Annotated in this window: 54 protein-coding genes and 1 tRNA gene (1 of these 55 running past the window's edge); 13 read left to right on the forward strand and 42 right to left on the reverse strand. The window is 60.1% G+C overall.

What is annotated here, in order from left to right:
* Positions 1-319: 319 nt before the first annotated feature.
* The 25 genes from tyrS to uvrA form a co-directional block, all read right to left on the reverse strand.
* A complete protein-coding gene (tyrS, locus tag HMPREF2932_RS04550; protein WP_071409705.1) occupies positions 320-1,579 on the reverse strand; it encodes a tyrosine--tRNA ligase in 1,260 nt (419 codons plus the stop codon).
* A 37-nt stretch (positions 1,580-1,616) separates the two neighbouring features.
* Positions 1,617-1,796 carry a Trm112 family protein gene (locus HMPREF2932_RS04555; RefSeq protein WP_049154615.1) on the reverse strand — a complete coding sequence of 60 codons (180 nt, stop codon included), beginning with the start codon at positions 1,794-1,796 and terminating at the stop codon, positions 1,617-1,619.
* An 11-nt stretch (positions 1,797-1,807) separates the two neighbouring features.
* Positions 1,808-2,401 carry a hypothetical protein gene (locus HMPREF2932_RS04560; RefSeq protein WP_046648514.1) on the reverse strand — a complete coding sequence of 198 codons (594 nt, stop codon included), beginning with the start codon at positions 2,399-2,401 and terminating at the stop codon, positions 1,808-1,810.
* A gap of 35 nt (positions 2,402-2,436) precedes the next feature.
* Positions 2,437-4,002, reverse strand: coding sequence for a vWA domain-containing protein (locus tag HMPREF2932_RS04565; RefSeq protein ID WP_049154614.1), 1,566 nt, complete (start codon positions 4,000-4,002; stop codon positions 2,437-2,439).
* Positions 4,003-4,038: 36 nt separating this feature from the next.
* Positions 4,039-5,163 carry a hypothetical protein gene (locus tag HMPREF2932_RS04570; protein WP_071409706.1) on the reverse strand — a complete coding sequence of 375 codons (1,125 nt, stop codon included), beginning with the start codon at positions 5,161-5,163 and terminating at the stop codon, positions 4,039-4,041.
* Between the two features lie 90 nt (positions 5,164-5,253).
* Positions 5,254-6,291, reverse strand: a complete 1,038-nt coding sequence (locus HMPREF2932_RS04575) for an ornithine cyclodeaminase (protein ID WP_049154619.1) — start codon at positions 6,289-6,291, stop codon at positions 5,254-5,256.
* Positions 6,292-6,305: 14 nt separating this feature from the next.
* Positions 6,306-7,859 carry an amino acid permease gene (locus HMPREF2932_RS04580; protein ID WP_071409707.1) on the reverse strand — a complete coding sequence of 518 codons (1,554 nt, stop codon included), beginning with the start codon at positions 7,857-7,859 and terminating at the stop codon, positions 6,306-6,308.
* Positions 7,860-8,076: 217 nt separating this feature from the next.
* Positions 8,077-9,501, reverse strand: a complete 1,425-nt coding sequence (gene argH / locus HMPREF2932_RS04585; RefSeq protein WP_071409708.1) for an argininosuccinate lyase — start codon at positions 9,499-9,501, stop codon at positions 8,077-8,079.
* Between the two features lie 32 nt (positions 9,502-9,533).
* Positions 9,534-10,748, reverse strand: a complete 1,215-nt coding sequence (locus HMPREF2932_RS04590; RefSeq protein ID WP_046648520.1) for an argininosuccinate synthase — start codon at positions 10,746-10,748, stop codon at positions 9,534-9,536.
* Between the two features lie 76 nt (positions 10,749-10,824).
* Complete coding sequence (locus HMPREF2932_RS04595) at positions 10,825-11,310, reverse strand: arginine repressor (RefSeq protein WP_046648521.1); 486 nt, start codon at positions 11,308-11,310, stop codon at positions 10,825-10,827.
* A 4-nt stretch (positions 11,311-11,314) separates the two neighbouring features.
* Positions 11,315-12,232 (reverse strand): ornithine carbamoyltransferase, encoded by a 918-nt coding sequence (gene argF, locus HMPREF2932_RS04600; protein WP_070516974.1) that lies wholly within the window; start codon positions 12,230-12,232, stop codon positions 11,315-11,317.
* Positions 12,229-13,407 carry an acetylornithine transaminase gene (locus HMPREF2932_RS04605; protein WP_071409709.1) on the reverse strand — a complete coding sequence of 393 codons (1,179 nt, stop codon included), beginning with the start codon at positions 13,405-13,407 and terminating at the stop codon, positions 12,229-12,231. The genes argF and HMPREF2932_RS04605 overlap by 4 nt, the downstream gene beginning before the upstream one ends.
* On the reverse strand, positions 13,404-14,339 hold the full coding sequence (argB, locus tag HMPREF2932_RS04610; RefSeq protein WP_070516970.1) for an acetylglutamate kinase: 936 nt from the start codon (positions 14,337-14,339) through the stop codon (positions 13,404-13,406). Before argB ends, HMPREF2932_RS04605 begins: the two co-directional genes overlap by 4 nt.
* Before the next feature lie 17 nt (positions 14,340-14,356).
* Entirely contained in the window at positions 14,357-15,514 is a 1,158-nt protein-coding gene (argJ, locus tag HMPREF2932_RS04615) for a bifunctional glutamate N-acetyltransferase/amino-acid acetyltransferase ArgJ (protein WP_070516968.1), read from the reverse strand.
* Positions 15,515-15,590: 76 nt separating this feature from the next.
* Positions 15,591-16,634 carry an N-acetyl-gamma-glutamyl-phosphate reductase gene (argC, locus tag HMPREF2932_RS04620; RefSeq protein ID WP_071406739.1) on the reverse strand — a complete coding sequence of 348 codons (1,044 nt, stop codon included), beginning with the start codon at positions 16,632-16,634 and terminating at the stop codon, positions 15,591-15,593.
* A 101-nt stretch (positions 16,635-16,735) separates the two neighbouring features.
* Positions 16,736-17,188 carry a hypothetical protein gene (locus HMPREF2932_RS04625; RefSeq protein WP_071409710.1) on the reverse strand — a complete coding sequence of 151 codons (453 nt, stop codon included), beginning with the start codon at positions 17,186-17,188 and terminating at the stop codon, positions 16,736-16,738.
* Positions 17,189-17,402: 214 nt separating this feature from the next.
* Positions 17,403-19,919 carry a phenylalanine--tRNA ligase subunit beta gene (gene pheT / locus HMPREF2932_RS04630; protein ID WP_071409711.1) on the reverse strand — a complete coding sequence of 839 codons (2,517 nt, stop codon included), beginning with the start codon at positions 19,917-19,919 and terminating at the stop codon, positions 17,403-17,405.
* A 29-nt stretch (positions 19,920-19,948) separates the two neighbouring features.
* A complete protein-coding gene (gene pheS, locus HMPREF2932_RS04635) occupies positions 19,949-20,995 on the reverse strand; it encodes a phenylalanine--tRNA ligase subunit alpha (protein ID WP_046648529.1) in 1,047 nt (348 codons plus the stop codon).
* Positions 20,996-21,092: 97 nt separating this feature from the next.
* The gene (locus tag HMPREF2932_RS04640; protein WP_071409756.1) at positions 21,093-21,893 is read right to left on the reverse strand and encodes a TrmH family RNA methyltransferase; all 801 of its coding nucleotides are present in this window, start codon (positions 21,891-21,893) and stop codon (positions 21,093-21,095) included.
* 113 nt (positions 21,894-22,006) lie between these two features.
* A complete protein-coding gene (locus HMPREF2932_RS04645; RefSeq protein WP_071409712.1) occupies positions 22,007-22,483 on the reverse strand; it encodes a TM2 domain-containing protein in 477 nt (158 codons plus the stop codon).
* 206 nt (positions 22,484-22,689) lie between these two features.
* On the reverse strand, positions 22,690-23,073 hold the full coding sequence (gene rplT, locus HMPREF2932_RS04650; protein ID WP_005323264.1) for a 50S ribosomal protein L20: 384 nt from the start codon (positions 23,071-23,073) through the stop codon (positions 22,690-22,692).
* A 56-nt stretch (positions 23,074-23,129) separates the two neighbouring features.
* Positions 23,130-23,324, reverse strand: coding sequence for a 50S ribosomal protein L35 (gene rpmI / locus HMPREF2932_RS04655; protein ID WP_010190075.1), 195 nt, complete (start codon positions 23,322-23,324; stop codon positions 23,130-23,132).
* 36 nt (positions 23,325-23,360) lie between these two features.
* On the reverse strand, positions 23,361-23,882 hold the full coding sequence (infC, locus tag HMPREF2932_RS04660) for a translation initiation factor IF-3 (protein WP_080975058.1): 522 nt from the start codon (positions 23,880-23,882) through the stop codon (positions 23,361-23,363).
* A gap of 253 nt (positions 23,883-24,135) precedes the next feature.
* Complete coding sequence (locus HMPREF2932_RS04665; RefSeq protein ID WP_232745328.1) at positions 24,136-25,062, reverse strand: serine hydrolase; 927 nt, start codon at positions 25,060-25,062, stop codon at positions 24,136-24,138.
* The gene (gene uvrA, locus HMPREF2932_RS04670) at positions 25,062-27,899 is read right to left on the reverse strand and encodes an excinuclease ABC subunit UvrA (protein ID WP_049154602.1); all 2,838 of its coding nucleotides are present in this window, start codon (positions 27,897-27,899) and stop codon (positions 25,062-25,064) included. Before uvrA ends, HMPREF2932_RS04665 begins: the two co-directional genes overlap by 1 nt.
* 76 nt (positions 27,900-27,975) lie before the next feature.
* On the opposite strand from uvrA, the gene HMPREF2932_RS04675 reads away from it, so the two are divergent.
* From HMPREF2932_RS04675 to HMPREF2932_RS04690, 4 genes are all read left to right on the forward strand, one after another.
* Entirely contained in the window at positions 27,976-28,578 is a 603-nt protein-coding gene (locus HMPREF2932_RS04675) for an MBL fold metallo-hydrolase (RefSeq protein WP_071409713.1), read from the forward strand.
* A 95-nt stretch (positions 28,579-28,673) separates the two neighbouring features.
* Complete coding sequence (locus HMPREF2932_RS04680) at positions 28,674-29,597, forward strand: DoxX family protein (protein WP_070513283.1); 924 nt, start codon at positions 28,674-28,676, stop codon at positions 29,595-29,597.
* A gap of 176 nt (positions 29,598-29,773) precedes the next feature.
* Entirely contained in the window at positions 29,774-32,014 is a 2,241-nt protein-coding gene (locus HMPREF2932_RS04685; protein WP_070513281.1) for a HelD family protein, read from the forward strand.
* Between the two features lie 10 nt (positions 32,015-32,024).
* A complete protein-coding gene (locus tag HMPREF2932_RS04690) occupies positions 32,025-33,041 on the forward strand; it encodes an App1 family protein (protein ID WP_070513280.1) in 1,017 nt (338 codons plus the stop codon).
* 91 nt (positions 33,042-33,132) lie between these two features.
* Here HMPREF2932_RS04690 and HMPREF2932_RS04695 read toward each other — a convergent pair whose 3' ends face one another.
* The 4 genes from HMPREF2932_RS04695 to HMPREF2932_RS04710 form a co-directional block, all read right to left on the reverse strand.
* On the reverse strand, positions 33,133-33,573 hold the full coding sequence (locus HMPREF2932_RS04695; protein ID WP_046648537.1) for a universal stress protein: 441 nt from the start codon (positions 33,571-33,573) through the stop codon (positions 33,133-33,135).
* Positions 33,574-33,712: 139 nt separating this feature from the next.
* Positions 33,713-34,159, reverse strand: a complete 447-nt coding sequence (locus HMPREF2932_RS04700) for a universal stress protein (protein WP_010190093.1) — start codon at positions 34,157-34,159, stop codon at positions 33,713-33,715.
* 110 nt (positions 34,160-34,269) lie between these two features.
* A complete protein-coding gene (uvrB, locus tag HMPREF2932_RS04705; RefSeq protein ID WP_070513278.1) occupies positions 34,270-36,363 on the reverse strand; it encodes an excinuclease ABC subunit UvrB in 2,094 nt (697 codons plus the stop codon).
* A 47-nt stretch (positions 36,364-36,410) separates the two neighbouring features.
* Positions 36,411-36,773 carry a DUF4259 domain-containing protein gene (locus tag HMPREF2932_RS04710; RefSeq protein WP_070513277.1) on the reverse strand — a complete coding sequence of 121 codons (363 nt, stop codon included), beginning with the start codon at positions 36,771-36,773 and terminating at the stop codon, positions 36,411-36,413.
* 104 nt (positions 36,774-36,877) lie between these two features.
* Between HMPREF2932_RS04710 and HMPREF2932_RS04715 the strand changes: the two genes are divergently transcribed.
* Positions 36,878-38,254 (forward strand): DUF4185 domain-containing protein, encoded by a 1,377-nt coding sequence (locus tag HMPREF2932_RS04715; protein ID WP_071409714.1) that lies wholly within the window; start codon positions 36,878-36,880, stop codon positions 38,252-38,254.
* Here HMPREF2932_RS04715 and coaE read toward each other — a convergent pair.
* Both coaE and rpsA read right to left on the reverse strand, forming a co-directional pair.
* Positions 38,251-38,853, reverse strand: a complete 603-nt coding sequence (coaE, locus tag HMPREF2932_RS04720) for a dephospho-CoA kinase (protein ID WP_071409715.1) — start codon at positions 38,851-38,853, stop codon at positions 38,251-38,253. The two genes, HMPREF2932_RS04715 and coaE, sit on opposite strands and share 4 nt — an antisense overlap.
* 73 nt (positions 38,854-38,926) lie before the next feature.
* Complete coding sequence (rpsA, locus tag HMPREF2932_RS04725) at positions 38,927-40,387, reverse strand: 30S ribosomal protein S1 (RefSeq protein WP_010190105.1); 1,461 nt, start codon at positions 40,385-40,387, stop codon at positions 38,927-38,929.
* A 241-nt stretch (positions 40,388-40,628) separates the two neighbouring features.
* Between rpsA and HMPREF2932_RS04730 the strand changes: the two genes are divergently transcribed.
* Together HMPREF2932_RS04730 and HMPREF2932_RS04735 are read left to right on the forward strand one after the other, a co-directional pair.
* Positions 40,629-41,369 (forward strand): class I SAM-dependent DNA methyltransferase, encoded by a 741-nt coding sequence (locus HMPREF2932_RS04730; RefSeq protein ID WP_071409716.1) that lies wholly within the window; start codon positions 40,629-40,631, stop codon positions 41,367-41,369.
* A gap of 59 nt (positions 41,370-41,428) precedes the next feature.
* Entirely contained in the window at positions 41,429-41,899 is a 471-nt protein-coding gene (locus tag HMPREF2932_RS04735; protein WP_071409717.1) for an RDD family protein, read from the forward strand.
* Between the two features lie 16 nt (positions 41,900-41,915).
* On the opposite strand, the gene polA is transcribed toward HMPREF2932_RS04735, so the two are convergent.
* Positions 41,916-44,567: a DNA polymerase I gene (gene polA / locus HMPREF2932_RS04740; RefSeq protein ID WP_071409718.1), complete on the reverse strand. Its 2,652-nt coding sequence runs from the start codon at positions 44,565-44,567 to the stop codon at positions 41,916-41,918.
* 91 nt (positions 44,568-44,658) lie between these two features.
* Between polA and HMPREF2932_RS04745 the strand changes: the two genes are divergently transcribed.
* From HMPREF2932_RS04745 to HMPREF2932_RS04770, 6 genes are all read left to right on the forward strand, one after another.
* Positions 44,659-44,732, forward strand: a tRNA-Leu gene (locus HMPREF2932_RS04745).
* A gap of 67 nt (positions 44,733-44,799) precedes the next feature.
* Positions 44,800-45,075 carry a hypothetical protein gene (locus HMPREF2932_RS04750; RefSeq protein ID WP_046648545.1) on the forward strand — a complete coding sequence of 92 codons (276 nt, stop codon included), beginning with the start codon at positions 44,800-44,802 and terminating at the stop codon, positions 45,073-45,075.
* Positions 45,076-45,211: 136 nt separating this feature from the next.
* The gene (locus HMPREF2932_RS04755; RefSeq protein WP_070545652.1) at positions 45,212-46,027 is read left to right on the forward strand and encodes a DUF368 domain-containing protein; all 816 of its coding nucleotides are present in this window, start codon (positions 45,212-45,214) and stop codon (positions 46,025-46,027) included.
* Positions 46,028-46,030: 3 nt separating this feature from the next.
* Complete coding sequence (locus HMPREF2932_RS04760) at positions 46,031-46,915, forward strand: ABC transporter substrate-binding protein (RefSeq protein ID WP_071409719.1); 885 nt, start codon at positions 46,031-46,033, stop codon at positions 46,913-46,915.
* Positions 46,908-47,861 carry an amino acid ABC transporter permease gene (locus HMPREF2932_RS04765; RefSeq protein WP_046648548.1) on the forward strand — a complete coding sequence of 318 codons (954 nt, stop codon included), beginning with the start codon at positions 46,908-46,910 and terminating at the stop codon, positions 47,859-47,861. Before HMPREF2932_RS04760 ends, HMPREF2932_RS04765 begins: the two co-directional genes overlap by 8 nt.
* Complete coding sequence (locus HMPREF2932_RS04770) at positions 47,861-48,625, forward strand: amino acid ABC transporter ATP-binding protein (protein ID WP_049154586.1); 765 nt, start codon at positions 47,861-47,863, stop codon at positions 48,623-48,625. Before HMPREF2932_RS04765 ends, HMPREF2932_RS04770 begins: the two co-directional genes overlap by 1 nt.
* Positions 48,626-48,855: 230 nt before the next feature.
* Here the strand turns inward: HMPREF2932_RS04770 and nusB are convergent, their stop codons facing one another.
* The 10 genes from nusB to mltG form a co-directional block, all read right to left on the reverse strand.
* Positions 48,856-49,386 carry a transcription antitermination factor NusB gene (gene nusB, locus HMPREF2932_RS04775; RefSeq protein WP_071409720.1) on the reverse strand — a complete coding sequence of 177 codons (531 nt, stop codon included), beginning with the start codon at positions 49,384-49,386 and terminating at the stop codon, positions 48,856-48,858.
* Between the two features lies 1 nt (position 49,387).
* On the reverse strand, positions 49,388-49,951 hold the full coding sequence (gene efp / locus HMPREF2932_RS04780; RefSeq protein WP_046648551.1) for an elongation factor P: 564 nt from the start codon (positions 49,949-49,951) through the stop codon (positions 49,388-49,390).
* 94 nt (positions 49,952-50,045) lie between these two features.
* On the reverse strand, positions 50,046-51,137 hold the full coding sequence (locus HMPREF2932_RS04785; protein ID WP_070700381.1) for a M24 family metallopeptidase: 1,092 nt from the start codon (positions 51,135-51,137) through the stop codon (positions 50,046-50,048).
* A 43-nt stretch (positions 51,138-51,180) separates the two neighbouring features.
* Positions 51,181-51,606, reverse strand: a complete 426-nt coding sequence (gene aroQ, locus HMPREF2932_RS04790; RefSeq protein ID WP_070516954.1) for a type II 3-dehydroquinate dehydratase — start codon at positions 51,604-51,606, stop codon at positions 51,181-51,183.
* A gap of 39 nt (positions 51,607-51,645) precedes the next feature.
* Positions 51,646-52,716: a 3-dehydroquinate synthase gene (gene aroB, locus HMPREF2932_RS04795; protein WP_071409721.1), complete on the reverse strand. Its 1,071-nt coding sequence runs from the start codon at positions 52,714-52,716 to the stop codon at positions 51,646-51,648.
* A 77-nt stretch (positions 52,717-52,793) separates the two neighbouring features.
* Entirely contained in the window at positions 52,794-53,303 is a 510-nt protein-coding gene (locus HMPREF2932_RS04800; RefSeq protein ID WP_071409722.1) for a shikimate kinase, read from the reverse strand.
* Positions 53,300-54,511, reverse strand: coding sequence for a chorismate synthase (gene aroC / locus HMPREF2932_RS04805; protein ID WP_070513255.1), 1,212 nt, complete (start codon positions 54,509-54,511; stop codon positions 53,300-53,302). Before aroC ends, HMPREF2932_RS04800 begins: the two co-directional genes overlap by 4 nt.
* A 51-nt stretch (positions 54,512-54,562) precedes the next feature.
* Entirely contained in the window at positions 54,563-54,955 is a 393-nt protein-coding gene (locus HMPREF2932_RS04810; protein WP_046648556.1) for a prepilin peptidase, read from the reverse strand.
* A gap of 45 nt (positions 54,956-55,000) precedes the next feature.
* Positions 55,001-55,807 (reverse strand): shikimate dehydrogenase, encoded by an 807-nt coding sequence (locus HMPREF2932_RS04815; protein WP_070513252.1) that lies wholly within the window; start codon positions 55,805-55,807, stop codon positions 55,001-55,003.
* Between the two features lie 4 nt (positions 55,808-55,811).
* Positions 55,812-56,453, reverse strand: partial view of an endolytic transglycosylase MltG gene (gene mltG / locus HMPREF2932_RS04820; protein WP_071409723.1) — the 3' portion only. Its footprint extends 534 nt past the window's final position; 642 of the gene's 1,176 nt are visible here — the last part of the coding sequence; its start codon lies off the right edge, out of view; its stop codon occupies positions 55,812-55,814.

The raw sequence follows: 56,453 nt of genomic DNA on the forward strand, positions 1-56,453 counted from the left end.
ACACTATTGAGTTCTCAAACATCATCCGCACACCCGTCACATCGAATTCATCTATCCTCTGCTCTGAGCGGCTGGAGTTCATACTCTAGCTAACAAGTTTGCCCCTTGTCAACTAGGAGTTAATCTCCGTGTCACCAGCGTCTCGCGGCGACTTCGATAAATATACGCACAGCCCCAAGCTTCAACAAATCGCCAGGTTAACAGCACTTTCCTTAACCTTCGGCGCCGGTGTAGATGCACTGTCCCAGAAAACGACGAATCCCGCCGCACAAGGCGACGGGATTCGCATGCAGTCATCTAGCGAAGTCGAGAGCTCTAATTAGTTCAGCTTGGCACCGGCAAAGTTCTTCTTACCGCGACGAAGCACCAGCCACTTACCGTGAAGCAAGTCTTCGTCCGCCGGCTCCCAGTCATCGGCTTCAATACGCTGGTTATTGACATAGGCGCCACCTTCCTTGATGGTGCGACGAGCCGCACCCTTAGAATCTGCCAGACCAGAAGCAACCAACAGATCAACGATGGAGCGCGGTTCACCGGCAGCCACCTCGGCCACGGTGGTTTCAGAAAGCGCACCCGCCAGCGTTTGCTCATCAAGGTCAGCAAGCTCTGCTTTACCGAACAGCGCTTGAGCAGCAAGTTCGACAGCCTTGGTGGCTTCCGCGCCGTGGACCAGCGTGGTCATCTCCTGGGCGAGACGGCGTTGTGCCTCGCGACGGAAAGGTTCATTAGCAACCTTCTCCTCGTATTCAGCGATCTCTTCCTTCGACAGGAAGCTAAACCACCGGAGGTAGTCAATAACCACGGAGTCACCGGCATTGAGGAAGTACTGGTACCACGAGTAAGGCGACGTCTTTTCCGGATCGAGCCAGAGCTTTCCGCCGCCGGTAGACTTGCCAAACTTTTGCCCCTGGGCATCCGTCACCAACGGGACGGTGAGTCCGTGAACCTTGACGCCCTTAACGCGGCGATTGAGGTCGACGCCAGACACGATGTTGCCCCACTGATCGCCACCGCCAATCTGCAGGACGCAGTCGTACTCCTCGTTGAGGTGAACGTAGTCATTGGACTGGAGGAGCATGTAGGAGAACTCGGTGTAGGAAATACCGTCGGACTCCAAGCGGCGCTTGACGGTATCACGGTCCAACATGGTATTCAGCGAGAAGTTCTTGCCGACATCACGCAGGAAATCAATGACGGTCATCTGCGAGGTCCAGTCAGCATTGTTGACCATGGTGGCTGCGTTCTCGCCCTCAAAGTCAACAAACTGGCGTAGCTGTTTCTTGATAGCCACCATGTTCTCGTTGATGGTCTCCTGCGACAGCATGGTGCGCTCCCCTACGTCGCGTGGGTCACCGATTTGGCCCGTCGCGCCACCGGCCAAAGCAATCGGGTGGTGGCCAGCTTTTTGGAAGCGGCGCAGCATAATCATCGGAACGAGGTGACCAGCATGGAGGGAGTCACCGGTTGGATCAAAACCGCAGTACAAGGTAATGGGCTCTTCGCAAGCCTCGCGCAGTGCGTCAAGGTCGGTGGACTGGTTAATGAGGCCGCGCCACTGCAGCTCATCGATGATGTTCATGAATGCTCCTTGGAAAGTCGATTCGGTGCTGTCAGAATTAGTTCTGGGGTGGCCACGGTACTGCGTGGTCTACCAGCATGACGGGAATGTCGTTCTCAATGGGATAGGCCACGCCGAGGCGTTCGTTGACCAAAACCTGTTCTTCGGCCAGATAGTTCAGCGGACCTTTATCCTGCGGACATACCAAGATGTCGAGCAGCTTCGAATCGAGACTCATAACCGCTAACCCTACACCTCCTTGGATTCGATGGATGGAAGGGTCCCGCCGTATTCGAGTTTGAGAGCCATGGAATGGTTGCGCAGGTTGCGTACTGAGTTTTGGGCAATGGCGTCTCGAATCTCGCCCATCTCTCGGCCTAGGATCCCCAGCGATTCGCTCATTTCCTCGACAGCCACTGGATTCTTCAAGTCCGTGACGTCGAGGTAAGAATTCACCAGCTCCTTAGAGTGTTCTTCAATCATGTCCCGCACGAGGGCTTGCTGGTGTGGGGCATCGTCGAGGCGGTGCCAATTGTCTAGGACCCACACGGCCGAGTCATCGAACGAGTCCCACGCTTTCTTAACAGGTCCGGGCACTTTGGACTGCTTCAGGTTGTATCGGACGCCCTCCAATGAGCTAATCAGTTGACCTGCACCCGAGGTGGGGGCCTCAATAGCTTTCTCCTGCTTTGGCGGCGTCACGAATCCCGCAGCCGCACCTGTGCAGACCGCGACCAGTGGCCACAAGAAACCTAAACCGCCACCAGTCAACACGTGAAGGACGATAACGAGCGCCGTTACCGCAACGCCGACGACGATCTTCCGCGAGTTCAGTGTGTTCATAAGGTGTAGGTCCTCCTGGGGATAGGTGGAGATTTTTACTGGTAAGCGCGGATTTCCTCGAAGGCCGCGGCGAGGTCACCGTTGAGCGCATCGAATGTCTTGCCGCCCGTGAGCTGAGCAAGCTCCTCCATCTCTTGAATGTTGGCTTCACCATACAAGATGACAAAGACCGGGATCTCCTTTTTCTCTGGGGGAAGCTGCTCATAGGCCTCCTTAAATTGTGCAAAAGTACGCCCACGCGTCACTTCGCCATCAGTCATGAGCACCACGGTCCCAATCTCGCCGCTGCTGGTGTCTACCTCGTTGAAGGCATTGAGCACAGCCTCGAACGTCGCCGTATCGCCATCCGCCACGAGTCGATCTACGCGATCAGCAAGCTCTTTTGTGGTTGCCGGGTTCTGCAAATCGACTCGCGCGCGAGTCGGCTGCTGCGGCTCAGAAGAATATGGGATGAGCTTGATCTGCTCACGGTTACGGAAGGCTACCTGGCCTTCGCCGTCTGGAGAGCCGTCAGCTGAGCCGTCGATCAGCGGGCGCAGACTATTCTTGAGCAAATCAATGCGCTCGCCCTCCATGGAGCCCGAGGTATCCAAGACCAGCGCCGTGTTGCCAGGGTTACGCAGCTCGTGAGCAAAGGCATCCTCCAGTGCGCTTACGGTTTGTTCATTGGCCGGGTACGGCAGCTCGAAGATGGTCCCGGGCATGTCAGAATCGTCCACACGCAGGTGGTAGCTCCTCAGCTTCTCTGGGTGTTCAGCAAACCATTCGGCAAGTGCCTGCACCTTACCTTCAGCCTCCTGGTCCGGGGAGCTGGCGAGAGCCGACAAAGGGTAGTCCGCCGAAATCACGCCGTCGGAGGGGATGACCACCTCAAGATCGACGCCCTCATCCTTGAGCTGGTACAGCACTGATTCATAGTTAAGGATGGCGTCGGCCTGCTCCGGATGCTCGCGGAACCTATCAGCCAGCCAACCCGACGATCCCGACGTTAAAGTCTGGTTACTGAAGAGTTTCTGGACCTTGCCCGTGGCCTGGCGGATATCCTTCTCCGTAAGCGCGCGCCCGGTGTCCGCGAAAGCAGTGGTCGCAGCCGATAGCGCGGAGAAGCCCGAGTTTGAGGTCGAAGGATCGGTCATACCGAAGGTAATCCCCGAGTCAGCAATCTCCTGCCACGTTGGTTGCTTCGTGGTCCAGCCCTTTTCCTTAGCCACGGAAGGCTGCACACCGAGTACCACGGGGGATCGCGCCACACTGTGTTCTTTGCGCAGCTTCTCATCGGCACCAATGATGCGCGCATAACGATTGGTGGCAAACCACGTGGCATCATAGGATCCGTCGAAACCGCCTTGTTTCAGGCTGCGGGAATTCGCCAGCGTCCCATCCTCGGTGGTCATGGTGATATCGAAGCCGAGGTCCTGGGAGGCGTCGTCAAGCACCGGCTCCAGAGGCTTAAGCTCCGTGGCCGCCACAATGTTGAGGCCACCGCTGAAGGACGAGCCGGAACCCGGCATATCCACATCATCGAACAAGTCACCTGCCGAACAAGCCGTCAGCGCCATGGCGCTCAGCATGACGAGCAGGACTTTTAAAGACCGAAACATTCCCTTGTACCTTCCTGATGCTTTCCTTGCGGGGCCTTAGCCAACCACTCGCAAAATCTCTTCATAATCCGCCCACCGCAGTGGGGTGGTATCGCCACCATCCACCGGGATCTGGTAGTTATCTGAAGGCTCAATATCGGCAATGAAGTCCGAATTCTCCGAGCCCAAGCCAAGGTTCTCCGCGACTGCTGGGATTGCGTCATTCATTGCTGTGACGAACAATGCGCCCTCCTCAGTGAGTGGAAGAACGATGCTGCTTAGTTTCGTCGCCGGTTTCAACGCCAACAGCGTATAGCCGGATAGGTCCTTGCCCGCACGTTCTAGGTACACGTACTGCTCCGCGGTGGTCAATACCATAGGCATTTCGCCCTTATCCACACGGAGGAAAGCATCGAGGATGCCCTGATCAGTGGTTTCGCCATACCCCTGATCAGCAACGAGGCGGCGCATGATGTCATCCGCCTGCGCGTTGATCTTCTCCTTGTTATCGCTGCCCAGGTCCTTATCCGCATAGTTCGCGGCCGCGGTGTGTACGACCCGGGCATAGCGCAGTGCGGCAAAGGACTGGTCCACCTGTGGCACGGCCACATCCACCACGCGCGGCGAGCCGAAGGACGGACTGATGTCCCGCCAGCGAGTGTCTTTCTGGGACATCTCCACCAGCGTCTCCATGTCCAAAGCCGCCTGGTTGTCGTATCCCGCAACCAAGCCGTGGTCCCTCATGTCCTCGACAAGCTCGCTATGTACCAGCACCAACAGCGGCTTACCAAAAAACATCGGGGATAGGTCATCCCTTCCGGCTAGTTCCGGATGGGCATCGCGCACATCGGAGGTCCATGTAGCGCCGTTAGGATCCGCGAGCACAAAGTCATAATCTTTGTCCAAGCTACTGCTTCCTTCAACGAAGTTCCGTGCCGGCAGGATATCGAGCTCGAGTTCGATATTGTGCTTTTCCATCGCCTTCGTTGTGGCCGGGTCCTTAAAAACAGCCTCCAGCTCCGGGCTAATGGCGCCCTTAACGTGGTGCGTAGTTGTGGAAAAGCCAAAGCTCGGAAGGGAACTACCTCCGCGCCCTATCACGACGGATACCACAGCGAGCGCAAGGAAAACCGCGGCGATCACGAAGGACTTGGTGCGCTTCTTCGATGATGAGCTGCTCATGTTCTAAATCATAAAGTGATTTTCTTCTCACCGCTGGATTCGCGGCGGGGTAAGGGGAGAAACAGGCTCCCCCCTTTCCGTGCGCTCTGGTTAAAGAAGAGAAGGTACGTTCGCGACCAACGAGAAAAGGTCCTTCGGGTCGTCGGGGTTCGCGATGATGTCGATTTCGGATTCCAAATCTGTACCCTTGACGGAATCACGCAGGTAGCGCAGTGCAGAAAAATCATTGATGGCAAATCCGACATCATCGAAGAGCGTAATCTGCTCATCATTATCGCGCCCGGTGGCCTGGCCGGTGAGTACCTGATAGAACTCGACAACCGGGAAGTCCTCCGGCTTCTGCTGAATCTCTCCTTCGATGCGTGTCTGCTCTGGGAATTCAACAAAGACCTTGGATTTATCCAGGATGGAGCTTTCGAGCTCGGTCTTGCCCGGGCAATCACCACCGACGGCATTGAGGTGCACGCCCGGTGCAACGTGGCGCTCGGCCAGAATCTGGTTTTGAGCCTTGTCCGCAGTGCAGGTGGTAATGATATCCGCGCCCACAACGACCTCGTCAACGCTCGAAACGGCCGTAATGTTGAAGCCCAGCGGTTCCAGATTGCGTCGGAATTTCTCTACGGCCTCAGGGTCAATATCGTAGATGGCAATGTCATCGATTCCCATCACTCCGCGGAAGGCAAGGGCCTGGAACTCGGACTGGGAGCCGGCACCCACCATGGCCATGCGCTTAGAATCCTTGCGGGCTAGGTACTTGGCCACCATGGCGGAGGTCGCGGCCGTGCGTAGTGCAGTAAGAAGCGTCATTTCAGCTTCGAAGGTGGGGTATCCATTGTCGACGTCTGCCAACACGCCGAAGGCAGTAACCGTTTGAAAGCCGCGGGCGGGGTTGGACGGGTGACCGTTAACGTATTTGAAGGAGTACTCCTTGCCATTGGAGGTCGGCATGAGCTCGATAACACCAAAGGGGGTGTGGGAGGCAACGCGCGCAACCTTGTCGAAGCGCTCCCATTCGCGGTAGTCGGCTTCAAGGTAGTCCACCATCCCGGTGATGATGTTCTCGACGCCTTCGCGCTGAATCCAGCGCGCCATATTCTCTACATCAACAAACTTAACTACAGGCTTCATCAAAGTCTCCATTCTTAGTTCTTGTCTTGGTTCTTGCTGTTCTGTGCGTTTCGGTTCCTGGGGTGAAGGTCCGTTTGCGGTGCGGCCGGGAAGCGCGAGGTCGGCAGGTGCTTGGCCTTCCTCTCCGCCGCAATCGCGTAGATCCGCTCACGCCAGGCAAACCACATTGCCGCAAACACTGGGATGAGAAGTAGCGTTGAGGCCAAAGCGAAGGTTCCGATGGGGTAATCGAAAGCCATGAGGATGATGACCACGCCGATGAAAGCGAGAACGGACCAGTCACCAGCTTGGCCGAATGGCGAGCGGTAGTTCGGGCGGGTATAGCGCCCCTTCTTGGCCAGCTGCACGAACTTGATGTGTGACAAGGCCACTGCAGCCCACGACGCCAGTGTGCCCAGCGCCGCCAAGTTCAGCACGATTTCGAAGGCCATTTCAGGCACAACATAGTTGAGGAACACACCGGCAAGGCCGACGAAGGCGGCCATCACGATGCCACCATAGGGCACACCGGACTTGGACATACGCGCGCCGAACTTCGGCCCGGAGCCGGCAGTAGACATGTTGTACATGATGCGGCCCGTCGAATACAGTCCAGCGTTTAGCGAGGAAATTGCCGCGGTGATGACAACCAGCTGGAAGATCGGTGCGGCATAACCAGCGCCGAGGGATTCGAAGAAGGTCACGAACGGCGATACTTCCGCAACGTAGCTGGTGTACGGCAGCACCAGAGTCAGCAGCAGCACACTACCGAAGTAGAAGACCACGATGCGGAACAGGACGCTGTTGACCGCGCGTGGGATGTGCTTCTCCACGTCCTTGGTCTCACCGGAGGTGGTGCCCACCAGCTCGATACCGGCGTAGGCGAAGACCACACCCTGGATGACGATGACGGCGGGAAGCAGGCCATTGGGAAGCCAGCCACCGGCATCGGAAATCAGGCTAAAGCCCGTGGGGTCACCATTCGGGTGCCCCATAATCACCACGCCGATAGCCACAACCATGAAAACCAACAGCGCGATGATCTTGATCATGGAGAACCAATACTCCAGTTCACCGAAGATCTTCACCGACAACATGTTGAACAACAGGATGCTGCACACTACGCCGAGAGCAAGTAACCATTGCGGGACAGCGTCGAGCCAGGAGGTGTACTGACCAAACCACTTGATGTAGATGGCCACGGCTGTGCCGTCGGCCACCAGGGTCGCAGCCCAGTTGCCCCAGTAGAGCCATCCGGTAACGAAGGCAGTCTTTTCGCCGTAAAACTCACGCGCATAGGACACGAAAGAACCCGAACTTGGGCGGTAGACGATGAGTTCGCCGAGCGAGCGCAAGATAATGTAACCGAAGAAACCGCAGACCAAATACAAAACTGCGAGAAATGGTCCAGCGGTTTGCAAACGGCTGCCGGTACCGAGCAACAAACCGGTACCGATCGCAGAGCCGATGGCAATCATCTGGAGCTGGCGATTGCCCATCCCCTTCTGAAGTCCGTGGTCTTCCGAAGCATAGACCGCTTTCTCCTTCTCGTGAGACTCCGTGTTGGGCGGGCGAAGTGTATCAGCCATTAGGAAGGTAGTCCTTTCAAAGTTGCGAACGTGCCTTTCTTCACATTCCCTAAGAAAACGTTATAACAACCTAATGAGACTTCCGTCACTTCAATACCCCCACAGTGCAACCCAGCACATCGATGCCCAGTAGTAATAGATTTGTTTTCTACCCCCACACACACAAAAGAACCGCATGGTCTGAAAAGACCATGCGGTTATTCATTCTCTGTGCGGACTAGCGCAGGGAAGTTTTGGCCCACTCCCGCGCGGCGCCAGCGCGCTCGCGAACCTTGTCACGCTGCTCCACCACGCGAACGCCAGCGGTTCCGCCCTTGGTGGAGCGGGATGCCACTGCCCCATCGATGGTCAGCACCTCACGAACTTCCGGAAGCAGGCGCTTGTCGACGCCCGCCAGTTCCTCATCCGTAAGATCCACCAGATCCACACCGCGAGACTCCGCGATCTGCACACAGGCACCGGAAGCCTCATGCGCCTCACGGAACGGCACACCCTGGCGCACCATCCATTCGGCCAGGTCGGTGGCCAAAGTAAAGCCACGCGGGGCCAGCTCACGCATGCGGTCTTCATGGAAGGTCAGGGTTTCCACCAGCCCAGTCATGGCAGGCAGCAAGAGGTTCAGCTGCGCCACCGAGTCCACGATGGGCTCCTTATCCTCCTGCAGGTCTCGGTTATAGGCCAAAGGCTGCGCCTTGAGCGTTGCCAACAGGCCGGTGAGGTTACCGATGAGTCGGCCGGTCTTACCGCGGGTCAGCTCCGGAACGTCCGGGTTCTTCTTCTGCGGCATGATCGAGGAACCAGTCGACCAGGCATCATCCAGGGTGACGTAGCCGTACTCCGGGGTGCACCAGTAGATGATCTCTTCCGACAGCCGGGACATGTCCACCGCGATCTGGGTGAGCACGAAGGCCGTCTCGGAGGCGAAGTCACGTGCCGCCGTACCGTCCAGCGAGTTCTCCGCGGAAGAATCGAAGCCCAGCTCCTCGGCAATCGCCTCCGGATCCAGGTGCAGCGAGGAACCCGCAAGCGCACCAGAACCATAAGGGGACACCGCCAAGCGCTTATCGAGATCTTGCAGGCGCTCGATATCGCGCAGCAGCGGCTGGGCATGAGCGAGCAGCTCGTGTGCCAGCAGCACCGGCTGCGCCGCCTGGGAGTGGGTCTTGCCCGGCATAATGGCATCCGGGTGGGCCTCAGCCTGGCTGGCCAGAGCCTCCACCAAATCCGTGACCTGAAGTGCGATATCGCGAATGGCATCGCGAATCCACATCCGGAACAGCGTCGCCACCTGGTCATTGCGGGAGCGCCCAGCGCGCAGGCGGCCGCCAACCTCAGGGCCTACGATGTCGATGAGGCCGCGCTCCATCGCACCGTGGACATCCTCGTCCGTCGGAAGCGGGGTGAATTCACCAGAAGCGACCTTCTCCCCTAGTTCACTCAGGCCGTTAAGCATGGTGTCCAAGTCAGCGTCGGATAGCAATCCGGCCTTGTGCAGTACCTTGGCGTGAGCCTTGGAGGCCAGCACGTCATAGGGGGCGAGGACCCAGTCGAAGTGGGTGGATACGGACAGGGCAAACATCGCCTCGGAGGGGCCGCCCGAAAAGCGGCCACCCCACAGCGCACCCTCGTTAGTCTTGTGCATCGATTCCTTACCTTGACCTTGGCTGTGCTGGTTTACTTACCGGTGGGGAAACCGCCGTCGCGGTCACGCTGGTTGGAGATCTGCGTCGACAGGCCGTGCAGCTGGACAAAGCCCTTGGCCGCGGTCTGATCGAAGGTATCACCGGTGTCGTAGGTAGCCAGGTCGAAGGAGTACAGCGACTGGCCAGAGCGACGGCCGTTGACGGTGGCGGTGCCAGCATGCAGAACCATGCGGATATCGCCGGTGACGTTCTCCTGGGTGGACTCGGTGAAAGCATCCAGGGAGCGCTTCAGCGGCGAGAACCAGAGGCCATCGTAGACCTCCTCGGACCAGCGAGCGTCCGTGAGGCGCTTGTAACGGGCCAGCTCGCGTTCCACGGTGACGTCTTCCAGCGCCTCGTGAGCCTTGATGAGCACCATGGCACCAGGGGCCTCGTAGACCTCGCGAGACTTGATGCCTACCAAGCGGTCCTCCACCATGTCGAGGCGGCCAATGCCCTGGGCACCAGCGCGGCGGTTAAGCTCCTCGATAGCCTGGAGGACGGTCACCGGCTTGCCGTCAATAGCAGTGGGAACACCCTTGTCAAAAGTGATGGTCACCTCGTCCGGGGCATTGCCCAGGTCCGGCTGCTCGGTGTAGGCGTACAGGTCCTTTGTCGGCGGGTTCCACAGGTCCTCTAGGAAGCCGGTCTCTACCGCGCGGCCCCAGACGTTCTGGTCAATGGAGAACGGGGATGCTGCGGACTGCTCGATGGGAAGGTTAATTTCCTCGGCGAAGGCGATAGCCTTATCTCGGGTCCAGGCGTAGTCACGCGCCGGGGCGATGATCTCCAGAGCCGGATCCAACGCGCGGAAAGAGACCTCAAAGCGCACCTGATCGTTACCCTTGCCGGTGCAACCGTGGGAGACGTGGGTGCCGCCGTGTGTCTGAGCAGCCTCAACGAGGTGCTTGACAATGAGCGGGCGGGAGATGGCCGATACCAGCGGGTACTGCTTCATGTACATGCCGTTTGCCTTGATGGTGGGCAGGCAGTACTCTTCTGCGAACTCATCCTTGGCATCAACGACGATGGACTCGACCGCACCGCAGTCGAGGGCGCGCTGGCGCACGGACTCCATGTCCTCGCCACCCTGGCCGAGGTCAAGAGAGACGGCGATGACTTCGCCGCCGGTCATCTTGGCCAGGTAAGGAATGGCGACAGAGGTATCGAGACCGCCAGAGTAGGCAAGCACAACGCGTGCAGTCATAGTAATTTGCTCCTTTAAGACAAACAGGTGCTAAAAAATCGAACTTATTTATATTATACAGACTTACGTATAAATGTTAAATGCTGCGGTTGGTGAGTTTCTCACCAAGCTCGCGGCCGGTCAACCCTTCGCGCGCGAGGACGAAGATCGTGTCATCGCCCGCGATACAGCCGACCACGTCTGGAAGTCCCACGCGGTCGATGAAGGAGGCCAAGTACTGCGCAGCGCCCGCCGGGGTGCGCAGCATGGCGATGTTGCCAGAGAAGTCATGGGACACCACCAGTTCATCAAGCATGCGCCGGAGCTTCTCTCGCGGGCCGTTGAGCTGATCTTCGAATTGCTCCAACTCACCGCCCACCACGTAGAAGGACCGCCCGCCATCGCGCTTGACCTTCTTGGCTCCCAGCTCATCGAGATCACGCGACAACGTAGCCTGCGTGATATCAATCCCCTCATCGAGCAGGAGCTCTGAGAGCTGAACTTGGCTGGTGACCCGGGTGCGATCCAAGATCTCCAAGATCTTGGCTTGGCGGGCGTTGCGTGTAGTTGGGGTCGTAGTCATTCGTTTAGTTCTCCTTTTGAGCCGCAAGGAGCCAGACCAGCAGCGCCTTCTGCGCATGGAGGCGGTTTTCTGCCTCGTCGAAAACGCGCGACTGGGGCCCATCAATTACCTCAGCAGTTACTTCGTTACCGCGGTAGGCCGGCAAACAGTGCAGGAAGATTGCCTCGTCCTTAGCGCGGGACATCACATCCGCGGTCACCTGATAGGGCAAGAACGGTGTGCGGCGGTCCTTGCCGTCATTCTCCTGGCCCATGGACACCCACGTGTCTGTAATGACAACATCAGCGCCGTCCACGCCGTCAAGGGAATCGGTCACCGTCACCGTACCGCGCTTTCGGGCACGCTCAACAAACTCCGCCTGCGGCTGGAAACCCTCCGGGGCAACAATGGTCATCTCCACGCCAGCGGTAGCAAACCCCAGCATGTAGGAATTTGCCATGTTGTTGTTGCCATCCCCTAGGTAGACGGCCTTCAGTCCAGTAAGGCCCCCGAAGTTCTCATGGCAGGTCACCAAGTCCGCCAAGATCTGGCAGGGATGGAGGTCATCGGACAAGGCGTTGACAATTGGTACCGTCGCAGTCTCCGCCATGTCCAGAAGGTTTTGATGCGCATATGTGCGCCACACGATCGCCTCAACGAAACGGGAGAGCACCGCTGCGGTGTCCTGGTAGGTCTCCCCTTTGCCCATCTGCGTCGACTTAGTTTCCGTCACGATGGCGTGGCCGCCCAGGTGAGCAATTCCCGCCTCGAAGGAGAAACGCGTGCGCGTCGACGTCTTATCAAAGAGCACAGCCACCGACTTCGGCCCCTCTAACGGGCGCTCGGAGAAGGGATTCTTCTTGAGCCTTAGAGCCAGGTCGAGAACCTCGGCTTGCTCCTGCGGCGTGAGGTCATCATCGGCCAAGAAATGGCGCACACTCATGCAACTTCCTCCAGTACCTTATGCAGGCGTTCCACCGCCTGGGTGAGTTCTTCATCGGTGATCACCAGCGGCGGGGTCAAGCGTACGACCTCGCTACTTGGGGCGTTGAGGATTAGTCCATGCTGCAAACCTGCAGCCACGACTTCCTTGGCCACCGACTTATTTAATACAACACCTAGCATAAGCCCTCGGCCCCTCACCGACTGCACCGCAGGGGATTTACCAATCTCCTGCCGCAACCACTCGCCCTTGCGGGTGACTTCGGCGAGGAAGGGGACGTCGACAAGCTCCAGCACCGTTGACGCCGCCGCACACGAGACAGGATTGCCGCCAAACGTCGTGCCGTGGGAGCCCGGAGTGAAAAGGTCTGCGGCCTGACCACGCGCAATGGTGGCACCGATAGGCATGCCAGCACCCAGCCCCTTCGCCATGGTGATGACATCCGGGAGGATGCCTTCATGCTGGAAGGCGAAGAAGTCACCGGTACGCCCCACACCCGTTTGCACCTCATCCACGACCATGAGGATGCCGTGCTTGGTGCAGAGCTCACGCACCGCCGTCAGGAAACCTTCAGGTGCCGGGATGACACCCGTCTCCCCCTGGATGGGCTCCAAGATAATGGAGGCGGTGTCCTCCGGATCTTGCTCCACCAAAGCGGTCAGGTAGTCGATGTCGCCATAGGTATAAAACTCCACTCCGCCCGGGAAAGGTTCAAAGGCTTTGCGTTTGCTGGGCTGCCCAGTCATGGCCAAAGAACCCATTGTCCGGCCATGGAAACCATGGTGCGCTGCAAGGACGCGGCGACGGCCGGTCAGACGAGCCAGTTTAAAGGCCGCCTCATTAGCTTCCGCGCCAGAGTTAGAGAAGAAGACGCGGGCCTCGCTATCCCCCACCTTGTCCAGGAGTTTCCCGGCGGTCTCAACCACGGGCTTACTGGCAAAAAGGTTTGACACGTGACCCACGGTAGCGACCTGGGTGCTCACCGCTTCGACGATTGTCGGGTGGGCATAGCCTAAAGAATTCACCGCGATACCAGCGAGCATGTCGATATAGTTTTTTCCGTCTTCATCGGTGACGGTGGCTCCCCTGCCGGCCACGATGGCCACGGGTGGGGTTCCATAGGTGTTGCTGAGCACCTGACCCCAACGCTCTGTCAACTTGGTCTGCGCGGTCACTTGTTATCGTCCTTCCTGAAGACCGTTCCCTCAGGGTAGTCCTCGCGGTTATAGTCATTGGGCAGCACCATCGTGCCGATTCCTCCCATAGTCAGCAGCTCCAGCAGCACGGCGTGGGCGATGCGCCCGTCGATGACGTGCGCGGCGCTAACCCCGCCCTCGACGGCCATGAGGCAGGACTCCATCTTCGGGATCATTCCGGAATCCAGGCCTGGGAGGAGCGCGCTGAGCTTGTCAATCTCGATCTTCGACACCAAGGAGTCGCGGTTCGGCCAATCGGTGTACAGGCCCTCCACATTCGTGAGAATCACCAAGCGCTCGGCGCCCAACGCTCGCGCTAGGGCCCCGGCCGCGATATCCGCGTTGATGTTGTACACCTCGCCATCGTTACCAGGCGCGATGGTGGATACCACCGGGATGCGCCCGGCCTCGATGATGTCCATGACCGCTGTGGGATCCACGCTGACAATCTCTCCCACCATGCCGATATCTGTCGGCTCACCATTGACCTGGACAAGCCGCTTGCGCGCCTTGAACAACCCAGCATCCTCGCCTGAGGTCCCAACAGCATATGGCCCATGAGAGTTAATGAGGTTGACCAGGCCGCGCCCCACTTGGCCAAAGAGAACCATGCGAACCACATCCATGATCTCCGGAGTAGTCACGCGGAAACCGCCCTTGAATTCCCCCTCGATTCCCAGCCTGCCCAGCATCTCGTTGATCTGCGGGCCACCGCCGTGGACAACGACGGGCTTGGCACCCACGGTGCGCAGAAAAACCATGTCAGCAGCGAAGGCGGCCTTGAGGGAATCATCCACCATCGCGTTGCCGCCATACTTTACGACGACAATCTTGTCGCGGTAGTGCTGCAGCCACGGCAAGGCCTCTGCGAGCACAGTGGCGCGGTCCGCATTGCTAAGTCCCTGAAGCATTTTTCCTCCTTGTTCCTTTAGGAGCTGTACGCGGAGTTGATCTCCACGTAGTCATGGGACAGGTCGGTGGTGCGGACAAAAGCGGTACCGGCTCCCCCTGTACCCAAGTCAACGCGCACATCAATATCGGCCCCGGAGAGATCCACGTCGCGCGCGCCGGGCGCGCCAGTGGAACCGACGCATACGGCTTGGTCATTGAAAAACACGGAGATGTTGTCCGGATCCATCTCGGCATCCGCCATTCCTACGGCGGCGAGCACGCGGCCCCAGTTCGGGTCCGATCCGAACATGGCGCACTTGAAGAGGTTGTCGCGGCCCAGAGTGCGCGCGGCGTTGAGCGCCTGCTCATCAGTAGCGGTGCCTTCCACGATGATCTTCACGCGCTTGGTCACGCCCTCGGCGTCTGCTTGGAGCTGATCCGCGATATCGGCGCACACCGCGAGAACCGCAGCGTCCAGCTCCTCCTGGCTAGGCTCCACCCCGGAAGCGCCGGAAGCCATGATGATGACCGTGTCATTCGTCGATGTAGAGCCGTCCACATCGAGCGTATTGAAAGTTTGATCGCTCGCTGCCTGCAGCGCCGAGTGCAAGGCCTCAGAGGAGGCAACAGCGTCGGTGGTGATGCACACCAGCATGGTGGCCAGTGACGGCGCCATCATGCCTACGCCCTTGCCCATCGCACCCATGCTCCAGCCCTCGGCCTCAATGAGTGCTTCTTTAGCGACGGTATCGGTGGTCATGATGGCCTCGGCCGCGGCCTTACCGTGAGCTGCATCCGCGCCAAGATCTCCGACAACCACTTCGACGCCAGCCAATGCCTTATCCATGGGAAGGAGCTCTCCAATCAGTCCCGTCGAGCACGCCGCGATGTTGGCGGCAGGGATACCCGTGTGCTCAGCGGTGGCTTCCACAATCGCCGCGGCATCCTTGTCTCCTTGTTCGCCGTTGCAGGCATTCGCGTTGCCGGAGTTATAAATGACGGCCTGAACAGTGCCGTCCGCAACTGCTTCGCGGGAAAGCTTTACGGGTGCGGCCACCACGCGGTTGCGCGTGAAGACCGCAGCGGCGTCGAAATTAGGACCCTGGTTAACCACGAGGGCCATGTCGGGTTTTCCGGAGGGCTTGATTCCGGCTGTCGTGGCGCCAGCCAGGAATCCTGCAGGGGCGGTAATCATGTCGAGTTTCTCCTAGTTCGTGTGGAAGTGAGTTGAGGAAGGCGGCGCGGAACGCTTGGGAAAGTAGGGGTGCCCCTTAAGGGGCAACTGCTGCCTGTGGAAGGCCCAGGGTTTCTTCCCATCCCAAAGTCAGGTTCATGCACTGGACAGCAGCGCCGGCGGTGCCCTTGCACAGGTTGTCCAGAGCCGCGGTAATCACGAGACGGCGGGCGCGCTCATCCACGTGTGCTTGGATATGGACCATGTTGCTGCCCACCACGTTTTGCGTTTCTGGCTGTTGGCCCTCAGGCAGGACGAGGCAGAATGGTTCATCAGCATAAAAGTCACGGAAGGCCTCGGCGACTGTGCGCTTGTCGACGCCCCCCTTCAACGGCGCCGTAATCGTCGCCAGAATGCCACGAGGCAGCGGCGCCAGCACCGGAGTGAAACTCACAGACACCGGTTGCTGCGTAAAAGGCTGTAGGTTTTGCAGGACCTCCGGGGTATGCCGGTGTGTCCCGCCTGGCTTATAGGCTTTGAGGTTGCCCATAGTTTCCGCACCTAGCTGCGCCACGGAGGCCTTCTTGCCTGCCCCGGACACCCCGGTGATTGCTATCACCGACAGATCTGGCTCAATCAGATCCTGCGCTACGGCCGGCAGCGCACCCAGGGTAATCGTGGTGGGAAAGCACCCCGGTACGGCAACGCGGTTGCTACCTTTAAGCTCCTCACGATTGCCGGGAACCTCCGGGATTCCATAAGGCCAAGCACCGGCGTACTCACCACCATAAAACGCGTCCCAGTCTTCCTTGCTACGCAAGCGGAAGTCAGCTGCGCAGTCAATCACCGTGACGGACTCCCCCAGCTGGCGGCCGATCTCCGCGGAGTGCCCGTGCGGCAAACCGAGGAAAACGATGTCATGGCCAGCTAGAATCTCCGGCGTGGTGTCCTCGATGACGCGGTCCGCCAGTTGCGGCAGGTGCGGCATGAGCTCAGATACTCGCTGACCTGCGTTGGAGTGCCCGGTGAGCGCGCCGATGCGCAACTCCCCGGAGAGGTACGCTGGGTGCGACAGCAAGAGACGGAGGATTTCGCCACCTGCATAGCCCGTAGCTCCGGCGATTGCTACTGAAATAGTCATGCAGCTACTCTAGCAAATAATGCATTCCGCCGTATGTTATTCAGAAAAAATGCGCCGAAGAGCTCGGCGCACAGGTGAGGAAAAGTAGGGTTCAGGAAGGTTTACATGACGCGGGACGAGACGTTCCCCAGTCCCTCCGCACCCGATACGGCGGTCTTTCCTGCATAGCCTAGGTAGCCATGCGGGCCGACGAAGTGGATACCGCCCTGGGCATCCGCGATGGCTACAACCTCATTGAACTGGTGAACCTGGCCGGGCTGCAGGCGCTTGAAGCTCGTGGTTGTCAGCCCCTGGTTGAAGCAGTCAGCCTTGGAGCGACCTGCGTGGTAGAAAAAGCGCGGCGCCAACCGGCCCGGCGGGTTGCACTGCGGGCTAGAGGCCCGTGCCCCTTCGGACAGGCACGCGACGTAGGTTCCTTCGATGTTCGAAGCTTCACAGTTGACGGTGCCATCGGCGTTGGAGAAACCTTGGGACAAGTCAGCGGAGGCGTGTGGGGCGATGGTCAGTGCGCCGACAACGGCGGCGGTGGCTGTGAGACGAGAAATAAGACGCATGGTGTGAACAATCCTTTCGGTGTGGCTTGGTCTGGAAACTCAGCACCTTTGCTGCACCCTTGAGGTTATGAGGCAGAGCACACCCCTTCCAGCGCTAGGGGATCTCTCCCCACATCAGCACCTGCCCCAACGCGCGCAAACCCGGCTAAACAAAAGCCCGGCTAACCTCCCACAGGGCTAACCGGGCTTAAAGCACTAGCGAAGCAACAGAGTCTTAGGCGCGCATCTGTGCGCCAAGGCGCTGCTTGGCCAACTCCGCAGCAGCGAGGCGGTGCTCGTTGGCCTCTTCATCAGTCAGAGTGCGGTCACCAGCACGGAAGAGAAGCTGGAAGGCTAGGGACTTCTTTCCTTCGCCGAGCTGCTCGCCACGGAAGACATCGAAAAGCTCCACGGACTCGAGGAGATCACCAGCACCCTCCTCGACCACACGGCGAACCGTCTCCGCCGGGGTTTCCTCGTCCACCACCAAGGCGATGTCCTGGTGCAAAGCCGGGAAGGAGGACAGCACGGGGGCGGGGAACTTCTCATCCAGCGGCAGGGCTGACACATCGAGCTCCATCGCACACGTGCGTGCTGGCAGCTCCAAGGCCTCAAGGACCTGCGGGTGCAACTCACCCGCGTAGCCGACGACCGTCTCCTCATCGCTTGCGAGGACGATTGCAGCACAGCGACCCGGGTGCCACGGTAGCTGCTCAGCTGCCTTCACTGCGATGTCCACGCCAGCGGAGCGAGCAACCTGGCGCGCAGACTCAATAGCATCCGCGTAGCTGTAGGCGCGGCCCGCTCCCCACGGCCCTTCGTGTTCAATGTTTCCGGTAGCAACCGTGGCTACGTGCAGCGGCTGGAGCGGCAGGGACTCGAGGAGGTCAGTGACTATGGCATCCTCCGGACGGGACTCCACCGATGGCATGGGGGAAGCATCAGCGCGCTTGAAGGCCACCTGCTGGAGACCGAACAGGGCTAGATCACTACGGCCACGGGCAACGTTGCGGGCGATAGCCTCAAGGAGATTGGGCAGCAACGTCGTGGACAGGATCGCCTTGTCTGACTCGAGCGGATTCTGCACGGCCACGGTCTGGCGGCGCGCATCCTCCTTGTCCAAGCCCCAGGTATCAAAGGTGTCGTTCGCGATGAATGGCGACGGGAGAACCTCGGCGTAGCCCGCATAGGCCAACCCATGTCCGATCGCACGGCGACGCTTCTGCGCCGGAGTTAGGCCGCGACCGCCCACCGGGGTGGGCAGGATGGTCGGAATGTCTTCCAGCCCTTCCAGACGCAGGATCTCCTCGATGAGATCAACGTCCATTTCGATGTCCGTGCGCCAAGAGGCGGGGATGACGGAGAGCTCCTCCTCCCCGCCAGACACCTCGCAGCCGACCTCCGTGAGGCGCTTCACCACGGTCTCCTGGGAGTAGTCCACGCCGGCGTACTCGCTGGGCTTGGCAGCGCGAAGGGAGATGGGTTCGCGCTTAGCGACGTCGCCCACAAGCGTCCGCCCAGCCTCGATAGTGCCGCCGGCGATCTGCTGAAGCAGCACGCACGCCACGTCCAGCGCTACCTCAACGATGGCCGGATCTACTCCGCGCTCGAAACGGCGAGAAGCCTCCGAGGAGAGCTTGTGGCGGCGGGATGTGCGGGCCACGGTGATCGGATCCCAAATGGCCGACTCGAAGTAGACATCAGTCGTCTCGTCAGAAATCTCGGAGGTGGTGCCACCCATGACGCCCGCCAAGGATTGGATACCGTTGTCATCGCAGATGACCACGTCGCCCTCCGAAAGCTCCCGCTTGACATGGTCGAGGGTCTCGAACTTCTCGCCCTCGTTGGCATTGCGCACAACGAGGTTGCCCTTGATCACGTCGGCGTCAAAGGCGTGCATCGGCGCGCCCAGAAGCAGCATGACGTAGTTCGTGACGTCGGTAGCCACGTTGACGGCGCGCTGACCGGAGAGCATGAGCTCGCGCTCCATCCAGAACGGGGTACGCGCTGCCGGGTCAATACCGGTCACCTTGCGCAGACCAAATCGCTGCGCCTTGGTTTCCTCCCTCAGGTCAACGTCGATAAGCGTGCCCTCCGGAGCCGGCACGACGGAGGTGTCGATGCCAGCCACGCTCGGATCCTGCGCCACGTCGGGGAAAGTGAGATCAAATGCGGAGGCAATTTCACGCGTCAGGCCACGCGCAGACAAGGCATAGCCACGATCCGGGGTGATGTTGACGTCGAAGACGGTATCGGACAGCCCAATAAGGGGGCGGGCATCCTCACCAATCTTGTCGGCAACCTCCTCCCCTAGCACGATGATGCCGTCTGCCTTGGGGCCGAAGCACAGCTCAGCTGCGGAGCACATCATTCCGTTGGAGATATGGTCGTAGGTCTCGCGGGCGGCAATCTTGAATCCTCCCGGCAGCTCAGCACCCGGAAGGGAGACCACGACGTAGTCGTTGAGGCGGAAGTTGCGGGCGCCGCAGATAATGCCCTGCAGCTCCCCCGTCCCATTGGCCTGGCCAACGTTGACCTGGCAATAGCGAATTGGTTTCTTGAACTGGGTGAGCTCTTCGATCTCTACAACCTGACCGATAACCAGCGGGCCCGTGGTTTCCGGAAGGGCCTCGTAGCCCTCGGTTTCAAAACCTACGCGGACAAAGCCAGAGTCCAGTTCCTCAGGGGACACGGTCCAGCCGGAATTCGCAGTGCCCAGGATGCGGGTAACCCAGTCTTGGGAAATAAGCATTGTTTTCTTTCTATCCTTTCTCTGGGTTCCTATGCCTGCACGCCAAAAGGCAGGGTGAAGCGGACATCGCCTTCGACCATGTCGCGCATATCGGTCAGGCCATTGCGGAACTGCAGGGTGCGCTCGAGGCCCATGCCGAAAGCGAAACCGGTGTATTCCTCGGGGTCAATGCCCACCGCACGCAGGACGTTGGGGTTGACCATGCCGCAGCCGCCCCACTCGATCCAGCCGGCGCCGCCCTTCTTGTTGGGGAACCAGACATCAACCTCGGCGGAGGGCTCGGTGAACGGGAAGTAGTTCACGCGCATGCGGGTGGTAGTCTCCGGGCCGAAGAGCACCTTGGCCAAGTGCTCCAAGGTGCCGCGCAGGTGGGCCATGGTCAGCCCCTTGTCCACGGCAAGGCCTTCCACTTGGTGGAAGACCGGAGTGTGGGTGGCATCGAGCTCATCGGTACGGAAAACACGGCCCGGGCAGGCAATGTAGAGCGGGACATCGCGGTCAAGCATCGTGCGCACCTGCACCGGAGATGTATGGGTACGCAGAACCTGCTTGGAGCCTTCCTTGCCCACGTGGAACGTGTCCTGCAAGGTGCGGGCCGGATGGTCGGGCTTGAAGTTCAGAGCGTCGAAGTTAAAGTACTCCGCCTCTACCTCTGGTCCTTCGGCGATTTCCCAACCCATGCCCACGAAGATGTCCGCAATCCGCTCCGACAGCGCTGTGATGGGGTGCAGGGCACCGGTCTGCGCGCGGGTGGTAGGGACGGTGACATCGACCTTCTCCGCCTTCAGCTGCGCGGCGCGGGCCTCCTGCTCCAGCACTTCACGAATCTGGGCAAAGCGCTTTTCCACCTTGCCGCGGGCCATGTTCACTGCGCGTCCAGCATCCTTGCGCTGGTCCTTCGGCAGCTGTCCGAGCGATTGGCGGGCCTGCGGGATATAGCCGCTATCACCAAGGTGCTCGCGACGGGCGGAGGTGAGCTCGTCGAGGCTGGTTGCAGCTTCGAAGGCGGCGATGGCCTTCTGCGCGGCGGCCTCGAGGGCCTCTTCGGTCAATTCGATCTGAGGTGTATCGGACACGTGCCTTGATTACCTTCTTCTCGCACAAAAACTAACGCGGGCTATCTTACCGTGCCGCCTGACTTCTGTGGCCACCAACCCTGGCACATCGGAGGCGCTAGCTGCTCTGCTGCTTCGCAGACTCATAGAGGCAAATGCTGGCGGCCGTAGCAAGGTTCAGAGATTCCGCTCGGCCAAGAATCGGGATACGCACACGCATGTCCGCCTCATCCTGCAAATCACCCAGGCCGTGCGCCTCATTGCCAAAAAGCCACGCGGTGGGCTGGGACAGGTCCGCATCGGCAAGGTCCACCTCGCCGTCGGCTGCAGTGGCCAACACTTGCAGACCAGAGGAACGCAGCTTGCCCAGTACATCCTTGATGTTGGGGTCTCGGGCTACGGGCACATGGAAAAGTGATCCGGCCGACGCGCGCGCTACCTTACAGCCCAAGGGATCCACGGTTTCCCCGGCAAAGATGACGCCATCGGCGCCCATGGCATCCGAGGTCCTGATCAGCGTTCCCGCGTTGCCCGGCTCCGCCGTTAAGACAGGAACTGACACCAGCTTCGGCTTACCGGCCAAAATCTTCCCGGCGGTCCACAGCACTGGGCGGCACACGGCAAAGAGCCCGGTGCTCGTGGCGGTGTCAGACAGGTGCTTTGCCGCCTTATCCGTAATGGGATGCACATACACGTCCATGTAGCCGCAGGCTTGAACAATGTGTGCAAAGCGCTCGGCGGCCTTCTCCGTCACGAAAACATCCGTAGCGGCACCGGTGGACACGGCCGCGTCCACGGCGTTTTCGCCCTCAATGATGAAACGCTCCGCCTTTCGGCGGCTGGCCGCCCGGTGCAATTTGGCGGCATTAACCACGCGCGGCGTGCGTTCAGTAAAGGCAGAGGAAAAACCCAGATTCATGCATTTGACGGTACCCACCGAACCAGACATTGAAAAGTCCCGCTCCCCCAGCAAGTTTGAGTGGGTAGCGGGACGGTTGGTCTCCACGTCATCTCCGTGGACACGGGTGGGCTTTATTTCTTTAGCGGAACTCCGTCGGCGTCCTTATCAAAGCCGGAGAAGCCACCGGCGATGAATACGAGCTCGACCCACTTCCAGATCACCAAGGCACCGATGAGGATAAAGCCAATGAGGATAAAAGAGGTAACGAATCCTACGATTGCAAGGCCCAACTGCCACATGCCGCGCTGCGTGCGACCAATATAGAAGTTATGAACCCCCAATTCGCCCAAGAAGAAGCACAGGAGCAGCGCTACCAACCATGACTTCTGCTCGCCGCCCGGGTGTGGCTGCTGGCCATAGTTTGACTGGTATGCATCCTGCTGTGCGGGCAGATTCTGGGACTGCTGCGAACCGCCATACGGAGCCGAGCTGTAACCGTACTGATCACTGGATGATCCGAAGGGGTTCGACTGCTGCGACTGTCCGCCATAAGAGCCACCGCCATAAGCATCGCCATTGGGCTGATACGCGCTATTCGGGTTGGTCATAACTATCTCTCCTTCGCACCATGTGCCCCTAGGGCAGGCCCAGAAGCCAACGGCTACCTTGATTTACACAACAACGAGCAATGTAACACAAACCACAAAGAGGAGCAGTACGCCCGCCGACCTAGCGGGTGCTACTCCCCACAACAAGAAACCCACCGGTCCTCCATAAGAGGGCGGTGGGTTCGTGACGTTTCTACGCTCGACGCTTACGCAGCCTTCGGTGCGTTAACGTCCTCCGGCAGTGCGGCCTTGGCGGCCTCGCACAGTGCGGAGAAAGCCTCGAAGTCGTTGACGGCAAGTTCAGCGAGAATCTTGCGGTCGACCTCGATCTCAGCCAGGCGCAGGCCGTGGATGAGGCGGTTGTAGGTGATGTCGTTCATACGAGCGGCAGCATTGATGCGCTGGATCCACAACTTGCGGAATTCAGACTTACGGGCGCGACGGTCGCGGTAAGCGTAAGTCATGGAGTGCAGCCACTGCTCCTTGGCCTTACGGTAGAGGCGGGAGCGCTGGCCGCGGTAGCCCTTAGCGGACTTCAGGATCGCGCGACGCTTCTTCTTGGCGTTAACTGAGCGCTTTACTCGTGCCACAGTAATACTTCCTTATCTTGATTGTGAGTGTGTGGGGATGGGAGTTTCGGCGCTGACTATGCGCGGCCGAGAAGGCGTTTGACGCGCTTGGTGTCTGCCTTGGCGACGTCCTCGGTGCCCTTCAGGCGACGGGTGCGCTTGGAAGGCTTGCCTTCCAGGAGGTGGCGGCGGTTAGCCTGCTCGCGACGCAGCTTGCCGGAGCCGGTCACCTTGATGCGCTTGGCGGTGCCCTTGTGAGTCTTCTGCTTCATGAGAATTAAATCCTTAAATCCTAAGTGGAGCGTGGTCTACTTCTTGCCTTTGCGGACGGGCCCAAGGACCATGGTCATATTGCGACCATCCTGCTTGGGGCGCGACTCCACGACGCCGACCTCTGCGACATCGTCAGCCAAACGCTCCAGCAGGCGGAAACCCAGCTCCGGACGCGATTGCTCGCGGCCACGGAACATGATGGTCACCTTGACCTTGGAGCCCTTCTCCAGGAAGCGCACCACGTTGCCCTTTTTGGTCTCGTAATCGTGATCATCAATCTTCGGACGGAGCTTCTGCTCCTTCACCACGGTTTGCTGCTGGTTCTTACGGGACTCGCGGGCCTTCTGAGCCTGTTCGTACTTAAACTTGCCGTAATCCATGATCTTGGCTACGGGCGGCTTAGCGTTCGGGGCAACCTCGACCAGGTCAAGATCGGCTTCGTACGCAAGCTTGCGAGCATCGTCTGTACGGACAATGCCCACCTGTTCACCACCGGGGCCAACAAGACGGACCTCGGGTACTCGGATGCGCTCATTAATGCGAGCTTCAGCGCTGATTGTGGTTCTCCTCGATTGTGGGGGCTAGTAGTGTGCCTACCGTGACCACAAACGAATAAATCCCGGTGCCAAAGGCATCCGGGAGTTTCTTTTCAAGCACGCGCCAACGTATGGCGCCTACTCTTAACCTTTATCCTGCGGCGGAACTAGTGTCCGGCGCGGCTTCGGGTGGGAGAAACTCCGCTTGCGGCCCAAGTACCTCCTGGAGGAGGCGCTACGGGCGGTAGTGCGCACTACTTTAACACCTGATTTTTCAGGAACCAAATCGGCGTGCCGATGTCGTTCCTGCAGTCTGCGTTGCCGTGGGCGGTGCGCAGGCCTCCACCGGTTTAAGCGCGCCAGCCTCCAAGGCCTCAGTTACGACTCGGTCCACTCCAGCAGCAAGAACGTTGAGCGCAGGAATTGCTTCTTCGGCATACTCACCCGGCATGGTGACTTCAATGGCCAATCCCACCGTGGACTCTTTACTCGAGCCCGATGGGGTGGTTTCCCGCACACCAATTTGGCGGTGGGTATAACCGTCGTCGTACTCGGATAGTCCCCACCCGCCCTTGGCGCGGGTGTTCGGGAGCTTGTCCAATCCGTTGTCTTGCCACTCCACAATGTCATCCATTGCGTCATAGACCTGTTCTGCTTCCGGAATACACGGTAAGTGTGCGCCAAACTCTGCCTGGTCTTCCAGCAGCCACGTGGAGTAGCCAAAAGGTTCCTCGAACTCGCCGGTCGAACCATACTCTTCCAAGAGCGCCGTTACTGCGCTCCCAGCATCGCCCTCAGTCCATCGCACGTGGGACCACAACGCGTAGGCAGCATCATTGTCGGATTCCTTAATCGCAAGGTCGACGAGCTCCGGGCTAGCGCCGTCGCGCAGCGCGGCAATCGCGATAGGAACCTTCACCGTCGACCACGCAGGCTCTTCACCGCGTAATCCGGCGTTGACAGTCCCTTCCCTATCCGCCACCGCCACGCCGGCGCGGACATTGAACTCCTTCTCAACTTCAGAGACGACATCGCGTAATTCGGCGCGCACGTCATAGCTGGCGGGTGCTTCCACGCCTGGTGATTCTTCGGGAGCCGGCGGCGATGTGTCTTCCGCTGGGCCGGAACACCCCGTCATGGTGGCTGTCGCAGCAATGCTGATGGCTAGTGCTGCCGTGCGGGTACTTCTGTGGCCCAACATCACACCAGCTCCTTGAGGAACCCTCCCGTATAGGAGCCTTCCACCTGCGCCACGTCTTCTGGCGTGCCTTGGGCCACGACGGTGCCGCCGCCCGAGCCGCCTTCCGGGCCCATGTCCACGATCCAATCGGCGGCCTTAATGACGTCGAGGTTGTGCTCGATGATGATCACCGAGTTGCCCTTATCAACCAGGCCTTGAATGACGAGCATGAGCTTTCGGATGTCCTCGAAATGCAGTCCGGTCGTCGGCTCATCCAAGATGTAGACCGTGCGCCCATTCGTGCGCTTTTGGAGTTCGGAGGCCAGCTTCACGCGCTGCGCCTCACCACCGGAAAGCGTCGTGGCGGCCTGACCCAAGCGGACATATCCCAGGCCCACCTCCACCAAGGTGTTGAGGTAGCGGTGGATCGACGTGATGGGTTCGAAGAACTCGGCTGCCTCCGAGATCGGCATGTCGAGAACCTCGGCAATGTTCTTTCCCTTATAGAGGACCTCCAGGGTCTCGCGGTTATAACGGGCACCGTCGCAGACCTCGCACGGCACGTAAACATCGGGCAGGAAGTTCATCTCGATCTTGATGGTGCCGTCACCCTGGCACGCCTCACAGCGTCCGCCCTTGACGTTGAAGGAGAACCGGCCCGGCTTGTAGCCGCGAACCTTGGCCTCCTGGGTTTCAGCGAAGAGGTTGCGGATTTTGTCGAAGACCCCTGTGTAGGTTGCCGGATTCGAGCGCGGGGTGCGCCCGATGGGGCTCTGATCGACCTGCACCAGCTTGTCCAGGTGTTCCACGCCCTCCACGCGCTTGGCGCGACCGGGTACTTGACGGGCTCGGTTGAGTTTGTTGGCCAAGGTCTTGGCCAGGATTTGGTTGACCACGGTGGACTTACCGGAGCCGGACACACCAGTGACGCAGACGAGGACGCCCAGCGGAATCTCCACGTCAATGCCCTTGAGATTATTCTCGCGCGCGCCGACCACCTTGAGCATGCGCTCAGGGTCAATCTCACGGCGCGTATCCGGGACCGCAAGCTTCTTCTTTCCTGACAGATACTGCCCCGTCAGGGACTCCTCCACAGATTCGATGCCGGCGGGCTCGCCCTGATAGACCACCGTTCCTCCGAATTCGCCGGCGCGCGGTCCAACGTCGACAAGCCAGTCCGCCTCCCGGATGGTGTCCTCATCATGTTCCACCACAATCAAGGTGTTTCCGATATCGCGCAGGCGCTTCAACGTGGCGATGAGGCGCTGGTTATCGCGCTGGTGCAGACCAATGGAGGGCTCATCCAGCACGTAGAGGACTCCCGCCAGGCCGGAGCCAATCTGGGTGGCGAGGCGAATACGCTGTGCTTCGCCGCCAGACAACGTGGAGGCGCCGCGGTCAAGGGTGAGGTAGTTCAGGCCGACGTCGAGAAGGAAGCGCAGGCGGGCCTGGATCTCCTTGAGCACAGCACCAGCAATGATCTCCTCGCGGTGGCCCAACACGAGAGAGTCGAGGAACTCCGCCGCCTCCTCGATGGACAGTGCCGTCAAGCCGGCGATGGACTGCTCGCCATGCGCGGTGGAGGCCAAACGCACCGCCAAGATTTCCGGCTTCAGGCGGGTACCGCCACAAGCGTTACACGGCACACGGCGGGTGTACTGAAGGAGACGGTCCTTCTGCGACTCGGAATCCGCCTGATCGAGCTTGCGCTCCAAAAAGCCGATAGCTCCCTCGAACGGCGCTGACCAGTTGCGCTGGCGGCCATAGCGGTTCTTGTAGCGCACACTGACTTCCACATCTGTGCCATGGATCAAGGCGTGGCGCTGCTCCTCGGTGAGCTCGGAAACCGGGGTGTGGGGATCAAAGCCCAGAGCTTTCGCTAGGCCTTCGACCAACTTGACAAAGTACCGCGCATTGGGGCTCGAGGTCCACGGTTGGATGGCCTCAACGGCTGGGGCATCCGGGTCCGGGATCAACAGATCCACATCCACCTCAAGGCGCGTACCCAAGCCATCACACACCGGGCAGGAACCGAAAGGCGCGTTGAACGAGAACGCGCGGGGCTCGTATTCCTCAATGGTCAGCGTGTGGCCGTTGGGGCAGGCAGCCTTTTCCGAGTAGGTGTGCGTGAGCTCTTCGCGGTCTACGAAATCCAGGGTGACTAGGCCGTCTGCCAAGCGCAGCGCTGTCTCGACAGAATCCGTCAGCCGCTGCTTTTGGGAAGCTTTCACCTGCAGGCGGTCCACGACGACATCGATGTCGTGCTTGATCTGCTTCTTCAGCTTCGGCGGGTCACTGAGCTGGTAAAGCTCCCCATCTACCCGAACACGGGAGTAACCCTGGGCCGCGAGGTCAGCAAAGAGGTCAACGAACTCGCCCTTACGTCGGCGAACGACCGGTGCGAGGACCTGGAATTTCAGCTTTTCCTCGTGGCTTAAGACTTCATCAACAATCTGCTGCGGGGTTTGGCGCTCAATGACGGCGTCACACTCAGGACAGTGCGCAGTGCCCGCGCGGGAGAAAAGCAAACGCAGGTAGTCGTAGATTTCGGTGATGGTTCCCACCGTCGAGCGCGGGTTGTGGTTGGTGGACTTTTGGTCAATGGACACCGCTGGGGATAGACCGTCGATGAACTCAACGTCCGGCTTATCCATTTGGCCAAGGAACATGCGCGCGTAGGAGCTCAAAGACTCCACGTAGCGCCGCTGGCCCTCGGCGAAGATGGTGTCAAAGGCGAGTGAGGACTTGCCTGAGCCCGATAGGCCGGTAAACACCACCAGGTTATCGCGCGGGATATCGATGTCCACGCCCTTGAGGTTGTGCTCACGCGCACCACGTACGACCAAACGATCAGCCACTAGTTGTTGCCTTCCTACACAAAAGAATGTGTGTTCAGAGAGTTCTCATTCAGAATGTACCCGTATGGTTGGACTTATGAACAACGCGCTTGAGCTTCATAAAATTTCCGTGTCCGAGATGGACAACAATTGCTACCTGCTGTGCGCGGGTGACGAGGCGCTGCTTATCGACGCCTCCGCTGACGCCCCCGCGCTGCTCGCTTTAGCCGCCGACCACGGAGTAAAGATCACCGCGGTGCTGACCACACACCGCCACTGGGATCACGTACGTGCACTCAAGGAAGTCTTGAATGAAACCGGTGCCGTTCACTATTCCTCTTTCCTGGACGCCCCTGCTTTGCCCGCGCCCGTCGACGTGGAGCTGGAGCACGGCGATACGCTGTCTTTCGCTGGCCACGACTTCCCGGTCATCATCCTGCGCGGGCACACCCCGGGCGGTGCAGCCATTGCAGCAGACATCGACGGGGTGACCAACCTTTTCGTCGGCGATTCCCTCTTCCCCGGTGGTGTGGGCAAGACCACCTCAGAGGGTGATTTCGTACGCCTCTACAAGGATGTCACACAGCGGCTCTTTGATGTCTATCCGGACGAAGCCATTGTCCGCCCCGGGCACGGTGCCCCCACCACGCTCGGCGCAGAACGCCCACACATGGACGAATGGTGGGAGCGCCGCTGGTAGCTACGTGTTAACTGCTGCCCTCACGGCAGCAGTTATTTAACGCGCGTACTATGGTGTGACGAACGTCTTTACAGATCTATCGAATGGAGCACGTCATGATTCGTAAATTTGCCCGTCCTATGCTGGCCTCCGTGTTTGTCTGGGATGGTGTGGATACGCTCCGCAACACCTCGGAGCACGTCGCGGACACCGAGTCCGTGCTTAAGCGCCTGCGCAAGGTGCTGCCCCGCGAATATGCAGGCTACATCCCCAATGACCCAGAGCTCGTTACCCGCGCGCTCGGCGGCGCGAAGACCGCTGCGGGCACGAGCCTCGCGCTGGGCAAGGCTCCGCGCACCTCGGCTGCAGTGCTCGCGCTGACGCACGTCCCTAACCTGGTCGGCAATGCTTTCTGGACCGCGGATTCCCAAAAGGACAAGGAAGCTCAGCGCAACAGCTTCATCACCAACACTGCCCTACTTGGTGCCCTGGCCATTGTTACGCAGGACACCGAAGGAAAGCCCTCCGTACGCTGGCGCGCCGCCAAGGCGTCGGAGCGTGCCAACAAGAAGATCCAGCAGGCACTGCCAGGTAAGTCCGAGCAGCAGAAGTTTGCGGAGGACTTCTCCAGCCGCGCAAACGAGATTTCTTCCGACGTCACGGCCAAGGCCAATGACTGGTTCGAGACTGCCAAGGACTACGTAGAGGATAACCGCGATGACTGGGAGTCCACCGGCCGGGACTTCATCGACTCCGCTCGCTCCTTCGTCGAGGATACCGCTGAGACTGCACGCGAGTTCTTTGAGGACAACAAGGATGACTGGCTCGACGCTGCCCGTGACAACACCGAGACCGCCCGCAAGAGCCTCGTCAAGGCAGCCGGCAAGGCACAGGACCGCGCTGACGAGGCCCTAGCCAAGGCAGACTCGCTCGACGGAAAGCGCGCCCAGAAGAAGGCTCGCAAGCGCGCCGAGAAGCTGCAGAAGGAAGCGACTAAGAAGCTGGATAAGGCTTTCAAGAAGTTCGGTGACCGCTTCTAAGCTCTCCGTCTTACGCTGCGGATAACTCCGCAACGCACCGCGATAATCACCGCGGTGGAGAGAACAACGGCTCAGCTAGTATGCTGGGCCGTTGTTCTTTTTCCTGTCCACTCTTCCCCATCTCCCTTACTTCCCGTCTGTCCACGAGAAGCCTTCATACGCACCCAAGGAGCCTTGTGTCTGAATCTTCACCCGCGACTCATACCGGGAAACCCGGCGCCCACGCGAACGAGCAGAGCGCGGAAATAGCTAGCGAGCAAGCATATGTCGATGGCCTCTTCGAGCGTCTGGACAACGAGGTTCAAGCGGCCAACGAGCGCTTGAACGAAGTGCAAGCTGCCGTCGATCCACATACCCCGGACGCCGATGCACTCGTTCGGCGAGAGACCGAGTACCACGGCCTGCAGGCTAAATTGGATCGCCTCAACGTCGCCCAACTCGGCTTAGTTTTTGGGCGCATCGACATCGATGCACCCGGTGATAACCCCACCCCGGAAGGCCTGGACCGGCGCTACATCGGCCGCATGGGACTCGACGCCAGGGAGGAGAACTACCGGACACTCCTTCTGGATTGGCGTGCGCCGATGGCGCGCCCCTTCTACCTCGCCACTACAGCGCACCCTGAAGGCGTCCATGTCCGTCGGCATATCCGGACCACTGGGCGCACGGTTATTGGAATCAGCGACGAGGTCTTGGAGGGAGAATCCTCTGCTGACAGCAGCGATGTCGCAAGCGAGTCCGCCCTCCACCACGTGATGCAGCGCGCCCGCACCGGGCACATGCCCTCCATCGTGGAGACCATTCAGCGCGAACAGGACGAAATCATCCGTGACAGCACGCGGGGCGTCATGGTGGTCGAAGGTGGCCCGGGAACCGGCAAGACCGCTGTTGCACTGCACCGCGTGGCCTACTTGCTCTACACCTACCGCGAACAATTAGCCGCTACGGGCGTGCTCATCGTCGGACCCAATTCCACCTTCCTGGAATACATTTCCCGAGTACTCCCGGAACTTGGTGAAACCGGCGTCGTGCTTTCCACCATCTCTTCCCTCTTCCCCGGCATCGAGGCTACTCACTCGGAGTCCTTGCTCGCCCGCGAGATCAAGGGCTCCGCTGCCATGGTGGAAATCCTCGGCAACGCGGTCAAGGATTATCAGCGCCTACCGGAGCAGCCGCGCACGGTGGAGATCGATCGGCTCGAGCTCACCGTCACCCCAGCTATGGTCAAAGCGGCGCGTACCCGCGCGCGGCGCTCACGCAAGCCGCACAACGACGCTCAAGCGGCATTTGCGGAACACCTCATCGAGTCTCTGGCCCAGCAGATGGCCGAACGCATCGGTTCTGACCCGCTGGGAGGTGCCAACCTGCTCTCCCGCGCGGACGTGGATCAGCTCCACGATGACCTCGCCGAAGAACCACAGGTCACAGAACTCATCGACGAGTTCTGGCCCCATCTCACGCCTACCGAGGTACTCGCCAATCTCCTGAGTAGCGCCGAACGAATCGATACGGCAGCCTACGCTTATGATGACGAAACCCGCGGTGCCCTCTACCGCGAAGACGGTACGTCATGGGCGGCCTCCGACGCCGCGCTTCTCGACGAGCTCGCGGTCCTCATCGGCATGCCCGACCCCGAAGCAGAGCGCGCCGCCGAGGAGAAAGAATGGCGCGAACAGGTCGCGGAGGCAGAAGACGCCCTCGATATTCTGAGCTCCTCTGATTCCACTGACAACGATGATGACATGTTCGAAGCCGAGATCCTCTCTGCGCACGATGTCATCGACGCCGAGCACCTCGCTCGCCGTCACGAGGTTCGGGATTCTCGCACCACCGCCCAGCGGGCCCGGGAAGACTACACGTGGGCCTACGGGCACGTCATCGTTGACGAAGCCCAAGAACTTACCCCCATGGAATGGCGCATGATTTTCCGGCGTAGCCCCTCGCGATGGATGACGCTCGTGGGCGATACGTCCCAGACTGGAGCGCCCGCCGGTGTGGATGACTGGGGCGAGACGCTCGAGCCTTTTGTTGGAGAGCGCTTCCGACTGCACGGGTTGACGGTCAACTACCGCACCCCACGCCCGGTTACGGAATTAGCCAATCGGCTGTTGGAAGAAATCAACCCTGAGGCCACGCCGAGCATCGCGGTGCGCGATGGTGTTGACGTTGTCTGGCACGACGACGCCACCGATGCGGAGCCGAGGACATTTGAGGATGAGGACGGGCGCCTGCGCGCCGTGATCACGGCTGCCAACGTCGAGGAGATCAAAGGCCTCGAGTTTGATCACGTCACGGTGGTCAACCCCGATGACATCGTGGCAGCCTCCCCACAGGGTTTGCACAACCTCTATGTTGCGCTCACGCGTGCGACGCAGTCCTTGACCATCACCGGCCGTTATGCGGAGGTTTTCGGATAGTCTGGTGCCCATGGCTCTTTCCGATATCGCCCGCAAAGTCGAATTCACTGTAAATTCCCTCTCGCTCAAGCGCTCGGCGCGCAAAGGGTGGCAACCCAGCATCACTGGCTATGCCGGTTACGGCAATGAAGAATTCGTCCGTGTTCTGGGCCGTGTCCTCATGCATGACCCGACGGCTGAAGAAACGGATACCTGGGCGCAGCGTGGCTACCGCCAGTTCTTCACCATTCAGGTCACAGACCACGAGGTCGAAGTCACGGTTGGTGGGAAGACGGTATCGGGAACCACGAACGACAACGGCTACATCGATATCCTCGTCTACAACCACGGCCTAGAGCCCGGCTGGCACGAGGTCACCATCCGTGCCAAAGGCGCGGACGCGGTGACCTCGGAAGTGCTCATCGTGGACAAGGACACCACGTTCGGCGTGGTCAGCGACATAGATGACACCATCATGGTGACGTGGCTCCCGCGCGCAATGATTGCAGCATGGAACTCGTGGGTTAAACGCACCAATACCCGCACCCCCGTCGAAGGTATGGCACGGTTCTACCGGGAAATCGCCCAACATCACCCCGATATCCCCTTCATTTACCTCTCCACCGGCGCCTGGAACACCTACGACACCTTGGTTAACTTCATGGCGGAGAAGGGCTTCCCGCGTGGTCCCCTGCTGCTGACAGACTGGGGTCCTACCCCCACCGGCCTCTTCCGCAATGGTCAGGAGCACAAGCGCGTGCAGCTCCGCAACCTCTTCATTGCTTTCCCGAAGCTCCGCTGGCTGCTCATCGGCGACGACGGTCAGCACGATCCTCTTACCTATGCAGACGCGGCGGCGGAGCACCCCAACCACGTAGCGGCCGTGGCGATCCGCAACCTCAGCCCACAGGAGCAGCTGCTCGCACACGGTTCGCTCGCGCCTTTGGTGAAGGTCAACGAGCAGACCTCCTTCGATATCCCACTCATTCAGGGGACGGATGGCAACGTTCTTGCCCGCGCTTACCGCGAGCTGCGATTGAGCGACTAAAGCTCGTTAGAAACAAAACGGCGCGCAGGCCCAGAGACTTCCTCAATGCTAAGGACTTCTCCGGAGCATGCGCGCCGTGACGACTAGCGTCCTAGCTCACAGTGTGAACAATCATAACGTCACAGTCAGACTGACGTGCGACATCCGCCGGAACCGAACCGAGGAGGCGGCCGGTCAGGGAGTTAATTCCGCGGTTACCGACGACGAGCAGGTCTGCCTTGTTGTCGTTGACGATGGACATCAGGGCCTGAACCGGGGTTCCCGGGCGCACAGCGGTCTCCACCTTCGTCACGCCGAATTTCTCTGCGTGTTCCTTGCCGGAAGCGAGGTTGGCCTGGGCCTTCTCATCACCGAGAATCGTCACGGAATCCTGGCGCAGCGTCTTGGAAGCCTGCTCCTGATTCTCGTAGTAGGCGCAACCGATGATGAGGGTGGCATCGAAGGCTGCGGCGATCTTGGCGGCACGCTCCACTGCGAGCAAGGAGGACTTGGAACCGTCGGTACCGACCACGATCTTGTTGTAATCGCTCATGATGACCTTTCTTCGCTGGCCCCAACCGTGGGGCCACCGCTTGACAAAATTTTAAAGCTTTTGCGCACCAGCTAGTCTAACAACGCTGGCGCGTTCACGTCGATCAGCGCGCACGAGGATACGCGCGCGGTGCACTGCCCTAGTCAGTGGTGTTGACCACCACGACGTCGGCGTGGGCCTTGCGCGTGAGCTCCGTCGCTACGGAGCCAAACACTCGACCGCGCACCGAGTGAATTCCCTTGTTGCCCACGACGAACATATCCACGTCGTAGTCCTTGCCCACCTCGAGGAGCGAATTCACGGGGTCACCAGACTTAGCAATGATTTCAATGCGCTTCGCACCCTCACCGTGCGCGATCTCCGCAGCATTGCTGAGGAAGCTTTCCGACATCTCCTCGCTCACCACCGGTACTCGTGCGTCCTCCGAGTTCGGGGCGCCGAGCATCGAACCAGAGTGGTTGTAGAAAGCGGACACGATAATCAGCGTCGCGTCATAGGCGCGCGCCATGGATGCGGCAGAACGGACAGCGCGCATGGAAGTCTGAGAGCCATCGGTTCCGACGGCGATGACGTTGTAGCTCAGCATGATTCTCCTTATAAGTAGCGATTAATCCTTAACAGTATGACACGGCCTTCTACGCAGAGATTGGTTTTACCCGCATATTGAGTAGGCAAATTTCAGCACTGGGCGCGCCATTAGATCCCGGCCTCCTTAAGACCGCGTTGCTCCTTTTTCAGATCAGCGATCTCATCGCGCAAACGCCCCGCCAACTCGAACTTGAGCTCTCGGGCAGCCTCTCGCATTTGGGTCGTCAGGTCGTCGATAAGCGCCTGCACCTCGTCGGCTGCCATGGAGGACACATCCGGCTTGTCGACGATGGCCGTGGGATCCGCGTCTTGCCCCTGCTCATCGGCGTTCTCATAGACCTGGTCCAAAATGTCGGCGATCTTTTTGCGCAGCGGCTGCGGGTCAATGCCGTGCTCCTTGTTATACGCAATCTGCTTCTCTCGGCGACGCTCGGTCTCCTCGATCGCCTCCTGCATCGAGTCCGTAATTTTATCCGCGTACATGATGACCTCACCGGAGACGTTTCGGGCGGCGCGGCCAATCGTCTGAATAAGCGAGGTGGTGGAGCGCAGGAAACCTTCCTTATCGGCATCCAAGATCGCAACGAGTGAAACTTCAGGAAGGTCGAGGCCCTCACGCAGCAGGTTGATGCCCACGAGGACATCGAACTCACCCAAGCGCAGCTGGCGCAACAGCTCCACGCGCTGGAGCGTGTCAATATCCGAGTGGAGGTAGCGCACCTTGATGCCGTGTTCCAGCAAGTAATCTGTGAGGTCCTCCGCCATACGTTTGGTCAAGGTCGTGACTAGGACGCGCTCCTGCTTCGCGGTACGGGCGCGAACCTCATCGATGAGATCATCAATCTGGCCCTTGGTGGGCTTGACCGTCACCTTGGGGTCTACGAGGCCGGTGGGGCGAATAACCTGTTCCACGAACTCGCCGCCGGAAGCCGTCATTTCGAAATCGCCCGGTGTGGCCGACATGTAGACGGTTTGGCCGACGCGCTCCTCAAACTCATCGAAGGTCAACGGCCGGTTGTCTACGGCAGAAGGAAGACGGAAGCCAAACTCCACGAGGTTGCGCTTGCGCGCCATATCGCCCTCAAACATGCCGCCGATCTGCGGGACGGTCACGTGAGACTCATCGATGATGGTGAGGAAGTCCTCTGGGAAATAATCCAAGAGCGTCGCCGGCGCGGAACCGGCGGGGCGGCCATCAACGTGGCGCGAGTAGTTCTCAATGCCGGAGCAAAAGCCCACCTGCTCAATCATCTCGAGGTCGTATTCGGTACGCATGCGCAGGCGCTGCGCTTCGAGCAACTTGCCGCGGTTCTCCAGCTCGGCGAGGCGCTCCGCGAGCTCCTCCTTGATGTCCTCAATGGCACGGGCCATACGCTCTGGGCCTGCTACGTAGTGGGTCGCGGGAAAAATCCGCACCTCATCGACCCGCTCCAGAACATCACCCGTGAGCGGATGGATGTAATAGAGCTCGTCCACGTCATCACCAAAGAACTCGATGCGTACCGCACGCTCTTCGTAGGCGGGGATGATATCCACGGTATCGCCCTTGGCGCGGAAGGTTCCGCGCGTAAAGCCCACGTCATTGCGCTCATACTGAATATCGACGAGCAGACGCAGGAAGCGATCGCGGTCAATTTCCTCCCCTTCCTCGAGCACGACGGAGCGGTCAAGGTAGGACTGCGGGGTGCCAAGGCCATAGATGCAGGACACTGAGGAAACGACGACGACATCACGGCGAGAGAGCAGGGCCGACGTTGCCGAGTGGCGCAGGCGCTCCACGTCCTCGTTGATAGAGGAATCCTTCTCAATGTAGGTGTCCGTCTGCGCGATATAGGCCTCCGGTTGGTAGTAGTCGTAATAGGATACGAAATACTCAACCGCGTTGTGTGGCAGGAGTTGGCGCAGCTCATTTGCCAGCTGTGCTGCCAGTGTTTTATTTGGTGCCATCACCAGTGTCGGGCGCTGCTGCTGTTCAATGAGCCACGCAGCGGTCGCTGACTTACCGGTGCCCGTGGCACCCATGAGGACGACGTCGCGCTCTCCGCGGTTGAGGCGTTCGTTGAGTTCCGCGATCGCCGCAGGTTGGTCACCGGCGGGCTGGTACTCGGACTCAACACGAAACTCGGCCGAGCGGCGCTCAACTTCGCCGACTGGGCGGTGTTCAGAGACCGGCAGGATAGGGTGTTCAGCAGCAAAAGCCATGCCGACCAGTCTAACGCGGCGCGGACGAAACCGGCTAGGACAGCGGCTTAGGGCAGCGCCGCACGCGTGGTGCGCAGCCACAGCTCGAGCTCACCGGTGGTCTCCCAGAGCGCATAGATTGCGGATTTGTCCGGCTCCATCGCCGTGTTGATCCGCTTGCGCAACCACGCCCGAGTCTGCGGTGTGCGCAGCGCCTTGACAGCGTCAGCGCTGATCCCCGGGGGCAGCTTGTCGGTCGGCGCCGTGGCCAGCGCTCCCAAGGCGATGACAATCTCGGCGTCGTCGATATCAATGGGCGAATCCACGCAGCTCTTTTTGAATGCATCGAGGTCGAAGGAACCGTCACGAATATCCGCGAGCACTTCGCACGCGGCATGATTATCAAAAGGCCCAACGTCCCAGGTTCCCATGAAGGGGGAGAATAAACCGCTTACATGAACGGGATGAGAGCAGCAGGTAAATTTTACCCGCCATATCCTTTAAAAGTTCCTGCCTTCCTTTAGAATCGGCTGGCATGAAGTTCCGTTCCCTTGCCAGCACCCTGACGATTGCCGGGCTGCTCCCCCTCGCCGTACTAACCCAGACACCCTCGGCCTTCGCCGCGCCGTGCACACCCTACTCGAAGTCTGGTAGCTTTACCTCCACTCCGAAGGCTTCCGGTCCAGCCGGTGGATCCTCTCTCGGTGGGCTCGATGCACTCTTCGGCAGCTCCTCCCGTTCGGGAAAGCCGGGAGAGTCTGCGAATGGGCAGCGCAGCAACTATAACCAGCGCCAAATCACTGACGGGCCCACCCAGATCATGCAGCTGATCACCGGTTCCGGTTCACCCAACCGCACGGATCAAAAGTTTGGCATCTCCGGGACCGATCTGGGCATCGCCTACTCTGATGACGCAGGTCATTCCTACTACGTCTTCGGTGACTCCATGGACTGCGTCGGCGAAGGCGATGGCTGGCGCTCCAACCTCTTGCTGCGCACGACGGACCACGACTATGGCGACGGCCTGCGTCTCGAGGAGGCACTGACTACTGGCGGCTGGTCCACCAATGGCCGGGCAAAGGAATTCATTCCTTCGCAGAAGGTTGGGGACGCCGATACCAACGGTGAGCGCACCACGATTCCCACGGCGGGGATCGTCGTTGACGGCGTGCATTACGTGGACTACATGTCCGTGCGCTCGTGGCACGACCCGAACACAGGCTGGTCCACCAACTATGCCGCGACGGTGAAGTCCACCGATGGCGGAGTCACGTGGCGCGCGGTTCCGGAGGCCACACGCACCAACGCTAGCCACGGTGCGAACGCGCCCATCCCTGGCGGGGCCAACTATCGCGCCGGTTTTGAGAAACTGCAGCAATCGGCCTTTGTCGAGCACGGGGATTATGTCTACCGCTTCACCACGGGCAACGGCCGCCGCGGCCCCGCTTACCTGTCGCGCGCGCTGAAATCGGAATTCCCCAACGAACGTGCCTTCAGCTACTACTCTGATGGCTCCTGGGTAAAGGACCCCACGCGAGCTAGCGAAGTGCTTGACGGTAAGGTCTCAGAGCTCTCCGTCGCCTACAACCAGTACTTGGGCAAGTTCGTCACCATGTACGGGGTGGAAGGTGAAGGCATCGTCATGCGCACTGCGGATAGTCCGGAGGGACCGTGGTCGCCACGCCGCATGCTAGTCAGCGCCGAGACCACAAAGGTCGTCAGCGGCGAACCTCTCAACGACACCTACGCGCCCTTCGTGCTGCCAAACCAGGATGATCAGCACCTGTATTACACGCTAACGTCGTGGCGCGACTACAACACCATGCTTATGCGCACGGACCTCGATTTTGTGGGTGAAGACATGGAAAACAATGACCACATCGCCGTCTCAGACGTCGTAGCAACGCGCTAGCCTAAGCGGACACGCAGCTTCTCGACGACCCCCGCAACCTGCGCATCGAGCGCTTCGCGGGGGCCATTGTTGTCGATCACAAAATCAGCGGCAGCACGGCGTACATCGTCGGGAATCTGCGCAGCAATCCGGCGGCGGGCATCGCCTTCGTCAAGGCCGCGGTACTCAACAAGTCGACGCACCCGCTCCTCCACGTCGACGTCGACGACGATAGTGGCGTCCATGTCTTTGTGGAGGCCCTTATCGACGAGGAGCGGCATGTCATAGACCACGAAGTCGGCACCACCTTGGCGCGCTGCCTCGAAGCGTGCCTGGGTTTCTTCCTGGATACGCGGGTGGGTAATGGAGTTGAGAACAGCGGTTTTCTCGGCGCTGGCAAAAGCGCGGGAGGCCAAGAGACCGCGATCAAGGCTCCCATCGGGGAGCAGAATGTCCTGCCCAAAGGCCTCCGCCAGCTCAGTGAGTGCCGGCTGGCCTGGCTCAACGATGTCACGGGCGATGCGGTCTGCATCGACCAGTACCCAGCCTTCCTGCACGAGGAGCTGCGCTACGGTGGATTTTCCGCTGCCGATTCCGCCGGTAAGTCCAATCAGTTTCATACCGGCTTAGGATACGCGAAAGGCCGCCTCTCCCCCAGCGGGAAAAGACGGCCTTTCCTAAGAAGCAATGTCCTTAGTTGCCAGCGAGCTTGTCGCGAAGAGCAGCGAGCTGCTCGTCGGATGCGAGGGAGCCGCCAACCTCTGCCTGAGAATCGGATGCCGGAGCTGCATCCTGAGACTCGGAAGAGTAGTTGGAGTTGGCAGCGGACTCGGCGGCCTCAGCGGCTGCAGCACGGTTGCGCTCGATCTGAGCGGTGTGCAGGTTGAAGCGACGCTCGGACTCGGCGTAGCGAGCCTCCCAAGCCTGGCGCTGCTCGTCGTAGCCCTCGAGCCACTCGTTGGTCTCCGGGTCGAAGCCCTCCGGGAACACGTAGTTGCCCTGCTCGTCGTAGGAGTCAGCCATGCCGTACTTGGACGGATCGAACTCGTCGGTGTAGTCCTCGTCTGCCTGCTTAACGGACAGGGAGATGCGGCGACGCTCGAGATCGATGTCGATGACCTTGACCATGACTTCCTGGCCAACGTTGACGACCTGGTCCGGAACCTCCACGTGGCGCTGAGCCAGCTCGGAGATGTGGACGAGGCCCTCGATGCCCTCCTCGACGCGAACGAAGGCGCCGAACGGAACGAGCTTGGTGACCTTGCCCGGGACGATCTGGCCCACAGCGTGAGTGCGGGCGAAGACGCGCCACGGATCCTCCTGGGTTGCCTTCAGGGACAGGGACACGCGCTCGCGGTCCAGGTCGACGTCGAGGACCTCGACGGTGACCTCGTCGCCCACGGTGACAACCTCGGACGGGTGGTCGATGTGCTTCCAGGACAGCTCGGAAACGTGAACCAGGCCGTCGACACCGCCGAGATCGACGAAGGCGCCGAAGTTGACGATGGAGGAGACAACGCCCTTGCGGACCTGGCCCTTCTGCAGCTGGTGCAGGAACTCGGAGCGGACCTCGGACTGGGTCTGCTCGAGGTATGCGCGGCGGGACAGGACAACGTTGTTGCGCTGCTTGTCCAGCTCGATGATCTTGGCCTCGAGCTCCTGGCCGATGTACGGCTCCAGGTCGCGAACGCGGCGCATCTCAACGAGGGAAGCCGGGAGGAAGCCACGGAGGCCGATGTCCAGGATGAGACCACCCTTGACAACCTCGATGACGGTACCGGTAACCGGCTCCTCCTTGGCGTGCAGCTCTTCGACGGCGCCCCAAGCGCGCTCGTACTGTGCGCGCTTCTTGGACAGGATCAGACGGCCTTCCTTGTCCTCCTTGGTGAGAACAAGAGCGTCGATCTCGTCGCCGACCTCGACAACCTCATCCGGGTTGACGTCGTGCTTGATGGAGAGCTCGCGGGACGGGATGACGCCTTCGGTCTTGTAACCGATGTCGAGCAGGACCTCGTCGTGGTCAACCTTGACCACGGTGCCCTCGACGATGTCACCATCGTTGAAGTACTTGATGGTGGCGTCGACAGCTGCGAGGAAGTCCTCTGCGGTTCCGATGTCGTTGATCGCAACCTGAGGGGTGTTAGAAGTTGGCATGTAGTTATGCTCCGAATAAACGTAGGAGATCGTAATTGGACAGTTACGCGTCTCTTGAAAAGCGTCATTAAGCAGCGTAAATACGCAAGGCTTAAGATGGATTCCAATCCCGACTCGCAGCCGTGCCAAGCTCTCCTACAGTAGCCCAGCGCGTCCCGAGTCATAGACACGCCCGTACAACCCTACATCCTCGCAGCTAAAACGGCAAATACGACATGGAAAAAGAATTGGGAAAGGAAGAATGTCTTCAGCATCGTTTTCTGCATCCGCAGCCAATCGTAATTTCTGGGATGATGACGCCGACTCCTACCACGCAGATCATCCCGAGTATCTATCCTCTTTCTACTGGTGTCCGGAAATGCTGCATGAGGCTGAAGCGCAGCTGCTTGGCGACGTCTCCTCCGCTACCGTCCTCGAGCTCGGCTGCGGCTCCGCGCCGTGTACGCAGTGGTTGCAAGGACGCGCGCGCTTTGCGACGGGCTTCGATCTCTCGCCTGGAATGCTCTCCCATGCCGAGACTGGCCTACCGCTCGTTCAAGCAGATGCCCTGGCGCTTCCCTATCGCGATAAAGTCTTTGACATCGCTTTTTCTGCCTTCGGGGCCCTTCCCTTCGTAGCCGACCTTGACCAGGCACTGTACGAAGTTCACCGCGTTCTGCGCCCTCGTGGCCGCTTCGTCTTTTCTGTGCCACACCCCATGCGTTGGATCTTCCCCGATGATCCACAGGACCTCACTGCACAGCTGTCCTATTTCGAGCGCGCCTACCTCGAGCAGGATGCCAACGGCGAGCTCACCTATGCTGAGTTTCACCGCACGATGGGCGATTGGGTGCGAGCGCTCCAGGTGCGTGGTTCATTTGAAATTTACAACCTCATCGAGCCCGAGTGGCCAGAGGGCCTCGACATCACTTGGGGCCAGTGGTCTCCTGAAAGGGGAGCCATTTTCCCCGGTACCGCCATCTTCGTCTGCGAAGCGCGCTAGGCCGGCACCGCCCACCCTGTTGCGGAGTTTGCCGGCCGCAGCGAACTAAGCTGGCAGCCATGCTTTTAGAACGCCTCGGGATTTTTCTGCGCCGCACGGTGGCGTGGTGGATCGACGCTTTCCTCGCCGCCGCCGTCATCGTGGTGCTCAAGTGGCTCATCAACCTCAGCACCGATGCCGCACTCACAGGCAGGGCGGGCGCCATATATGACATCGTCGCCCTCGCCCTCGTCTTCTACGTCTACCGGGTGTGGGCAGAGGCGACCAAGCAAACCTCCCTGGGCAAGTGGTCGCTGAAGCTGGAGGTCATCGCCGAGCGTCCCGGCATCGCCAGCGCTGCAATTCGCAACAGCTGGATACTCCTCACCCTTGTTGCACTGACAGGACTCCCCTATGTTGAGGCAACCATTTTGGCCATCCTCGGATTGAGCGTCCTACTGCTGGGACAAACTCCCTTCGATCTCCTCGCCGGGTGCTTGGTGGAGCGCCGCACGCCCACCGAGGACGAGCGCGCGGTGGGCTTGACTTAAATCCCTAAAGCGCTCCCTAGTGCGCTGCGGCATCCCAGTTCTTGCCCACGCCCACGGAGACTTCGAGGGGCACGGTCAACTCGATAGCCTTGTCCATCTCGCGTTCGAGGATGCGCTGGACTTCCTCGGTTTCACCTGTCGCCACCTCCACGACGAGTTCGTCGTGAACTTGGAGGAGCACGCGCGAAGCCATGCCTTCCAAAGCCTTGTCCACGCGGATCATGGCGACCTTGATGATGTCTGCCGCTGTGCCCTGGATGGGCGCATTGAGGGCCGCACGCTCGGCGTTTTCGCGCGCCACACGGTTATCGGAGTTGAGCTCCGGTAGATAGCGGCGGCGCCCGAAGACCGTGGAGGTGTAGCCATCCTTGCGGGCCTGCACGACAACCTCATCGAGATAGCGCTTCACGCCACCGAAGCGTTCGAAATAGCTCTCCATGATCTCCTTGGCTTCACGTGCCGGGATACCTAGCTGCTGCGACAGACCATAAGCGGAAAGACCATACACAAGGCCATAGGACATGGCTTTGACGCGGCGGCGCAGCTCCGGCGTGACCTCATCCACCGGAACGTCAAAGACCTTGGAGCCGACGTAGTTGTGCAGATCCTCGCCCTCACGGTAGGCCTCGATAAGGCCCGGATCAGCAGACAGGTGCGCCATAACGCGCATCTCGATCTGCGAGTAGTCCGCCGTAATCAGGGTTTCATAGCCTTCCCCCACCACAAAGGCCGAGCGAATCTGGCGCCCCGCCTCCGTGCGCACCGGAATGTTTTGCAGGTTCGGCTCCGTGGAGGACAACCGGCCCGTTGAGGTCACAGTCTGGTTGAACGTGGTGTGGATGCGGCCATCCGGCTGGATGGTCTTGATGAGCCCCTCCAGCGTCGTTTTCATCTTCTGATACTCGCGGTGCGCCAGCAGGTGGTCCAAGAAGGGGTGCGGGTGGGTAGCAGCGAGCTGCTCGATTTCCTTGGCCGCGGTGGAATAGCCGGTCTTGGTCTTCTTCGTCTTTGGCATATCGAAGGTCTCAAAAAGCACTGCCTGCAGCTGCTTCGGGGAGTTCAGATTGAGGGAATCGTCACCAGCGAGCTCGCGGGCAGCGCGCTCTTGCTCGTTAACCTGCTCGATGAAGGCATCGCGCTGCGTCTCCAGGACGTCTCGGTCCACCGCGATGCCGGCGGCTTCCATACGCGCCAGGATGCTCACCAGAGGCAGCTCGAGGTCGGTATACAGCTCGAAGGAATCAATCTCCTGGAGTTGACTCGTCAATTCTGCCGCCAGCTCCATGATGGCGCCGGCCTGTTCCACAAGCTGATTGTCATCCAAGAGGGAGAGCTGCTCCGTGGCAGCCCCGAGGGACTTCTGCAGATGGCGCTGGTACACATCCGTCAAGGCGTAGGTGCGCTGGCCCGGCCGCAAGAGATAGGCGGCGAGAGCGGTGTCGTGGGCAATTCCTTGCAGCTCGATTCCCCGGCCGGACAACATATGCCATGCCGCCTTTGCCTCGTGGAGGTACTTCGGCGCATCCGATTCCAACCAGGCAGCCAGTGCGGCGTCATCGGCCGCGTCCAGGTCCGCCAATTCAATCTGGAGTCCCTCGAAGGAGGAATCGACGAGTGCTAGTGCGGCGGCATCACCCGCGCCCGGTGTTCCGTCGCCTTGCACGAAGACCGCTACGTGTTCTTTGTCTTCGAGCCACTCAGCCAGCGGAGTGTCTACCACGGTCACCGATACGTCTGGTGCCTCCTCAGCCGCCGCGGCTTCAGCTGCTGCGTCATGCGGTACGGCGTTGAGAACCCGCTCGCGCAGATTCGTGCCGAATTCCAATTCATCAAAGCGAGCTGCCACCTCGCTAGCCACGGCACCCTTAAAGCCGAGGTCCGCCGGGCCAACCTCCAGGTCCATGTCCGTCACCATTTGGGTGAGCTTCCGGTTGAGCTTGACCTGCTCGATGCGGTCGCGGAAGTTCTGCCCCGCCACGCCCTTTATCTCTTCGGCATGCTCGATGAGGCCATCCAAAGAGCCGTACTGCGTGATCCACTTCGTGGCGGTCTTCTCCCCCACCTTCGGGACAGACGGCAGGTTATCGGAGGGGTCCCCGCGCAGGGCTGCGAAATCTGGGTACTGCTCGGGGCTCAGGCCATACTTCTCTTCTACTGCCTCCGGGGTAAAGCGGTGCAGCTTGGACACCCCACGCATGGGATAGAGGACGGTCGTGGAGTCGTCGACAAGCTGCAAATAGTCGCGGTCACCGGTGACCAGGAAAGTCTCATAATCCTCGCCGGCCTGAGTGGACAACGTGGCCACAATGTCGTCAGCTTCGAAGTTATCCCGCGACAACGTGGTGATACCGAGGGTGTCCAAGACCTCTCGAATGAGCTCGACCTGGCCGCGGAACTCTTCGGGGGCGGCCTCACGCTGCGCCTTATACTCCGGGAACATCTCCGTGCGGAAGGTCTTTCGCCCCACATCGAAGGCCACCGCCACAAAGTCCGGCTTTTCCTCAGTCAGAATGTTCGCCAACATGGAAAGAAAGCCATACACCGCATTAGTGTGCTGACCGCCCGAGGTGGAGAAGTTCTCTGCGGGCAGTGCATAAAATGCGCGAAAGGCCATGGAGTGGCCATCAATGAGCAGGAGTCGAGGCTGAGAAGTAGTCACCCGGCCCATCCTAACGTGTTGCGCTCAATGACACCGTCGAGGGCCACAGGCAGGCAATTAGGTTCGAATTGGTCCGCTGCGCTAGTATCGTTGCTTGTGCGCCCCTGTAGCCCAATTGGCAGAGGCAACGGATTCAAAACCCGTGTAGTGTGAGTTCGAGTCTCACCAGGGGCACAATTCCACCCCACAACAGAGCTTGTTGTGGGGTGTTAGCGTTTTCAACGGAAAGGAACCCGTCGCCATGCGTCGCACTATCATCGCTGTGAGCACCGCCATTGCCCTCACCGTAGGCGGCACCGCCGCTGCTACTGCTGCCGAATCTAGCGCGGACAAGCAGATATCCACCAAGGTTGAAGGATCTTCTTACTATCAAGAACTGCGCAAGTCCACGGCTTCCTCCAACGATCCTCAGCTGAATAATTTCTACGCAGTGCTTCTCGACGGCCTCGTCGGCCTCACTGTCTTCGCCATCCTGGGATCGATCTACGGCGAAGTATCCAAGCGCCTGCCGATGTAAAAGGCGTATATCCTTCTACTGATTGAATAGTTTGCATAAGCCTGCGTTGAGGTGAGAGAATAAAAAGTCATCTGCTCACCCGCTCTTCCCGGCACGGCAATCCCACCGGGTAGACAGTCAAGGTTACTTTCGGTTTATGCATTATCTTTTCAACGCCATTCGCGGCGCCCTTATTGGCATGGCCGAGTTAGTCCCCGGAATCTCCGGCGGCACCGTTGCGCTCATCGTCGGCATCTATGAGCGCGCTTTGCATAACGCCAATGATCTCATCTCCGGCCGTTTCAAGAAGGTCGAATGGGGCTTCCTCGTCTCCGTTGCCGTCGGCATGTTCGTCGCCGTTTTCGGCTTCTCCACGATCCTCCATAACTTTGTGGAGGGCCAGGTTTCGCTATCCAGCGCGCTCTTCCTCGGCATGGTCGCCGTGTCTATCATCGTGCCGCTGAGCATGATGTCGCGCGTTTCACCCGCGTCCATCGCCGCGCTTGTTATCGCCGCCGTCGCAATCTTCTTCGTCACCGGCTTCACCTCCACCCCAGTGGAAGACCCCAACCTGCTCGTGGTTTTCCTAGCGGCCATGGTGGCTGTGTGCGCGCTCGTTCTTCCCGGTGTGTCAGGCTCCCTCATTTTGCTGACCATGGGCCTCTACGCGCCGATTATCGGTGCGGTCTCAGACCGCAACATGGTCGTCGTGGGTGTCTTCGCACTCGGCGCGGTGTGTGGCCTCGCAGCTTTCGTCAAGGTATTGAACTACCTGCTGGATAATCACCGCGATGTCACCCTTGCAGCCATGGCTGGTTTCATGCTCGGCTCCCTGCGTGCGTTGTGGCCGTGGGGCGCTGACCAAGACGCCTCCACACCACTGATCCTGCTTATGTTCGCGATTGGTGGCATTATCGTGGCCATTTTCATCGTTGTGGACCGGCGCAAAGCCGCTAGCTACCAAGAGAGTTAAAGCATGAGAAAGAAAACGGCCATCATCGTGGGCGCTGCCGGGTTGCTAGCATCCGCAACCCTCTCCGGCTGTGTTACCAACGTGGAGCCGGCGCTGCCGGAAGGCTGGTCTGCGCCCAACGTGGACGAAGTTCCCGAGATTGCCGCGATGTACGAGGATGCCGATGGCGTCCTTACAGTAGGCACGAACCCGCCTTTTGCGCCTTTCGAATTCAAGGATTCCGACGGCTCGATCATCGGCCTAGAGATGGACTTGGCCAATGCCGTCGCCCAAGTATTGGGGCTTGAATTTCAGCCGGTGGAGCAAGACTTCTCTATGATTCTGCCGGCGGTCCAAGCCGGACAAATCGATCTGGGCGGTTCCGGATTCACCGATACCGATGAGCGGCGCGAGAACTTCGATTTCGTCGATACTCTTTATGCCGGCATTCAGTGGGCGAAACTCACCGATGGCCCCAATGACGTGGACCCATCCAACCCCTGTGGCCTCACCGTCGCGGTGCAGCGCACCACGGTATCGGAGACCGACGATCTGCGCCCCAAGCAGGAAGCCTGCGACGGCGACCTGACCATTCTTCCCTATGACACGAGCGATAATGCCGCCCTAGCGGTCCTGATGGGGCGCGCTGATGCTCTCTCAGCGGACTCCCCCGTTTCTGCCTGGGCTGTTAACCGCTCAGATGGACGTATGTCCATGGTCGGCGAAATGTTCGACGCGGCACCCTACGGCTTCGCCGTGCCCAAGGATTCTGACCTCGGACCCGCCGTGGCCGCGGCACTCCAACACCTCATCGACACCGGAGCCTATGCAGAGATACTCAATAAGTGGGGCGTCGACGAGGGCCTCGTCGAGCACGCAATGATTAATGAAAGGCCGATCAATGACTAACTCCTCTCTCCCGGCAGCGTCGGAGTCGTCGGCTTCGACTACCCCAGAAAAGATCGAAGCCCGCCCACTGCGCCACCCCTGGCGCTGGGTCTTCGCTACCCTCCTCGCGCTGCTTGCAGTGTGGTTCATCATCTCCTCGGCGCGCAATGAGGCCTTCGGGTGGGGCACGTATTTCCAGTATCTCTTCGATACTCGGATTGCCACCGCTGCGCTGCACACCATTGCCATTACGATCCTGGCGATGATCATCGGCGTCGTGGGCGGCGCTGCCCTCGCGGTGATGCGCATGTCCCCCAACCCTGTGCTGGGAGGCGTGTCGTGGGTCTTCCTGTGGCTCTTCCGTGGCACGCCAATCTACGTACAGCTAGTTTTCTGGGGTCTACTTTCAGCCCTCTACCAATCCATCAACCTAGGATTCGCGGAGATTTCCCTCACCGAGGTTCTCAATAACGCATTCCTTCTTTCCGTTTTGGGCTTGGGCCTCAACGAAGCCGCATACATGGCGGAGATTGTCCGCTCCGGTATCTCCTCCGTTCCGGAAGGCCAGAAGGAAGCCAGCAAGGCCCTGGGAATGGGCTGGTGGATGACCATGCGCCGCACGGTGCTGCCGCAGGCTATGCGCATCATCATCCCGCCGACCGGCAATGAGTTCATTTCTCTGCTCAAGACTTCCTCCCTTGTGGTTGCCATTCCCTACACCGCCGAAATCTTTGGCCGCGCTACGGATATCTCCGCTGCGCTCTTCGAGCCCATTCCGCTTCTGATGGTGGCCGCGACGTGGTACCTGGCCATCACCTCTCTGCTCATGGTGGGCCAGTACTTCCTGGAGCGCCGCTTTGAGCGCGGCGCCACCCGCGAGCTCACCGGCCGCCAGCTGGCCGCGCTAGCGGATGCCGAAGGAACTATCCCCCGCAACGTCTCTGTCATCCCGGAGGTAAAGAACTAATGACCACCCCCATGATCTCCGCGCAGAATGTGCACAAATCCTTCGGCCAGCTCGAGGTTCTTAAAGGAATCGACCTCACCGTCATGCCCGGCGAGGTCACCTGTCTCTTGGGTCCCTCCGGTTCCGGCAAGTCCACCTTCCTGCGCTGCTGCAATCACTTAGAGAAGGTCACGGCCGGCCGACTCTACATCGACGGCGAGCTCATCGGTTTCCGCGAGCGCAACGGCGTCCTCTATGAGATCTCCGAGAAGGAAGCCGCCGCCCAGCGCCAGGATATCGGCATGGTCTTCCAACAGTTCAACCTGTTTAGCCACCGCACCGTGCTGGAAAACATCATCGAGGCACCGGTCCAGGTAAAGAAGCAGAGCCCAGAGCAAGCCAAGAAGAAGGCCATGGAGCTGCTGGAAAAGGTTGGCCTCGCGCACAAGGCGGAGGCCTACCCGGTGCAACTGTCTGGTGGTCAGCAGCAGCGTGTCGCCATTGCCCGTGCGGTTGCCATGGACCCGAAGCTGATGCTTTTCGACGAGCCCACTTCCGCCCTCGACCCCGAGCTCGTCGGTGAGGTTCTCCGCGTCATGAAGGAGCTTGCCGCCGATGGCATGACCATGCTCGTTGTTACCCACGAGATGGGCTTTGCCCGAGAGGTCGCCGACACCATTGTCTTCATGGATGGCGGCAGCGTCGTCGAAACCGGCACCCCGGAGCAGGTCTTGGACAACCCGCAGCACCAGCGCACGAAGGATTTCCTCTCTTCGCTGCTCTAGCGCGCTGCACTGCAACCACCGACGCACGCGCGGCACCACCGCCGCAACTGCCCTAGTTGCCAAAGTTATGCGCCGCCATCGCGGCGAGAGCAATGGTTTTGGCAACTAGGGCAGTTTATTTTGCTCAAGAACCGTTCCAACGTGGCGAAAGCCAGCTAAAAAGCGAAACCCCGACCAGTCCGAAAAGGATAGCTGGCCGGAGTTTAGGGCTTTAGGGAAAGACGTAGGCTCTACTCGGAGACGCCTTCGTCTTCCGCAGTCTCAGCGGGCTCCTCAGAGTCCTCGGCGGGGGCCGAGGCCATCGGGCTATCCGCAGACTGGGCTTGGATGACGTCATCCAGCACCGCGTGGATGTAGGGCGCGGCCTTGTCATTGGAGTACTCCGAGGCAAGCTCGACGCCCTCAACGAGCGCAGTGGCGTTGGGAACATCCGAATTGAAGAGGATCTCCCAGACTGACACGCGCATGATCGCGCGGTCAACAGCAGGGATGCGCTCTAGGGACCACTCGCTGGAAAGGTACCGGGCGATGGCGTCATCGATAGCGTCCAACTCTTCAGCTGCGCCGCTGACGATCTCGCGGGTGTACTCAGCGATCGGCGCCACACCATTTTCCGGATCGCGGGCAAGCTCGACGCGGTCCTCCACGATTGCTACCGGATCAACATCGCGAGACTCTGCCTCGAAGAGGATATCTGCGGCTCGGCGGCGCGCACGGTAGCGCGCCGTGTGACGCTTATAGTTAGGCTCTGGCTGGGTCATCTTAGTTGTTAACGCGAGACAGGTACTCGCCAGTACGCGTATCGATCTTGAGGGTGTTACCGGTCTCAATGAACAACGGAACCTGGATCTCAGCACCGGTCTCGAGCGTCGCCGGCTTAGTGCCGCCGCTGGAGCGGTCACCCTGCAGGCCCGGCTCAGTGTGCTCCACCTTCAGGTCGACGGAGATCGGCAGCTCACCGAACAGAGCCTCACCGTCGTGGAAGGAGACCTGGACGCGCATGTTTTCCAAAAGGAACTTGCCGGCGTCGCCGAACTTGTCAAATGGCAGCTCGTACTGCTCGTAGGTCTTATCATCCATGACCACGTAGTTCTGGCCATCGTTGTACAGGTAGGTCATGTCGCGGCGGTCGACGTTAGCGGTCTCCACCTTCACGCCAGCGTTGAAAGTCTTGTCCGTTACCTTGCCAGAGACCACGTCCTTGAGCTTGGTACGCACGAAAGCTGGGCCCTTGCCCGGCTTCACATGCTGAAACTCAACAATCTGCTGCAGCTTGTTGTCGATCTTCAGAACGAGACCGTTCTTGAAATCAGTGGTATCTGCCATGAAATGACTCTCCCAAATTACTTGTAGTCGAAACTATGAAAACAGTGTCTAAGCATACCGTACGCACGGTACCAGCGGAGCGAAGGGGTGCTGGCTACAGCACCTGAAGTTCCTTCGGGTAGGGCGTAATGATCTTCGGCGCACCGGAGGTAATGAAGAGGCTGTCCTCGATACGAACACCGCCCTTGCCCGGAACGTAAATGCCTGGCTCGATGGTCAGCGTCATACCTTCAGCCAACTCGCCCTTCCCGGTCTTTGCTGCGGAGGGGCCTTCGTGCACGTCAAGCCCGATGCCGTGGCCGGTGGAGTGGACGAAGTACTCGCCATAGCCGGCCTCGGTAATGATATCGCGGCAGGCCGCGTCGACGTCGACAAGCTTCGCGCCCGGCACCGCAGCCTCGACGCCTGCTTCCTGGGCTCGCAGGACGATGTCGTAGATTTCACGGGCAAAGTCAGTGACCTCACCGATGACAAAGGTGCGTGTGCAGTCGGAGTTAAAACCGCGCAGGTGAGCGCCGAAATCAATCGTGACCAAGTCACCCTTGCGCAGCTCACGGTCATCTGCACCATGGTGCGGCTTAGCGGAGTTTTCGCCGGAGGCCACGATGGTGTCAAAGCTCACGCGCTCCGAACCGAGCATGCGCATGCGGTATTCCAGGTCAGCAGCGACCTGTCGCTCCGTGCGGCCAGCAGCTACCTCACCAGCCTCGATGAGCTCGGTGAGCGCCTGGTTTGCCAAAGCGGCAATTTCTTCCAGTTTCTGGAGTTCAATGTTGTCCTTGACCAGGCGAATCTTCTCAATCACCCCGGTGACGGGTACCAGCGTCACGCCTTCGGGCTTTGCCTTCTCCAGACGCTCGAGTTGTGCGACAGTGACATAGTCCGCCTCGTAGCCAACCCGCAGATCATCGGATACCTTTTCCAACAGGTGCGGGCCCACATCGCGGCCAAGGCTGGCTTCGATATCCGGGACTTCCTGGGCAATCTGGGTGGTGTAGCGGCCATCAGTTGCCATGAGCGCGGAGAGATCCTTGCGGAGCAACAAACCGCCATTCGAGCCGGAAAAACCTGTCAGGTAGCGCACGTGCGTCAAGTGGGTAACAATAATGGCGTCAATACGCTGGCCGGACAGCTCGGTCATAAGCTTACGGCGACGGTTGCTATAACGAGTATCGGCTAATGCCATGAGAGAACCACTCCATTCATTTTCAAGCGATACTCCATGATAGCTAATTTGCCAGTAGGTACCCCAGTGCCGCGACGTAGCCATACGAGCCCAGCCCTGCGATAACACCGCGCGCGAGTGGACTGAGGTAAGAGTGTTGGCGGAAAGCCTCGCGTGCATGCACGTTGGAGAGGTGAACCTCGACGAAACCGGCGCCATCGGCTACCTCCGCCAAGGCATCTCGTAGCGCCACCGACGTGTGGGTAAAGCCGCCTGGGTTGATGATCACGGGCCAGCCTTCGTCGGCGGCTCGATGCACTTGCTCGATGAGTTCACCCTCATGGTTGGACTGGAAGAAGACGATCTCTTCCTCCCCCGCCGCGGCGCGCACTTGGCTTTCGATATCCGCTAGGCTTTCGCTGCCGTAAATCTCCGGCTGGCGCTTCCCCAAACGGTTCAGGTTGGGGCCGTTGAGAACGAGGATGGTCATGGTGTGCGCTCCTTAAACTTCAGGGGGTCAGCTGAAACTCTACGAGGCCAGTTGCGCGTAAGCTGCGCGCAACTCCTCTTCTGTGGCGTCTTCTAGGCGGGTTGTTTGCCCAATACCAGTGAGCGCGACGAAGCGGATGCGACCCTCGCGGTTCTTCTTGTCGTGCCGCATGCCGTCGAGCAACTCCTCGAAGTGGCCCTGCTCATAGGTGGTGGGCAGCCCAATCCGGGTGAGGATGTCTCGGTGGGTGGCGACGAGGGTGGCGTCGATTAGCCCCCGAGCGTGGGACAGGTGCGCAATAAACATCATGCCCACAGCCACAGCACGGCCGTGGCGCCACGAGTAATTTTCGCGGCGTTCCACAGCGTGGCCGAAGGTATGGCCGTAATTGAGGGTTTCGCGCAGACCGGACTCCTTCAAGTCCTGGCCCACCACGTGCGCCTTGACGGCAATGGACCGCTCGATGAGTTCAGGAAGCAGGCCTTCCGGTTTGAGGCAAGCGGCGGGGTCCGCTAGATAGTGCTCGATGATGCGTGGATCGTGGATGAAACCAGTCTTGATGATTTCTGCGGAGCCAGCGATGATCTCATCTTCGGGCAGCGTGCGCAGGTGATCCAGGTCGACGAAGACTGAATCCGGCTCGTGGAACGCCCCAACGAGGTTCTTTCCTGCGGCTGTGTTGATACCTGTCTTCCCGCCCACGGCAGCATCAACCATCGCCAGCAGCGTCGTCGGAGCCTGAATAACCGGGATGCCGCGCATCCACGTTGCCGCAGCAAAACCCGCCAAATCTGTGACGGCACCGCCGCCGAGGCCGATGACTGCATCGCGGCGGCTAAACCCAGCGTCACCGAACACATCCCACAGACGTGCCAATACATCAAGCTGCTTGGCAGCCTCGGCATCGGGAACCTCGACCGGGGTGGCCTCGAGGCCCTGTGTGCTGGCTTGCTCAGCGAGTTTGCGGGCAGCTTGGGACAGCGGCGGCTGGTGGATAATCGCCACCTTCGCCGCACCAATACTGGCGGCGCGCTCAATCATCGCAGCACTGAGCCCACTGCCGATCGTGACCTCGTAGGGGGATGGTCCGTTAACCGGAATGGTGTGCATGGGAGCGGCTCCTTCAGCAGCGCTAGTAGTCGTCTTCATTAGTCGTCGCGGGGGTGGAGTGACAATAAGCCAGTGTCTTAGAGAGTCTCAAGGAAGCTCAGAATACCGCCCACCACCTGCTGCGGGGAGCGCACGCCTGTGCGTACCTTTAAATCCGCAACCTTGGTGTAGAGCGGCCGTCGCTCCTCCAAGAGTTGGGAATAACGCGCGAGAGGATCCGCCGACTCGAGAATCGGGCGGCTGGTACCCCCCATCGTGCGGGTGACGCCTTCTTCGGGTGTGATGTCGAGGTAGACGACGGTCAGGCTATCGAGCAAGTCACGGGTCGATTCTGTCAGCACGGCACCGCCACCCAGGCTCACCACCCCGGTGGTAGCCAGCGCCTCGCGCACGACCTCGGCTTCCACTTCGCGGAATTCCGGCTCACCCAGCTCGGAGAAAATCTCGCCGCACTTCTTTCCATAGCGCGCCTCAATGAGGCTGTCGGTATCAACAACGTCGCAATTCAGTGCCCGCGACAGGCGGCGACCAATCGTGGTTTTGCCGGCACCGGGAGGTCCTACAAGGACGACGTGTGGGGAGTTCATGCGTCACCCCACTCCAGTCGGCCTGCCACGTAGTCCTGGTAGGCAGCGATGTTGCGCTTGGTTTCGGCGAGGCTATCGCCGCCGAATTTCTCCAGCACCGCACGCGCGAGAACGAGCGCCACCATCGCCTCTGCCACGACACCGGCAGCCGGTACCGCGCAGACGTCGGAACGTTGGTGAATAGCGGTAGCCGCCCCACCTGTGGCCATGTCGACCGTCTTGAGCGCACGCGGGACCGTGGAAATCGGCTTCATCGCCGCGCGGACGCGCAGCGTCTGGCCGTTGGTCATGCCGCCTTCCAGACCACCAGCGCGGTTAGTCTCACGATCCACGCCATTGTCTGTGCGGACCATTTCATCGTGCGCTTCGCTCCCGCGGCGGCGGGCCTCAGCGAAGCCATCGCCGACCTCGACGCCCTTGATCGCCTGAATCCCCATCAAGGCGGCGGCGAGCTGTGCGTCGAGGCGGTCTTCACCCGAGGTGTGCGAGCCCAAGCCAATCGGCAGGCCTTCCACGATCACCTCGACAATGCCGCCCAGAGTGTCTCCCTGCTTTTTCGCGGTTTCGATTTCTGCGATCATGGACTCTTCCGCCGCCTTATCGCAGGCGCGTACCGGTGAAGCGTCGATAGCCTCAAGGTCCGCGAAGCTAGGATGCGGGCCCTCATACGGTTCTGAGGCACCGATGGAAATGACGTGGGACAGCACCTCGACTCCCAGGGTTTCGCGGAGGAAGTTGCGCGCGACCGTGGCCGCGGCCACACGAGCAGCGGTCTCGCGTGCAGAGGAGCGCTCCAAAATGGGACGGGCCTCCGCGTGATCAAACTTCACCATGCCGGCGAAATCGGCATGCCCCGGGCGAGGACGAGTGAGCGGGGCGCCGCGGCCGGAAGCCATCGCCTTAGCGGTCTCCGGGTCATCGAGATCGAGCGCGTCCGGGGACATGATGGTGGTCCACTTCGGCCACTCCGTGTTGCCGATCATGATGGCAATCGGACTGCCCAGGGTCAGGCCGTGGCGAATGCCACTGAGCAAGGTGAGCTCATCGGCCTCGAACTTCATGCGGGCACCGCGGCCATAGCCGAGGCGGCGGCGAGAGAGCTGGAGAGCGATGTCGTCTTGGGAAACGGGAACCCCGGCGGGCATGTGCTCAATGAGTGCAACGAGTGCCTGGCCGTGAGATTCACCTGCGGTAGTCCAACGAAGCATGCGGACTATTATCACACGCTAGGGGTTCTTTCGGGGGCACTGGGCCGCCTATCACACCGTGTCGGGGCTAAACAGCACGACAAGTGCTGCCGCAATGAGCATGCCGGGCCCGTGCGCGGGTTTCCCATCCTGCGTCATGAACCCCCAGAGCAGCGTGCTCAGCGACGCCCCTACCATCGCGAACGCAACCCCTAGTACTCCCGCCGCGTGGGCGGTCACCATGCCCAGTGGCAACGCCAGCTTGAGATCACCCCCGCCCACGCTTCCGGCGCGGCTCAGCAATGCAACCAGAATATAAAGCCCCGGCCATAGCAGCCCGGCTGGGTCGAACCACCACAGCGACAGCACGGCGGCAGGCAGGGTCAGATAGTTGGGCAGGCGTTTGAAACGCAGGTCATAAACGATTAAGGCGCACCCCCACGCCAGGAAAAGCACATCCCCCATGACTGCGCAGCCTACCGTGCGGGGTGCTGCCGCGCATGCTGTTGATTAAGGAAGCTTGAGCGCAGCGTTGAGAGCAGCCAGCATCTCTGCCCGCGGGGCGGTGTGCCCGGTGAATTGTTCAAACTGCGAATAAGCCTGGTTGGCCAGCATGATGTGCCCGCCGACGGTCGGATAGCCATCAGCAGCCGCATACACAGTTAAAGGCGTAGGCCATGGATCGTAGATAACGTCGAACACCGGAGCCTTGGCCAACTGGGTCAGATGCTCTTCCACTACGGCGGAGGGAACAGTGGAGACGATGAGGTCCACCGAACGCGCTAACCCCGCGAGATCCTCGCCAAAAGATGCCGAGTGGAGGGAGAGGCCAAGAGCGTCGCCCAGCGGGCGTAGCTCGTCGAGGCGGTCGGAGCGATTGAGCACGGTGACATCGGTGACACCACGCTGGGCTAGTCCCCACAGGACCGGCCGCGCGGTACCGCCTGCACCGATGAGCAAAGCCGTCGCGGGCTGAGAGGGGCCCAGCAGCTCATCGAGTGCGCCCAGCACGCCTTCCGTATCCGTGTTGTCCGCGCGCCACCCCTCCGCGGTGCGCACCAAGGTATTCGCAGAGCCGATGAGCTTGGCGCGCTCGCTCACGATGTCTGCGCAAGCCAAGGCGTCGAACTTCAATGGCATGGTCACCGAGAAACCTCGGTACTCTTCCCCTACCTCGGCGAGGAAGGCAGCCAAGTCGGTCACCTCGAACCTGGTGTAATCCCAGTCCTTCAGATTCAGCGCATCATAGCCGGCCTTATGGAGGACCGGGGATAACGAATGCTCGATGGGGCTGCCTAAAACTGCGGCGCGCGGCATCCTATTAGTGCTCCTCTGCTGGTGGCTCGCCGGCGCCTTCGCGCTGGCTGTCCAGGATGCCAGAGCGCACCGCATCATCGACGTTGGCGAGGTGCTCATCATAGTTGTCGGTAAAGACCGTCGTGCCCTTGTCATCAACCGTGACGAAGAAGAGCCAATTGCCCTCTGCCGGGTTCTCCATAGCCTGGATGGCCTCCTCCGACGGCGAGGCGATCGGGGAATCCGGAAGACCATCCTTCGCATAGGTATTCCACGGGGTCTCGCGGTTACGGTCCTCATCGGTGGTGGCCAGCTCGACGTCCTCGAGCCCGTAGTTCACAGTGGAGTCCAACTCCAAGCGCATCGGCTCGTCGAGGCGGTTGAGGATGACGCGCGCAACCTTGTCGAATTCACCGGCCGGCGACTCACGCTCCACCAGGGATGCTGCGGTCAGAAGCTCATAGGGTTTCAGGCCAATGGCCTGGGCGCGGTCGACAATGTTGGTGTCGTTGTACTTCTTCGTCGAACGAGTGATGAGATCGGTCAGGATCTCCTGGGCATCCATGTTCGGGTCAAGCACGTACTGTCCCGGGGCGATAAGCCCCTCAATACGCTTGGGATCCTCGCCGCGAGCACGGACCTCCTCCACAGCCCAGTCCGGCGCACC

The organism is Corynebacterium sp. HMSC074H12, from assembly GCF_001813755.1.
GTDB classification, from domain to species: Bacteria; Actinomycetota; Actinomycetes; order Mycobacteriales; family Mycobacteriaceae; genus Corynebacterium; species Corynebacterium hiratae.

Excerpts from the sequence above, each read along its gene's own strand:
- HMPREF2932_RS04750 (WP_046648545.1), top strand. The coding sequence starts at position 44,800 with ATGCGTCGCACTATCATCGCTGTGAGCACCGCCATTGCCCTCACCGTA.
- aroB (WP_071409721.1), bottom strand. The coding sequence starts at position 52,716 with ATGCACACCATTCCGGTTAACGGACCATCCCCCTACGAGGTCACGATC.
- HMPREF2932_RS04730 (WP_071409716.1), top strand. The coding sequence starts at position 40,629 with ATGTCTTCAGCATCGTTTTCTGCATCCGCAGCCAATCGTAATTTCTGG.
- HMPREF2932_RS04755 (WP_070545652.1), top strand. The coding sequence starts at position 45,212 with ATGCATTATCTTTTCAACGCCATTCGCGGCGCCCTTATTGGCATGGCC.
- HMPREF2932_RS04645 (WP_071409712.1), bottom strand. The coding sequence starts at position 22,483 with ATGACCAACCCGAATAGCGCGTATCAGCCCAATGGCGATGCTTATGGC.
- coaE (WP_071409715.1), bottom strand. The coding sequence starts at position 38,853 with ATGAAACTGATTGGACTTACCGGCGGAATCGGCAGCGGAAAATCCACC.
- HMPREF2932_RS04590 (WP_046648520.1), bottom strand. The coding sequence starts at position 10,748 with ATGACTGCACGCGTTGTGCTTGCCTACTCTGGCGGTCTCGATACCTCT.
- rpsA (WP_010190105.1), bottom strand. The coding sequence starts at position 40,387 with ATGCCAACTTCTAACACCCCTCAGGTTGCGATCAACGACATCGGAACC.
- HMPREF2932_RS04715 (WP_071409714.1), top strand. The coding sequence starts at position 36,878 with ATGAAGTTCCGTTCCCTTGCCAGCACCCTGACGATTGCCGGGCTGCTC.
- HMPREF2932_RS04555 (WP_049154615.1), bottom strand. The coding sequence starts at position 1,796 with ATGAGTCTCGATTCGAAGCTGCTCGACATCTTGGTATGTCCGCAGGAT.
- HMPREF2932_RS04565 (WP_049154614.1), bottom strand. The coding sequence starts at position 4,002 with ATGTTTCGGTCTTTAAAAGTCCTGCTCGTCATGCTGAGCGCCATGGCG.
- HMPREF2932_RS04710 (WP_070513277.1), bottom strand. The coding sequence starts at position 36,773 with ATGGGAACCTGGGACGTTGGGCCTTTTGATAATCATGCCGCGTGCGAA.
- tyrS (WP_071409705.1), bottom strand. The coding sequence starts at position 1,579 with ATGAACATCATCGATGAGCTGCAGTGGCGCGGCCTCATTAACCAGTCC.
- efp (WP_046648551.1), bottom strand. The coding sequence starts at position 49,951 with ATGGCAGATACCACTGATTTCAAGAACGGTCTCGTTCTGAAGATCGAC.
- aroC (WP_070513255.1), bottom strand. The coding sequence starts at position 54,511 with ATGCTTCGTTGGACTACCGCAGGTGAATCTCACGGCCAGGCACTCGTT.
- nusB (WP_071409720.1), bottom strand. The coding sequence starts at position 49,386 with ATGACCCAGCCAGAGCCTAACTATAAGCGTCACACGGCGCGCTACCGT.
- argJ (WP_070516968.1), bottom strand. The coding sequence starts at position 15,514 with ATGATTACCGCCCCTGCAGGATTCCTGGCTGGCGCCACGACAGCCGGA.
- argF (WP_070516974.1), bottom strand. The coding sequence starts at position 12,232 with ATGAGTGTGCGCCATTTCTTGGCCGATGATGACCTCACGCCGCAGGAG.
- HMPREF2932_RS04770 (WP_049154586.1), top strand. The coding sequence starts at position 47,861 with ATGACCACCCCCATGATCTCCGCGCAGAATGTGCACAAATCCTTCGGC.
- uvrB (WP_070513278.1), bottom strand. The coding sequence starts at position 36,363 with ATGGCTTTTGCTGCTGAACACCCTATCCTGCCGGTCTCTGAACACCGC.
- rpmI (WP_010190075.1), bottom strand. The coding sequence starts at position 23,324 with ATGAAGCAGAAGACTCACAAGGGCACCGCCAAGCGCATCAAGGTGACC.
- HMPREF2932_RS04640 (WP_071409756.1), bottom strand. The coding sequence starts at position 21,893 with ATGAATCTGGGTTTTTCCTCTGCCTTTACTGAACGCACGCCGCGCGTG.
- aroQ (WP_070516954.1), bottom strand. The coding sequence starts at position 51,606 with ATGACCATCCTCGTTCTCAACGGCCCCAACCTGAACCGTTTGGGGAAG.
- HMPREF2932_RS04800 (WP_071409722.1), bottom strand. The coding sequence starts at position 53,303 with ATGAACTCCCCACACGTCGTCCTTGTAGGACCTCCCGGTGCCGGCAAA.
- pheT (WP_071409711.1), bottom strand. The coding sequence starts at position 19,919 with ATGCTTATTTCCCAAGACTGGGTTACCCGCATCCTGGGCACTGCGAAT.
- HMPREF2932_RS04570 (WP_071409706.1), bottom strand. The coding sequence starts at position 5,163 with ATGAGCAGCTCATCATCGAAGAAGCGCACCAAGTCCTTCGTGATCGCC.
- polA (WP_071409718.1), bottom strand. The coding sequence starts at position 44,567 with ATGGGCCGGGTGACTACTTCTCAGCCTCGACTCCTGCTCATTGATGGC.
- HMPREF2932_RS04810 (WP_046648556.1), bottom strand. The coding sequence starts at position 54,955 with ATGGGGGATGTGCTTTTCCTGGCGTGGGGGTGCGCCTTAATCGTTTAT.
- HMPREF2932_RS04695 (WP_046648537.1), bottom strand. The coding sequence starts at position 33,573 with ATGAGCGATTACAACAAGATCGTGGTCGGTACCGACGGTTCCAAGTCC.
- HMPREF2932_RS04625 (WP_071409710.1), bottom strand. The coding sequence starts at position 17,188 with ATGCGTCTTATTTCTCGTCTCACAGCCACCGCCGCCGTTGTCGGCGCA.
- HMPREF2932_RS04690 (WP_070513280.1), top strand. The coding sequence starts at position 32,025 with ATGGCTCTTTCCGATATCGCCCGCAAAGTCGAATTCACTGTAAATTCC.
- HMPREF2932_RS04575 (WP_049154619.1), bottom strand. The coding sequence starts at position 6,291 with ATGAAGCCTGTAGTTAAGTTTGTTGATGTAGAGAATATGGCGCGCTGG.
- HMPREF2932_RS04700 (WP_010190093.1), bottom strand. The coding sequence starts at position 34,159 with ATGCTGAGCTACAACGTCATCGCCGTCGGAACCGATGGCTCTCAGACT.
- HMPREF2932_RS04675 (WP_071409713.1), top strand. The coding sequence starts at position 27,976 with ATGAACAACGCGCTTGAGCTTCATAAAATTTCCGTGTCCGAGATGGAC.
- argB (WP_070516970.1), bottom strand. The coding sequence starts at position 14,339 with ATGCTTCAGGGACTTAGCAATGCGGACCGCGCCACTGTGCTCGCAGAG.
- HMPREF2932_RS04765 (WP_046648548.1), top strand. The coding sequence starts at position 46,908 with ATGACTAACTCCTCTCTCCCGGCAGCGTCGGAGTCGTCGGCTTCGACT.
- HMPREF2932_RS04580 (WP_071409707.1), bottom strand. The coding sequence starts at position 7,859 with ATGGCTGATACACTTCGCCCGCCCAACACGGAGTCTCACGAGAAGGAG.
- HMPREF2932_RS04560 (WP_046648514.1), bottom strand. The coding sequence starts at position 2,401 with ATGAACACACTGAACTCGCGGAAGATCGTCGTCGGCGTTGCGGTAACG.
- HMPREF2932_RS04760 (WP_071409719.1), top strand. The coding sequence starts at position 46,031 with ATGAGAAAGAAAACGGCCATCATCGTGGGCGCTGCCGGGTTGCTAGCA.
- HMPREF2932_RS04815 (WP_070513252.1), bottom strand. The coding sequence starts at position 55,807 with ATGCCGCGCGCCGCAGTTTTAGGCAGCCCCATCGAGCATTCGTTATCC.
- HMPREF2932_RS04595 (WP_046648521.1), bottom strand. The coding sequence starts at position 11,310 with ATGACTACGACCCCAACTACACGCAACGCCCGCCAAGCCAAGATCTTG.
- HMPREF2932_RS04680 (WP_070513283.1), top strand. The coding sequence starts at position 28,674 with ATGATTCGTAAATTTGCCCGTCCTATGCTGGCCTCCGTGTTTGTCTGG.
- HMPREF2932_RS04665 (WP_232745328.1), bottom strand. The coding sequence starts at position 25,062 with ATGTTGGGCCACAGAAGTACCCGCACGGCAGCACTAGCCATCAGCATT.
- HMPREF2932_RS04785 (WP_070700381.1), bottom strand. The coding sequence starts at position 51,137 with ATGGCATTAGCCGATACTCGTTATAGCAACCGTCGCCGTAAGCTTATG.
- HMPREF2932_RS04735 (WP_071409717.1), top strand. The coding sequence starts at position 41,429 with ATGCTTTTAGAACGCCTCGGGATTTTTCTGCGCCGCACGGTGGCGTGG.
- argH (WP_071409708.1), bottom strand. The coding sequence starts at position 9,501 with ATGCACAAGACTAACGAGGGTGCGCTGTGGGGTGGCCGCTTTTCGGGC.
- argC (WP_071406739.1), bottom strand. The coding sequence starts at position 16,634 with ATGACTATTTCAGTAGCAATCGCCGGAGCTACGGGCTATGCAGGTGGC.